The organism is Streptomyces sp. NPDC101118, from assembly GCF_044759445.1.
Classification (GTDB): Bacteria; Actinomycetota; Actinomycetes; order Streptomycetales; family Streptomycetaceae; genus Streptomyces.
Window position 1 is genome coordinate 1 of the sequence record NZ_JBIVZG010000019.1, and the last position, 57,671, is coordinate 57,671.

Consider the following 57,671-nt stretch of genomic DNA (forward strand, 5'->3'; position numbering starts at 1 on the left):
CGTCGTCCACGACACAGCGGGCCAGGCGAAGACGCCCGGTCTCGGTCAGCGGGGCATTACGGTGGGGCACGAGGGCCTCCTGATCTCGGTGCAGATGTCGCAATCCACACCGAACCCGGAGGCCCTCACCCATTCAAGAACCCAGCACGCGTGTCACCAACGTCCCAGGACGACACACCTAGGACGGACAGGGCGCGGGTCGGGGCGCCTGCCGATCCGATGCCTCTCCCGCGTCGGCCGCACGGGTGACCAGCCTCTCCCGTCCCCGGAGGACCGGCATCTCCGCGGACCCGGATCACCCGAACGGCCGTACCCACCCTGCGTGTCGCCATACCGCGTCCGAGCCTGGTGCCAGCCACCACACCCCAGGGAGGGCACATGGCATCGATGGACGTCCCGGCCGAACTGCCGAAACGCGCGGCCGTACGGACCGCAGCCCCGCCCACCCTCACCTGGGTGACGCTGGCACTGATGACGACGGCGTCGGTGGCGAGCCTGCGGGCCGCGCCCACCATGGCCGTGTACGGCCTGGCCTGCGTCTTCCTCTACCTGCTGCCGGCGGTCGTCTTCCTGCTGCCGACCGCGCTGGTCTCGGCCGAGCTGGCCTCCGGCTGGTCGGGCGGTGTCTACCGCTGGGTGGCCGAGGGGCTCTCGAAGCCGCTCGGGTTCCTCGCCGTGTGGTGCCAGTTCGCGATGACGATCTTCTACTACCCCAGCCTGCTGGCCTTCGTCGCCTCGACCATCGCGTACGTCATCGACCCCGCACTGGCCTCGAACGGCGTGTACACCGCGATCGTGATCATGGTCCTCTACTGGACCGGCGTCTGGGTCTCCTCCCGCGGCACCAAGGCCCTCGCGGGCCTGTCCAGCTGGGGCCTGATCATCGGCACGCTCATCCCGGGCACGATCCTGGTCGTCCTGGGCATGGTCTTCCTCGGCCAGGGCAACCCTTCGGCCGCGCCCATGACCAGCAGCCACCTGCTCCCGCAGTGGACCGGTCTGGCCAGCCTCGTCCTGATCGTCAACAACTTCCTGTCGTACTCCGGCATGGAGATGAACGCCGTGCACGTCTCCTCGCTGAAGGACCCGGCGAAGGAGTACCCGAAGTCGATGTTCCTGGCGATGGGGCTCGTGCTGCTCATCTTCATCCTGCCGGCGCTCGCCATCAGCTGGGTCGTCCCGGCGGACCAGCTCAGCCTCACGGCCGGTGTCATGCAGGCCTTCGAGGCCTTCTTCTCGTACTTCGGCGTGGGCTGGATGACGCCGATCGCCGCCGTCATGCTGATCTCCGCCTCGCTCGCCGGCATGCTGACCTGGCTGGCCGGCCCGTCCAAGGGCCTGCTGGAGATCTCCCGCAGCGAGGGCTACCTGCCGCCGTTCCTGCAGAAGCTCAACAAGTACGGCATCCAGCAGAACATCCTGGTCACCCAGGGCATCGTGACCTCGGTCATCGCCCTCGGGTACGCCCTGATCCCCGACGTCTCCAGCGTCTACTGGATCTTCTCGACCATCACCACGCAGGTGTACCTGATCGTCTACCTGCTGATGTTCGCCGCGGCCATGCGCCTGCGGAAGACCAAGCCCGACCACCCGCGCGGCTACCGCGTCCCGGCGCTCGGCCTGGTGTGCGTGGTGGGTCTGCTCTCCTCCCTCGCGGCCCTGGTGATCGGCTTCGTACCGCCCTCGCAGTTCGGCGGCAGCAGCGTCCTGCAGTACGTCGTCATCGTGGGCGGCGGCCTGGCCGTCCTGGGCTTCCTCATCCCCTATGCCTTCCTGAAGCTGCGCAAGCCGAGCTGGCGCACCGCGGAGGCGGAGTCCGTCGACACGGCGGGAGGCGCGTCATGAGCCCCACCCGGTTCGCCTCCGAACACAAGTGGCTCTACATCGGCGCCATCGTGGTGCTGGTCGGCCTGGTGATCACCGGCCTGATCCGGTTCAGCAGCGTCCGGCACACCAACGAGACGGCGAACAAGGCCAACCAGCTCAGCGACGCGCTGGTCGCGGCCGGCTACCCGGCGCCCGACGAGGAAACGATCGAGCAGACCCTCGGCACGGACGGCGGCGCGGTCTGCGAGGACCCCGGCAGCGCCCTGAAGAACGGGCTGTACCGCATCCAGCAGCTCTCCAACGGCGCGACCGGGCCCGGGATGCGGCCGGTCATCGCCGACTCCAAGGCGGTGGCCGTGGAGCGGATCGTCCTCCAGGTGTACTGCCCCGACCAGGTCGACGACTTCGACGAGGCGGTCGACGACCTGAAGACCGACGACACGGTGAAGAGGTGACGCAGCAGATGGACCCGCAGTCCGCCCTGTCCCCCCGGTCCGACCGGCCCGCCCGGCCCACGGGGAGCGACGGCCTCGCCGCGAGGATCTCCGCGCTGATGCCGCGCGCGCAGCAGGACCTCGCCGAACTCGTGGCCATCCCCTCGGTCGCCGATCCCCGCCAGTACCCGCCCGAGGAGTGCCGGCGGGCCGCCCAGTGGGTCGCGGACGCCTTCGCGGAGGCCGGACTGGAGGACGTACGGCTGGCCGAGACCCCCGACGGCAGCCACGCCGTCATCGGCCACCGCCCGCCCCCGCCCGGCGCGCCGACCGTACTGCTGTACTGCCACTACGACGTCCAGCCGCCCCTCGACGAGGCCGCCTGGACCACCCCGCCCTTCACCCTCACCGAACGCCCCGACGGCCGCTGGTACGGGCGCGGCACCGCTGACTGCAAGGGCAACGTCGTCATGCACCTCACCGCCCTGCGCGCGCTCGGCGACGACATACCCGTGGGCCTGAAGTTCGTCGCCGAGGGCTCGGAAGAACAGGGCACCGGCGGGCTCGAACAGTACGTCGTCCAGCACCCGGAGGAGTTCCGCGCGGACGCCCTCCTGGTGTGCGACACCGGCAACGCGGAGGTCGGCACCGGAACCGCCACCATCACCCTGCGCGGCCTGGCCAACCTGGTCGTCACCGTCGACACCCTGCGCGGCGAGATCCACTCCGGCATGTTCGGCGGGCCGGCCCCGGACGCCCTGGCGGCCCTGGTCCAGATGCTGTCCACGCTGCGCGACCCGGCGACCGGGGCCACCCGGATCGACGGGCTCGACTGCGAGGGCACGTGGGACGGCGTCGGCTACGAGGAGGCGACGTTCCGCGCCGACGCCGGCGTCCTGGACGGCGTACGGCTGACCGGTACGGGCACCGTCGCGGACCGGCTCTGGGCGCGCCCCGCGGTCACCGTCCTCGGCATCGACTGCCCGCCGGTCGTCGGTTCCGCGGCCGCCGTCCCGGCCACCGCACGGGCGCGGGTCAGCCTGCGCGTACCGCCGGGGACCGACCCGGAGGCCGCGCGCGAGGCCCTCACGAAGCACCTGACGGACGCGGCGCCGTGGGGCGCGCGGGTCACCGTCGAGACCGAGGGCACCGGCTCGCCGTTCCGCGCCGCCACCGACGGCCCGGCGTACGCCGCGCTGGGGTCGGCGATGCGGGAGGTGTACGGCAAGGAGCTGGCCTTCCTCGGCCAGGGCGGTTCGATCCCGCTGTGCAACGTCTTCGCCGCGACGTACCCGGAGGCGGAGATCGTCCTCATGGGCGTGGAGGAACCGCGCTGCCTGATCCACGCCCCGAACGAGAGCGTGGACCCCACCGAGATCCAGCACATGGCGCACGTGGAGGCCCTGTTCCTCCAGACCTTCGCGAAGCGCCGCTGACCCCACGGCACGGCTCCGCCCCGGCCCCCTAAGGGGGCCGGGGCGGAGCCGGGCGGCCGGTCAGTGCCTCAGGGCGTTCTCGACCTCGGCCGTCACCTGCCCGTCCAGCTTGCGGTGGCTCTGCGCGGTCCCCTCCCCCGTCTTCCCCGCGGCGACGTCGTCGACCGTCACCACGACGGTGTCCAGCAGCTTGCCGCCGTCCCCCTTGAACACGACCTGCACGCCGAAGGACTTGGCCGAGTCGGCCGTGTTCCGCACGGTCACCTTCACGGTGGTCCGCCCGTCCGAGTCGGTGGAGACCGAGCCGAGCGTCACATCCCCTTTCGCGTCCACGCCGTCCTTGATCTCTTCCAGCTTCTGCCCGGCCTCGGCCGTGGCCGACGCGAGCACGTCGCCCGCCTCGCTCGCCAGGGAGGAGCCGACGGAGGACAAGGCGGACGCCGCCTTGCTCGCCGCGTCGGAAGGCTCACCGGAGTCGTCCGAGCACCCGGCCACACCCCCCAGCAGCACCACTGCCACCCCCGCCCCCGCCACTCCCCGCTTCCACCGCACCACCATGCCGCCTCCGTTCGCGCGTACCCGTGCCCCGCCTGACCAGGGCCCCGCCCTCCAGGCAACCCCGCGCCCCCACCCCCGGCGACCGGACTGACCCACCCGAGTGACACGTGACCCACATCACCCCCACCGGTGTCACACCACGACCCCCCACGCCGTCTCGTGACCGAGCCCCCCGCCACGCCCCCACCCGCACCGGCCCGCCCGAACCCCACCCACCACCCCGAAAGCCGAGGCCCACCGCATGACCACCACGCACCCGACCCACCCGAGCCCGAGCGCGACGACCACGAAGACGCCCACCCCCCGCGTCGCCACGCTCCTCAAGACCACGGCGGCACTGCAGACCCTCACCCTCTTCTTCCAGGCCGCCACGGCCGGAGCCCTCCTCACCTCCTCCACCGCCCACGACCTCCACCACATCGGCTCCCGCGTGATGTACGGCGCGTCGATGCTGTACCTCCTGGCGACGGTCCTGGCCTGGCGCCCCGGCGGTGCCTCCCCCCGCCCCGCCCTCCACGCGACGCTCTTCCTGGCCCTTGCCACCGCGCAAGTGATCCTGGGCATAGCCCACGTCCCCTCCCTCCACGTCCCCCTGGGCACCCTCCTCTTCGCCCTCAGCGCGCTCACCCTCTCCAACCGCCTCCGCCCCGCAAGGCGGGCCTGACCGCTCCGCGCCGAGGCCGCCGACGGCCTCAGGCCGGCAGGCCGGCCCGCATCCGGCGGTCCCGGGGGGCCTGCGTACGTTCCAGGCGGGCGTCCAGGAGACGGGCCGCCGCGTCACAGCGGCCGTCCGCCGTCAGCGCGTACAGCAGGGTCTCCTCGACGACCTCGCGCTGCGCCGCGCTGCCGCCGACCCGGCGCAGCACCGGCAGGAGCGCGTCGAGGCCACGGGCGGCCTCCCGGAAGCGCTCCTCGACGAGCGCGGCGAACGCGTCGCACAGGGGGGCGATGACCTCGCGCTGTACCTCGTCGGCGGCCGCCGCGTGGTCACGCAGGCGGCGCAGGGCGGCCAGGTCGCCGGCGGCGGTGAGGGTGATGGCGCAGTGCAGGGCGGTGAAGGCGGTCGCGGGCCGTTCCAGCACCTCCGCCTGCACCGCGTCCAGGACGTCCGCGGCGGGCAGGTCGCCGCGCCAGCTGTCGCTGAGCCGGGCCCGCCACAGCAGCGACCCCGAGTCGACCAGGGCCCGTACGCCGGTCACGCGGCCGGGGGCGAGCTGCGTGAACCAGCGCCTGCGCACGGCGGCCGGGTCGTCCAGCGCCAGTTCGTGCAGGGCGATGTGCCAGGAGAAGTGGGCCCGGTGCACGGCGCCCCGGCCCCGCCCGGCGACCCAGCGCTCCAGCCAGTCGCGGCCCGCGCGGTGCGCCCCGCTCTCGTAGTGGACGTGGGCGAGCGCGTGCACCGCATGCCCGGAGGCGGGTTCGACGGCCAGGGCGCGGTGGGCGAGTTCGCCGGCCTCGTGCAGGCGGCCCTGCTCCTGCCGCAGGAACGCCAGCAGCGAGGTGTGGAACCAGTGGCCGTCGTACGCGGCGGAGGTCCGCTCGACCAGGCGCAGCGCGTAGTCGTCGTCGAGGTCGTCGACGCCGGAGAAGGCGATGGTGGGCACGGCCACGGCGAGGGCGAGGGCGTCGGCCGGGTGGTGCTCCAGGTGCCGTACGAGGGCCGCGTCGCCGTCGTCCCCGTGGACGCGGCGGGTGACGACCTCCACGAAGGAGCGCTCGCGTTCACACGCGCGCTCCTTCGCACAGCGCTGCGCCTCCGCCAGGGCTCTCGGTACGTCGACGGCGGCTCCGCACTCGTGCCCCAGCAGGGCCAGGGCCGCGTGCCCGAGGGCGAAGCCGGGGTCGAGGCGGACCGCGCGGGTCAGGGAGTCCTCGGCGCCGGCCCGTACCTTCAGGATCCGGTCGAGCCCGGTGCGGTACGCGGCGGCCGCCTCGGCGTGGGTGGACAGGGCGAGGCCGTGACCGTCGAGCGGGCGGCGCGTGGTGCGGCGCCGGGGGGCGAGCGGTGCGAGCAGTTCCTGGGCCAGGGCCGCGGCCTGAACGCGGATCTCGGGGATGGCGGTGGTCTCCCACAGCTCACCGCGGCGCGGGGCGCCCAGGGTGAACAGGGGCAGACGCGCGGTCCCCTGCCCGTCGAGCAGGCGCCCGTCGAGGGTGGCGACGCCCATGCCCAGCGGACCCGGCACGGCGACGCCGGCTTCGAACAGGGAGCCCCACAGGGGGTCCGCCTGCACCGGGCCGGGCCCCGTGCAGTCGACGACCCAGCCCACGCGAAGCTCACGCCCGCCGGAGAGCCCGACGTCCAGCGACCCGTCGGCGCGGACACCGGCGCTGGTGACCGTACCGGCGTGGAGGACCAGCCGGCGCGCGGTGCGGGCCCGCAGGATGGACTCGCCGGTGGCGGGTGCCATCCGGTGGCGGTGAGTGTTCCACAACGCCCCGTCCCGGCGCAGGAATTCGGCGCGCTCCTCGGTGGTGAGGCGGCTCCACAGGCGCCCGGTGTGCGGGCGCAGGCTGTCGAGCGCGGGGCGCCAGTCGCCGTACAGGCGCACGGCGCGGGCGACGTGGCGGTAGACGATGCGGCGCAGCCGTTCGTACGGGGCGTCGTGGATGCCCTCGGGGGCGGGCACCGGGCCGGCCGGGGTCAGGGTGTGCGGCTGGGGCAGCAGCCCGTTCCGGGACACGGTGTGCACGGTCCGGCCGGGCCGTTCGAGAGTGAGCGCGAGATCAACAGAAGTAAGACCGGAACCGACGAGCAGCACATCGCTGTCGTCGCCGAGGGGCCCGTCCAGCGCGCCTCCGGCCCACGGCATGGCGATGAACCTCTCGGCAGTACGCAGCTCCGCGGGCGCCCAGCCCGCGGTCGGCGCGGCCGGACCGGTGGCCAGCACCGCGGCATCGGCCTCGATCCGCGTCCCGTCGGCGAGCCGGAGCACCACCCCGCCCTCCGCAGCCTCACCGACGTGCTCGGCACGAGTGGCGACCCGACGCACGGACACGGTGCCGTGCGCACGCACGATGGCCTGGGCAAGCGTGTCGGCAAGGTACGCCCCGTACCGGTAGCGCGTGGCGAACTCACCGGCAGTGACACCGGGTTCGCCATGCCGGCACAGCCACCTCATGAAGTGCCCGGGGTCGTCGGGATAGCAGCTCATGCCACCCGCGGGCACGTTGAGCCGGTGCCCGGGGTCCCGCGTCGAGTAGGCGGTACCGCGCCCCGCCTCGGGCGCCGGGTCGATCAGCACCAGATCCACCGGCGTCCGGCGGCGCGTGGCGGTCTCGCAGATATGAACGGCAGTCAGCGCCCCGGCCGCCCCCGCCCCGACGACAGCCACCGTGTACCGCTCACGAACTGGACTCATGTGATCCTCCGGAAGTGATCGGCGGAGCCGACGGGCCGCAACTCCGCCTTCGGTTCGCGCGACTTTCCCCACCGGCTAGGTAGGAAAAGCCCTCCCTCAGAGGAACTCATCAACCACTAGAAGACCACTCAGGCACCACTCGGAACGCCCCACAGTGGACCTGACGAAGGACTCCCCCCAAGTCTCTCCGGACGAGCACGGCGTGACCTCGGGACTGATCAAGGTCAACCTCCACTGGACCTCGCCGCAGGCCGCGGCGCAGCGGGCGGGCGGCGAGGCACGTGGCCTCTCCGGCCGGATCCGGGCGACGTCCAGCCGCCCTCCGACCAGGTGTTGCACTGGTCAGGAGGGCGGCTGTCCCCTGCAGACGGCAGCCGGCGCGGATGTCAGCCGTCCGTCCGCTCCGGTGGCGGTGTCAGGACGGGTCGCCGTATTGGAGACCGCGTCCGTTGGTGCCGACGTAGACGCGGCCGTAGGTGTCGGGATCGCCGGTGATGACGCCGACGCCTCCGATGGCGCCCCACTGGTGGGCGTCGTCGTTGACGCGGAGCCAGGTGGCGCCCCTGTCGGTGGAGCGGAAGACGCCGGTGACGTCCTTGACGGTGCCGATCAGGTACAGGGCCTGGTAGGAGGCGCCGGGTGCGGCCTTGCCGAAGCCGAGGGCGGAGGCGGACTGCACCGTGGTGAGTGTGGTGAAGGTCCGGCCGCCGTCGGTGGAGTGCAGGAGTCCCTGGGTGCCGCCGGCGATCCACAGGTCTCCGGCGGTGCCGGGGACGGCCGTGAGGCGGCCGGCGGGCAGGTTCGTGGCGCGGGCGGTGAAGGTCGCCCCGCCGTCGGTGCTGGCGTGGAGCGTGCCGCCGGACAGGGAGTAGAAGGTCCTGGCCGAGGAGCGGTCGGCGACGACGACGGCGTCGGCGCCGAGGCCGACGGCCCTCGTCCAGCTCGCCCCCTTGTCGGTCGAGCGGTACGGGGCCTGACCCGCCTGGGTCCACACGATCGTGGAGCCGTCCGCCGCGAGCGCGACACGGCCGTCCTGGGCACCGGCCACCGGCTCGGCCTTGAAGCCGTTCCAGCTGGTGCCGCCGTCGGTGGAGTACGCGCCGCCGCGGCCGACGCGGACCATCATCGAGGGGTTGGCCTGGGCGAAGTCGATGTCGGTGCTGTTGGTCATCACCGGGTTGCCCAGCCTCCCGGCGGGCACCTTGGTCAGGTCGTCGTGGCGGAAACCGCCCTGGTCGCCCATGGCGGTGACGACGGCGGCACCGCCGGGCGGGGCGATCGCGTCCATCAGCGCGGTCTCCTCGAGGCCCCGCGCCCCGGCGGTCCAGTGGCTGGTGCCGCCGCTGTCGATGGCGTTGGCGTCCTTGCTGCGCCAGATGCCGTTGCCCGTGCCGTACAGCACGTGCCCGGAGTCGAAGGGGTCGACGGCCAGGGCCGTCATCCAGTGCCCCGTGTGGGTGCCGACGTACGGGGCGGCGGAGGCGTTCCGCACCGACTTCTCCGCCAGCGCCTTCCAGGTCGTGCCGCCGTCGGTGGTGCGGTAGATCTCGTCCTCGGGCCACCAGCGGTCGAGGGTGGTGACCATCACCGTGGACGGCTTGCGCGGGTCGACGGCCAGGCCGGAGAAGCCGTAGCCGCCCTGGGAGGGCGAGACGTTCTTCCAGGCCCCGCCGCTCGGCGTGTGCTTCCACACCGAGCCGGCCGTCACGCCGTTGGGTCCGAGGGCGTTGGTGTACGTCAGGTAGAGCGAGCCGTCGCCGGAGAGAACGCCGTGCTGCGGCAACTGCCCCGTGGGCTGGCCGGGGACGGCCTGCCAGGTACTGCCGCCGTCCGTGGAGCGGTACAGGGAGGTGGACCTGTCGGCGACGCCGACGTAGATCGTCCTGCTGCCGGCCGGCCCGTACGTCACGAAGGAGATGCCCGCGCCGCTGCCCGCCCCGTCCTTGACGGGGAACGACGAGACCTGCCGCCAGGTCACACCGCTGTCCGTGCTGCGCCACAGGCCGTTCTTGCGCGTGCCCAGCAGCAGGGTGCGGTTGTCCGAGGGGTCGATCACGAGCCGTTCGCCCGCCCCGCGGCCGTCCTCGTTGCCGCCCAGCTTGAACGGCAGCTCGGTGCGACGGAAGGTGCGGCCCCGGTCGGTGGAGCGCAGGAGCGCGCCGTTGCCGGCCCACTCGTTGGTGTACGTGCCCGCCGCGAGGTAGAGCCGGTCGGGGTCGACGGGGTCGGTGGCCAGTGCGTCGATGCCCAGCAGGTTCCAGTCCTTCTCGCCGAGCCAGTCGGTCAGCGGGATCCACTGCTCGGCCGCGGCGTCCCAGCGGTAGGCGCCGCCCATGTCGGTGCGCGCGTACAGCAGGCCCTTCTCCCGCGGGTTGAACACCAGCCCGGTGACGTAACCGCCGCCCACCACCTGGGCGTTGTTCCACACGTACGGTCCGGTCCCGGGGGCCGGGGTCGCGGCCGCCTTCACCAGCTTCCACTGCTGGTTGGTGCTGCCATGGCCGCGGTACTGGATCACTGCCGCGCCGTCGGCCGTGGAGCCTCCGGAGACGTCCAGGACCTGGCCGCTCCTGCGGGAGGTGAAGGTGACGGCGTCGGAGCCGCTCACCTCGTCGATCCGCCACTCCTGGGAGGCGGAGGAGCTGTCGGTCTGCTGCTCGGCGGCAGCCGCCTGCGCGGTCGAATCGCCCGCTATGCCGAGCACTTTCCCGCTGTTGCGGTTCACCAGCTCGTAGTAGCCGTCGCCGGCTGACCGCAGCCGCCACTGCTGGTTGGCGGTGTTCTGGTCGGTCCACTGCTGGATGCGGGTCCCGTCGGCGGTGGAGAAGGCGTTGACGTCGAGCGCCTTGCCGCTGCGTACGGAGACCAGCCGGTAGTACGCGTTGCCGTCGACCGTCGCGGCCTGCGAGTCGTCCTGCACGAACACGAGGTACGCCACGACGGTGGCGGGCACTCCGAGCAGCAGGACGGTGGCGGTCCCTCGACGGCGGTGGCGTCCGCGGCGGCCGCCGTTGGTGGGGTTGTTCATGGGGGGGTGTTTCTCCTTGTGCAACCGTGGATCGGGGCGGGCAGGTCAGCGCTGCAGGGTGAGGACACCCGGCCGGTACGGCAGTCGGTCGTACGGGCCGTCCGCGGTGGGGGACTTGCCCTGGTAGAGGAGCTGCAGGTTGCAGGGGTCGATGGTCATGGTCTGGTCGGGGCCGGTGCGGATCAGTTCGCCGTGGCTGATGTCGTCGGTCCAGGTGGCACCGCTGTTGGCCTTGCCCGCGAAGGGGTTGCTCTCGGTCGCGGCCTGGGGCGTCCACGAGCCGTTCAGGCTGGAGGCGGTGAACGAACGGAAGTAGCGGCGCTCCTGCGCACCCCGGGCCTCGACGATCATGAGGTACTGGTTCTGGTCCTTGACCTTGTAGACCTGCGGCGCCTCGAAGAGGTTCTTGGCCGTGTCGCTCATGACCGTCGTGTACGACGAGCCGAAGCTGCCCGGGAAGTTCCCGATCGGCATGCTCGCCCGGTAGATCCTGCCGTTGTCACCGGCGAAGAACAGGTACATGTTCGACCCGTCGCCGATCAGCGTCTGGTCGATCGGGCCGGTGCCGGATTCGGTGCGGGGAATGCTGCCGGTGAAGAGCGGCTGCGGCGCGGACCAGCCGTTGGGGTCGGTGGGGTCGCTGGACGTGCGGTAGCTGAAGGGGAAGGCGCCCCACTGGTACGCAAGGACCCAGATCCTCTTGGGCGCGAAGTAGAACAGTGTGGGCGCGACCGCGTTCTGGCTCATCCTCGTCTGGCCGGCCGATGCCATGTCGGACCAGTTCGTGAAGGGGCTGAACGCCATCGAGCCGTACGCGGTACCCGACGCGCTCGACGCGTAGACCAGGTGCTTGCCGTCGTGCGTCACGTGGGTGAAGTCCTTCACCGCGACCCACCCGTTCGAGGGCCGTGCGAGGGGACCCGTCGAACTCCACCTGTACGTCGACGGGAGGGCACACGAGCCGGCTCCCGACCCGGTCGGGCCGGTCCACTTCTGGTTGCCGACGGACGCGCAGGTGTACAGCTGGATCCTGGTGCCGTTCGCGGTGGCGGCACCGACGGCGTCGAGGCACAGCCCGGACTGGACGCCGGTGATCGTGCCGTTGGTGTTGACGGTCCACTGCTGGTTGGCGCCGCCGTTGCAGTCCCAGACGACCACCGGGGTGCCGTTGGTGGTGCCCTTGCCCTTGGCGTCCAAGCACTTGTCGCCGTATGCCTTCAGCTGCTTCGCGGCGGTGTGGGTCCAGCGCTGGCCGGTCTGTCCGTTGCAGTCCCACAGTCGCGCCTGGGCGCCGTTGGCGGTGGCGGAACCGGGGGCGTCGACACAGCGGCCCGAGGCCACGCCCTTGATCTCCCCGGTACGGTCGGCCGGCTCGACCGGTGTGGAGCCGGAGCCTGAATGGAGGGCGTTCATGACGGCGGTGTAGGCCGGCTTGGGCTTGCCGTCGCCGTCGAACAGCAGGGGGCTTTCGCCGCGGCGCCAGGAGTCGCTGTCACGCACGCCCCAGACGGTGATGCCGGTGCACCGGGCCACGGACAGGCAGATGCCGACCGTGTTCGCGTAGTGGGTGGGTGATGCCTGGGCGATGTCCAGCTCGGTGATCTGGACGTCGACCCCCAGGGCGGCGAAGCCGGCCAGCGTGGTCCTGAAGCTCGTCGGCGGACCCCCCGCACCGAAGTGGCTCTGGAACCCGACGCAGTCGATGGGCACGCCGCGTGCCCTGAAGTCCTTGATCATGCGGTAGACGCCCTGGGTCTTGGCGTCCGACCAGTTCTCGATGTTGTAGTCGTTGTAGCAGAGCTTCGCCGCGGAGTCGGCGGCGCGGGCGGTGCGGAAGGCTTCCTCGATGAAGCCGTCGCCCAGCACCTTCTGGAAGACCGAGTCTCGGAGCCGGCCGCTGCCGCCGTCGGCGAACGCCTCGTTGACCACGTCCCAGGCATGGATCTTGCCCTTGTAGTGGGTCATCTCGGTGGTGATGTGGTGGTTCATCACGCTGCGCAGCGTTTTCGCGTCGCGGATGGAGCTGACCCAGGAGGGGAGCTGCGAGTGCCAGACCGTGGTGTGACCGCGCAGGCGCTGGCCGCGGGCCACGGCACGGTCGACAATCCGGTCCGCGGGGGCGAAGTTGAAGTTGCCGCGGGACGGTTCGACGGCGTCCCACTTCATCTCGTTCTCCGGGGTGATCATGGTGAACTCCCGGTCGGCGATCGCGGTGTACGCGGAGTCGCCGAGCCTGCCCGCGGCCACCGCAGTGCCGAAGTACCGGCCCGAGGGGGCTGCCTGGGTGCCCAGGCCGGCGGCGTCGGCGGAGCTGGGGAGCAGCGTCACGACACCCGCCACCAGAGCCGAGGCCAACAGTCCTGTCGCCACTGTCAGGCGACGCCGGCGGAGCCGGTGCAGGCCCTTCATGATTCTCCTCGGGGGGTGCGGTTCACCCCGGGTGCCGTCACCGTGCGCGCGGCGGCCGGCGCGACCTGATCTGCCGCGGGGTGGGTGCGGTGCGGGACGGGCGGCCGTTCCTGCGCACCGGTGACCCGGGGTTCGTGGGTGTGTCGCGTCATCGGAGGGCTTTCTTCAGGGGACAGTTCAGCGGGGGAAAAGGTCTCCCCTGAAGTGGAGGCCGCCGGGCACCCGGTCGCGTAACAGAAAATTCGCGCCGCCCGGAAATTTGCCGGGCGGCTGGGAACGGCGCGGTGTGGGACGGCTTTCAGCCGCGGGCGCTCCGCACGATGAAGGAGGCCTGGCCGGCGAAGGTCCGCGTGCCGTCGGAGCCGTCGAGCCAGATGCCACCGTCACGGTGACGGAGGACCGAGCCGGGATAGTTGTGCGCGTGCAGGGTCACCGACCCCGCAACCGACCCGGGGCGCGGGCAGAAGGTCGCGTCCTCACGGAACAGATCGCTGCCGTCGTCGGTGCTGAGCCGCAGCCGCAGGTAGTGGTGGCGAAGGTACCGGCCGTCCGCGGCGCGGAAGGTGACGCACCGCGTGTCCGCCAGCCCCGCGATCACCGTGAAGGCGCCCCGATTCCGGTTCTGAGCGCCGCTGGACGCAAAGACCCGGCCGAGCGCCGCGTAGTCGCCTGCGTAGGTGACGAACAGGCCGGGTCGGTCCACCGCCTCCAGCGACTGCACGCCCAGGGGAACGGTGCCCGCGGCGGCGGACGGAACGGCCGGGGACGGGGTGGCCGACGCGGTGGTGCGCGACGGGGCCGGCGTCGCGGTGCCGACGGTGGGAGCGGCGATGACGGCAGGCGCCCGAGGCGCGAGGTCGGGCCAGGTCGCGTAGGTGGCGGTCCCGGCGACGAGCACCGCGCCGACGGCGAGGCCGACCAGCGGATGAGCGGTCGCCCCCGCGTGGAGTTTCCCGATCAGCGCGCCGTTCAGACCGCCTCCCCCGGTCGCCGTCGCCGTGCCGACGGCGACGGCGACGGGTGCCGTGGCCAGCCCGGCGGCGCTCGCGGCGGTGCCCGACAGCAGGCCCTTGGCGACCAGCCCGGAGACCAGTCCGGCCGGGACGGCCAGCGTGGTGAGGCTGAGGGGCAGCAGTTCGGCCGGCACCCGTTCCGCCGTCGACCCGGTGCAGACGGAGCAGCCGCGGGTATGCCGCGCCATCCGCTTGCGCCACACCGATGCGCGGTCGCCGTCCCAGCCGACGACGGCCTCGTCGAGCTGCGGACAGCGCGGGTCGGCCTCCAGCGCGGCGACGATCGTCCGGCACAGTTCCAGCTGCTCGCGCATGCGCTGCAGGCGTACTCCCACGTGGGCGACCGTGAGCCCCGTCGCGGCGGCGATGTCCTCACGGCTCAGCAGACCGGCGCATTCCTGCCACCAGAGGGACAGCAGCAGCCGATGGTCCGGGTCGAGCCACCGGCCGGCCTCGACCACCCGGCGGCGCTCGTCCGAAACGTGCAGCCGCAGGATCGCCACGTCCACGGTTTCGGCCCCGGCGTGGGGTATCTCGCCCGCCTCGTCGATCACCGTGGTCCGGTCGGCGAAGGCGTGCCTCCGGTTCAGGTGGGTGTTGATCTGGCGGAGCGTGATCGACACGAGCCAGGACCGGAAGCTCTCCGGGGTACGCACGGCGGGCAGGTCGCGCACCACCCGCAGCAGGGTCTCCTGGACGACGTCGTCCACGTCGGCGTGGCCGCTCAGCGCTCGCCCGACGATGTTGTAGACCAGCGGCAGGTAGGCGGCGACCAGCTCCTCGCGCGCCCGCTCGTCACCGGTCTGCGCCCGGACGACCAGCCCCGCGTCGTCCACGTCGATGAGCCCCATTCCCACCTTCTCCAGGGGAGCGGTCCGCCGGGACGGCGGCCTGCCTCCGCGCCCGCAAAGATATACGGCCCCGTCCCGTGCCTCTCTCCGCACTCGTCAGCGCTGCAGCGTCAGCAGGCCCGGGCGGTAGGGCCACTGGCCGTAGTCGCCGCCGGAGTTGGGATCGCGCCCCTGGTAGAGGAACTGCAGGTTGCAGGGGTCGACCGTGAAGGTCTGGTCGGCGCCGGTGCGGATCAGTTCGCCGTGGCTGATGTCGTCGGTCCAGGTGGCACCGCTGTTGGCCCTGCCCGCGAAGGGGTTGCTCTCGGTCGCGGCCTGGGGCGTCCACGAGCCGTTCAGGCTGGTGGACGTGAAGGAGCGGAAGTAGCGGCGCTCCTGCGCACCCCGGGCCTCGACGATCATGAGGTACTGGTTCTGGTCCTTGACCTTGTAGACCTGCGGCGCCTCGAAGAGGTTCTTGGCCGTGTCGCTCATGACCGTCGTGTACGACGAGCCGAAGCTGCCCGGGAAGTTCCCGATCGGCATGCTCGCCCGGTAGATCCTGCCGTTGTCACCGGCGAAGAACAGGTACATGTTCGACCCGTCGCCGATCAGCGTCTGGTCGATCGGGCCGGTGCCGGAGTCGGGGATGGTTCCGGAGAAGAGCTCCTGCTCCGCCGACCAGCCGTTCGGGTTGGCGGGGTCGCTCGACGTCCGGTAGGAGAACGCGGTCCTGCCCCACTGGTAGGCGAGCACCCAGATGTTCTTCGGCGCGAAGTGGAAGAGGGTGGGCGCGACGACGGTGTTCGACATCGTGTTCTGGCCGGTCGAGGCCATCTGCGACCAGTCGGTGAACGGGGTGAAGTTCATCGAGCGCCAGCCCGCTCCCGTCCCCGCGGCGCCGTGGGTGGTCGCGTAGACGAGGTGCTTGCCGTTGTGGGGGGCGACGGTGAAGTCCTTGAGCGAGGCCCATCCGGCCTTGGGCTGCGCCAGCGGACCCGTCGACGACCAGCGGTACGTCGGGGGCAGGGCGCAGGTGCCTGGAGTGCTGCCGCCGGCGACCTTGACCAGCTGCCACTGCTGGTTGGCGCCGCCCCAGTCGTCGTACTGGACGATGTTCGCGCCGTCGGCGGTGGAGGCGCCCTGGACTTCGAGGGCCTTGCCGCTGTGGCGGGCGATGAGCCTGACGCGGCCGTCCTCGCCGTCGGCGAGCCGCCACTGCTGGTTGGTGCCGTTCAGGTCGGTCCACTGGACGACCGGGCCGCCGTTGGCGGAGGACAGGTTGTGGACGTCCAGGACCTTGCCGGAGTGGCGGGACTTGACGCGGTAGTGGCCGTCGCCGGAGGCGATGAACTGCCACTGCTGCTGGTTCTGGTCGTTCCTGGTCCACTGGGTGATGCGGGCGCCGTCGCCGGTCGCCAGGTTGTGGACGTCCAGGGCCTTGCCGCTGTTGCGGTTGACCAGCACGTACCAGGCGTTGGTGTCGACGGTCGCGGCGGCGGCCGGCGGGGCGGTGAGGAGAGCGGCCCCGAGCAGCAGGGACGACAGGACCGCGAGGACGAGACTCAGGACCAGGGGCGGGCGGCGCCATCTCATCGGAAGGCCTCCTTCGGGGATGGGTAACGGAGTGCGGTCGGGGGCGGGAACGGCTCCCTCGGTGCGGTCAGACGGAGGACGGGTTGCCGTAGTAGGCATCCGGGCCGTGTTTGCGGGTGAAGTGGCGGTCCAGGAGGTGCTGCGGTGGTTCGACCGTGCCGAGGGCGATGGTGTGGAGGGCCATCTCGGCCACCGCCTCGCAGATGACGGCGTGCTCCAGGGACTTCGTGGCGTCGGCGCCCCATGTGAAGGGGCCGTGGTGGGCGACCAGGGCGCCGGGGACTTCCTCGGCCCGGGTGTCGTCACGGCCCAGCAGGTCCACGATGACCTGACCGGTGTTGTACTCGTAGTCCGTGGCGCACTGCTGGGGGGTGAGGGCCGCGGTGACGGGGACGGGGCCGTTGAAGGTGTCCGCGTGGGTCGTGCCGAGCACCGGTATAGGACGCCGGGCCTGGGCGAAGGCGACGGCGTGGGTGGAGTGCGTGTGGGTCACGCCGCCGATGGAGGGGAAGGCCAGGTAGAGACTGCGGTGCGTCTCCGTGTCGGTGGACGGGCGCAGGTGGCCGTCCACGACGCTCCCGTCGGACAGGGAGACGACGACCAGGTCCTCCTCGCTCAGCACGTCGTAGGCCACGCCCGAGGGCTTGATGACGAAGACGCCGGCTTGCCGGTCCACACCGCTCACGTTGCCCCAGGTGAGGGTGGCGAGGCCGGCTCGGGGGATGCGGAGGTTGGCCTCCAGTACCTCTCGGCGCAGTTCCCCGGAAACGGTCGTGCGCACGGAGGTCTCCCTCCTGCCAGGGGTGGAGGCGGAGGTGTTCACAGGCTCTGTGCCAGACGGTGGTAGGCCTGGTTCCAGCGCAGCTCGCGCGTGAAGCGCCGGACGGTGGTGTCCTCGTCGATGACGGCGAGCTCGGTCCGCAGCATCTCGGCGAGGTCGTCGAGCTCCTCGCCACCGAGAGCGGTGGTCAGGACGGTGTGGTGCGGTGCTCCGGCCGTCAGCCAGGCTTCGGCCGAGGTACGGAGGTCGGGGCGGGGCCGCCAGACGGCCCGGGCGACGGGGAGCCGGGGCAGCGGCTCGGGCGGGGCGACGACGTCGATGTGGTTGGCGACGAGACGGAACCGGTCGCCCATGTCGGCGAGGCCGACGACGACGGCCGGGCCGGGGTCCGCGTCGAAGACGAGGCGGACCGGGTCTTCGCGTCCGCCTATGCCGAGGGGGTGGAGCTCGCAGCTGGGCGTGGCCGTGGTGAGGGAGGGACAGACCTCCAGCATGTGTGCGCCGAGGACCAGTTCCCGGCCGGGCGCGAGGTCGTAGGTGTAGTCCTCCATGAAGGAGGTGCCGCCGGGCAGGCCGTGGGCCATGGCCTTCATGGTGCGCAGCAGGGTGGCGGTCTTCCAGTCTCCTTCGCCGCCGAAGCCGTAGCCGTCCGCCATCAGGCGCTGGACGGCGAGGCCGGGCAGCTGGCGCAGGCCGCCGAGGTCCTCGAAGTTGGTGGTGAAGGCGCGGAACCCGCCTTCGGTGAGGAAGGTGCGCAGACCGGCTTCGATGCGGGCGGCGTAGCGCAGGGAGTCGTGGCGCTCACCGCCGGTCCGCAGTTCGGGCGCGAGGGCGTAGAGGTCCTCGTACTCCTTGACGAGGGCGGAGACGGTGTCCGCGGAGGCGGCGTCGACCGCAGCGACCAGGTCGTTGACGCCATAGGTGTTGACCGAGACCCCGAACCGCAGCTGCGCCTCGACCTTGTCCCCCTCGGTGACTGCGACGTCGCGCATGTTGTCGCCGAACCGGGCGAGTTTGAGGGTGGTGAGTTCGGAGCGGCCGACGGCGGCGCGGGCCCAGCCGACGATGCGGTCGACGACCTCGGGTGTGGAGACGTGGCCGGCCACGGTTTTGCGCACGACGCCGAGGCGGGTCTGGACGAAGCCGAACTCGCGGTCGCCGTGGGCGGCCTGGTTCAGGTTCATGAAGTCCATGTCGATGGTGGACCACGGCAGTTGGCGGTTGGCCTGGGTATGCAGGTGCAGCAGGGGCTTGCCCAGGGTGTCGAGGCCGGCGATCCACATCTTGGCCGGGGAGAAGGTGTGCATCCAGGCGATCAGGCCGATGCAGCGGTCGTCGGCGTTGGCCTCCAGACAGACCGCGCGGATGGCGGCCGCGTCGGTGAGCACCGGCTTCCAGACGAGCCGGACGGTCAGCTGGGGCTGACCGGCGAGGACTGCGCAGATGATGCGGGACTGGTCGGCGACCTGTGCCAGGGTGTCGTCACCGTAGAGGGCCTGGCTGCCGGTGAGGAACCAGATCTCGCGTTCGGTCGTGGCGGGTGTCATGTCGGGTGTGCTCCTCGGAGGTGCGGGGGTGGCGCGCTCGGGCCGGTGGATTCGGCCGGTCAGTCGGCGGGCGCGGCGACGCGAGCGCTGTTGCGGATCCGGCGCAGGCGGTGCAGGAGAAGGTCTGCGCCGGTGCCGAAGTGCTCGTGCAGGGCGCGGTACTCGCCGAACAGCGCGTCGTAGGCGTCCGCGCGAGCGGGGTCGGGCAGGTACGCGTGGCGCCGGACGCTGCCCATGACGGCGGCGGCGGCCCGGACGTCGGGGTAGGCGCCTGCGGCGACGGCGGCGTGAATGGCCGAGCCGAGCGCGGGCCCCTGTTCGGAGGTGCCGACGGAGACGGGGCGGCGGAGCACGTCTGCGTAGATCTGCATGAGCAGCGCGTTCTTCTTCAGGCCTCCGGTGACGATGAACTCCTCGACCGGGATTCCGCCTTCTTCGAAGGACTCGACGATCACCCGGGTGCCGTAGGCGGTGGACTCGAGCAGGGCCCGGTAGACGTCCTCGGGCCGGGTGTCGAGGGTGAGGCCGGCGACGACTCCGGAGAGGTGGTGGTCGACCAGGGGGGAACGGTTGCCGTTGAGCCAGTCCAGGGCGACCAGGCCGTGCGCGCCGACCGGCTGACCTGCGGCCTTGCGCGTCAGGAGCTGGTGGAGGTCCTCGCCCGAGGCCTCGGCCTCGGCGCGGTAGTGGTCCGGGACACCCTGCCGGAGCCACCAGGCGAAGATGTCGCCGACCGCGCTCTGGCCGGCCTCGTAGCCGTAGGCGCCCGCGACGATGCCGCCGTCGACGACCCCGCAGACGCCCGGGATCTCGGCGAGGACGGCGCCGTTGAGGACGTGGCAGGTGGAGGTGCCCATGATGGCGAGCAGACGGCCGTTCTCGACGGCGCCGGCCGCGGGCGCGGCGACGTGGGCGTCGACGTTGCCGACGGCGACGGCGACCGTCTCGGGCAGGCCGGTCCAGTGCGCGGCCCGGCGGCTCAGGGTGCCGGCCCGGGAGCCCAGTGGGGACAGCGGGTGCTCCAGGCGGGTGGCGGGGAAGTCGGCGAAGTCCGGATGCAGGCGGGCGAGGAAGTCGGGCGAGGGGTAGGCCCCGTCCTGGTGGATGCCCTTGTAGCCGGCCGTGCAGGTGTTGCGGGACTCGGCGCCCGTCAGCTGCCAGACGATCCAGTCGGCCGCCTCGATCCAGCGGGCGCAGGCGGCGTAGACGGCGGGGTCCTCTTCTAGGACCTGCAGGGCCTTCGCGTACTGCCACTCGGCGGAGATCCTGCCGCCGTACCGTGCGATCCACTTCTCGCCGTGGGCGTGGGCGAGGGCGTTGATGCGGTCCGCCTGGGCCTGGGCCGCGTGGTGCTTCCACAGCTTGGGCCAGGCGTGCGGGCGGTCGGCCCACTCGGGCGTCAGGGCGAGGGGGACACCGTCCGGGGTGGTCGGCAGGACGGTGCAGGCCGTGAAGTCGGTGGCGAGGCCGATGACGCGGGCCGGATCGACTCCGGCGTCGGCGAGCGCCGCCGGAACGGCGGTACGCAGGACGTCACGCCAGTCCTCCGGGTGCTGCAGGGCCCAGTCGGGGGGCAGGGGGGCTCCGGTGGAGGGAAGGCGCTCCTCGATGACGGCGTGGCGGTACTCGTGGACCGACGAACCGAGTTCGGCGCCGTCCCGGACTCTGACCACGACGGCGCGCCCGGAAAGAGTGCCGAAGTCGACTCCGACCGTGCACGCCTCGGGATGGTGACGGGCTGCGGGGTCGGCAGGGGTGTGTGCGGTCACGATGTGGTCTCTCTCGTCATGAGCGGGGCCAGAGGAGCGCTCTGATTGTTAACGCTCACATTTGGATTGGACAAGGGTTAGGTGCACTCCGATCGAATATCGAGCAAGGAATGAAGTCTCTGAGGTGAGCGCTCACTTGCGCACCAGGACAGCCCCGGGAGCCGCAGCCGGCCCGGTGGGAGGCGGCACGGGCGAGCGGCCGAGGGAGCGGGGCAGCGGGCGGGGCCCCGACGCGGGCGGGTCGGCGCCGAGCGTCGGCCAGGCGCCGAAGGGCCGGCAGGAGGCCCGCCGCCGGCGGCGGCCGGGAGACGGCGGGCCAGGGGGTGTCCCCCGGATCGGGGGCCGGACAGGACCCGGCGTCCGGTGCGTGGGGGCTCCGTACGGGTCGGCGATGGTTGACCGCGCCCGGTGAGATCCTGGAGCCGGCCGACCAGCTCCAGGGGGCGGTGGACATCTCCGGCACACTGCCCGCGCCGTTGCCGGCTGAGCTCACGACTCACGACGACTCACGAGGCACGACCGGCAGGCGTCCATGCGCCCGGCCGCACCGCCAACCGGATGTCCGGGGCCTGGGCCGTCGCTTTCGGATCGCGCTCCCCCGACTACCGCCGGGAGGTGCCCCCGGACCCGCGCCACCCGGCACCGCACCTCTCGCCGCATTGTCGAGGCGACCGAGTACGTCCAGTACGCGCACCTCGCCGCCTTGCGGTGCACGGCACCGGACGACGCGGGCTTGACCGGCAGGTCCGAAGGAGACGGCCACCAGGGCGGGGCCACGACCGACGCCGGGGGCGCCTGCGTCATCGCCGAGCCGCGGGCCACCGACGGGACTTGGCCACGGCTGACGTGCCTGCCGAGCCGGCCGCCGATCCGGCCCGGCCGACCGCTCACCGATCCGGATCCGGTCGCCGGCCGAGTGCGGATGGTCAACCGGCTGCGGGACGTGCCGACCGGCGTCTTCCCGATCCGGAGCGGGCCTTCGACCACTCGGCGCACGAGGGTGCGCCGGTGCTGCCGACCGCTGCCGGACCCCCGGCCCCGATCCGCTGCCGCGGCCGGACGGGGCCGGCAGCGCGGCCTCCCAGACGGGGCCCCCGCGGCTCCGACGCGGTCGCCGCGACCGCCCTGGAGGCAGCCCGGGCCCAGCAGACCGCACTGCCCGTCGAGGATGTCGCCGGGCAGATCACCGGCGACCCGGCTTGGCGGATCCTTGCCACGGACGACAGGCACAAGCGGATCGGCGAGCAGATCCGCGAGACGGGCCGCGGCCCCCGACAGGCCGGGATCGTCGAGTCCCGGTCCGGGATGAGCCCGATACTCGGGGCCGGGTTCGTCGTCGCCGCAGGCGACCTGTCGGCCCATGCCGACGACGACGCCCCCGGCCTCGGCGGCCGGACCGGTGCCGGACCGGTGCCTGCACCGTACCCAGCGGCACAGTCGGCGCCTGCGCAGAACGTTCTGCACATCCGCGCAGACCGGCATCATCCGCGAAGGACCGATCCGGGGCTGCCACGTCACGAAGCGAGGCGAGGGCTGCGGGCACGTCCGGGCCGCCATCTCCTCGCCCTCGCCGGGCCGGAATGCTGCGGGCCCTCCGACGTGACCGCCGGGTCTTGACGTCTTGACTCCGCCCCACCCGCCACGCAGGCGGCTTGACTTCGCCACCGAGGCTCCCCAGCCCGCCAGGGGCCGACGGGCCGAGGGCGGGGCCCGGGGGCCGCCCGGAGGCCGGGGGCCGGGGGCCGCCCGGGGGCCGGGGGCCGCCCGGGGCGCGGGGCCCCGGAGGATGCGGCGACGCGCAATGGCCCCTGCCGTAATCCGTCGTCCACCCCCAGGGCGCCCCCGGCGTCAGGCCTCGTTCAGCGGGCGCGTGCTCGCGCGCATGATGAGCTGCGGTTCCACCAGGAGGTGCTCGGCCTTCCGGGCGCGGCCCTCGATGTGGTCCACCAGGAGTCCTATGCTCCGGCGTCCGATGGCGGCGAAGTCCTGGCGGACCGTCGTCAGCGGCGGAGGGAAGAACTCGGCCTCCGGGATGTCGTCGAAGCCGGCGACGGCCACCTGCGCGGGGGTACGGATCCCGCCCTCGCGCAGCGCCCGCAGGACACCGAGCGCCATCTGGTCGTTGGCGACGAAGACGGCCGTGACCGGTGTCGCCCCGCGTCGGGCCAGCGCGAGTCCTGCCAGTTCCTGCCCGGCCCGGTACCCGGACAGCGGGCTCCAGTCCCCCGTCAGTACACGCGGAGGCCGGATGCCGCTCTCCTCCAGGACGGCGCGCCATCCCGCGGTACGGGCCTCGCTCTCCAGCCAGTCTTCGGGACCTGCCACGTGCCAGACGTTCCGGTGCCCGGCCGCGAGCAGGTGCTCCGTGACCATGCGGGCGCCGAGCTCCTGGTCGAGGGAGACCCCTGGCAGGTCGAGCTGGTGACCGCCCTCCACCGTGACCACGGGGAAGGGCGCGTCCAACTCGGCGAGCGCCTGCACGTGCGAGCGCTGCGGGGTGATGGCGACGACACCCTCCACACCCCAGGCCGCGAGATGGTCGATGGCGCCCTTGAGCCCCTGCCCCCGCCCCTCGCCGGCGCGGAGACTGACGGTCGAGACGAGGTAGCCCGCCTCCCGGGCCGCCTCCTCCAGGCCGGTCAGGGTGCTGGCAGGGCCGTACAGGGCGGTGTTGACGGCGATGACGCCCAGCGTCCTCGTACGGCGCGTCACCAGGGCGCGCGCGGCCGAGTTGCGGCGGTAGCCCAGCCGCTCGATGGCCAGGGTGACCTGCTCCCGAGTGGCCGCGCGCACGTTGGGGTGATCGCTCAGCACCCGGGAGACGGTCTGGTGGGAGACCCCCGCCTCGCGTGCGACGTCGGCCATCGTTGGCGGGCGGCGGACGTCTTCCGCGGGATGCACCACGTTCGCCTCCCTTCTCCCTGCGAGCGGCTGTGTATCGGTACGAGAAAAACCTTAGCGCCTCTTGTATCACGCCGTTGTGAGCGCTAACAATCAAGCTCGACCGGGGCGCGACGCCCCGGCGACCCAGCCGGAACGGTGCCGTCCCGGTGGTGCGAGGACGCGCGCTGCCGTCGGGCCCGTCCCCGGTCGGAGCCGCCCTCGACGACGGGATGGGTAACGCCCATGAAGAAGTTCCGATCCGTATCCGCCCTCCTGGCCGTGACCACCGGCAGTGCCCTGCTCCTGACCGGCTGCGGGCAGAACAGCGAGGGCGGCAGCCGGGAGTCCAAGGACAAGAAGGACCTCACCATCGGCATCGCCATGCCCACCAAGTCCTCCGAGAGGTGGATCGCCGACGGCCGGAACATGACCGCGAGCCTGGAGAAGGCCGGCTTCTCCACGACCCTGCAGTACGGCGAGGACGACCCCGACCAGCAGGTCGCCCAGATCGAGAACATGATCACCCAGGGCGTCGACGCCCTGGTCGTGGCCGCGATCAACGGCGAGGCGTTGTCCAACGTTCTCCAGCAGGCGGCGGACGCCCACATCCCGGTGATCTCCTACGACCGGCTGATCCTGGGCTCCCCGCACGTCGACTACTACGCCTCCTTCGACAACGAGAAGGTCGGCGAGCTCCAGGCCGCGTACATCGTCGACAAGCTGGGACTGAAGGGCGGCTCGAAGAAGGGGCCCTTCAACATCGAGCTGTTCGCCGGGTCCAACGACGACAACAACACCAGGTACTTCTTCAACGGCGCCATGAAGGTGCTCAAGCCCTATCTCGACAAGAAGCAGCTGGTCGTGCGCTCCCAGCAGACCCAGCTCAACCAGGTCACCACGTTGCGCTGGGACGGCGGGACGGCGCAGAAGCGCATGGACGACCTGCTGACCTCCTCGTACTCCACGGCCCGGGTCGACGCCGTGCTGTCCCCCTATGACGGCATCTCCATCGGCATCCTGTCCGCCCTGAAGTCCGACGACTACGGGAGCGCCGCCAAGCCCCTGCCGGTCGTCACCGGCCAGGACGCGGAGGTCGCCTCCGTGAAGTCGATCATCGCGGGCCAGCAGACGCAGACCGTCTACAAGGACACGCGCGCGCTCGCGCAGGTCGCCTCTGAGATGGTGGCCGCCGTCCTGGCCGGCAAGAAGCCCGCGATCAACGACGACACCACCTACGACAACGGAAAGAAGGTGGTCCCGGCCTTCCTGCTCGACCCGGTCAGCGTCGACAAGTCGAACTACCGGAAGGTCCTGGTCGACTCCGGCTACATCGACGCCGGCGCCCTGCGGTGACCCCCGCCGCGCCCCATACCCCCGGCCTCCCCGCTTCGTCCCCGGCCGGCCCCGTCCTCGAGGCCGGCCCCGTCCTGGAGATGCGGTCCATCGGCAAGACCTTCCCCGGAGTCAGGGCACTCTCCGAGGTGACCCTGTCCGTGGAGCGCGGCGAGGTGCACGCCCTGTGCGGAGAGAACGGTGCCGGGAAGTCGACCCTCATGAAGGTCCTGTCCGGCGTCCACCCGCACGGGACCTACGAGGGCGAGATCCTCTTCGACGGCGAGCCGTGCCGCTTCAAGGACATCAGGGCCAGCGAGCAGCACGGCATCGTCATCATCCACCAGGAGCTCGCGCTCGTCCCCCACTTGTCGATCGCCGAGAACCTGTTCCTCGGCAACGAACCGTCCCGGCACGGGATCATCGACTGGCACGAGGCACTGCGCCGTGCGTCCGAACTGCTCGGGCGGGTCGGGCTCGACGAACACCCCGAGACCCGGGTCGCCGACATCGGTGTCGGCAAGCAGCAGCTCGTGGAAATCGCGAAGGCGCTGGCGAAGGACGTCCGCCTGCTGATCCTCGACGAGCCGACCGCGGCGCTCAACGACGAGGACAGTGCCAAGCTGCTGCGGCTGATGCGGGAGCTGAAGAGCCAGGGCATCACCTCGATCCTCATCTCGCACAAGCTGAACGAGATCGCCCGGATCGCCGACTCCGTCACCGTCCTGCGTGACGGGCGCACCATCGAGACCCTCGACGTCACGGACCCGGCCACCACCGAAGAGCGCATCATCCGCGGCATGGTGGGACGGGACCTCGACAGCCGCTTCCCCGACCGCACGCCGTACGAAGGCCCGGCCGGCACCGAGTCCGTCCTGGAGATCCGGGACTGGACCGTGCGTCACCCGCTCGACCGCGGCCGCAGGGTGGTCGACGGGGTCTCGCTCCAGCTCCACCGCGGGGAGATCGTCGGGATCGCGGGACTCATGGGGGCCGGCCGGACCGAACTCGCCATGAGCGTCTTCGGCCGCTCGTACGGCCACTACGAGCGCGGCACGGTACTCAAGGACGGCCGCGAGGTGCGGACACGTACCGTCCCCGAGGCGGTCTCCCACGGCATCGCGTACGTCACCGAGGACCGCAAGCACTACGGGCTCGACCTCGGCGACTCCGTGAGCCGGAACATCTCCCTCGCCTCCCTCGGCGCGCTCGCCCGCCGCGGAATCGTGGACGGTCACGAGGAACGCAAGGTGGCCGAACGGTTCCGGCGGATCATGAACATCAAGGCTCCGAACGTCCTCGAACCGGTCGGCCGCCTTTCCGGCGGCAACCAGCAGAAGGTCGTCCTCAGCAAGTGGATCCTCGCCGGACCGGACGTCCTCATCCTCGACGAACCCACCCGCGGAGTCGACGTCGGGGCCAAATACGAGATCTACACCGTGATCGACCGGCTCGCCGCCGAGGGCAGGGCCATCCTCCTCATCTCCTCCGAACTGCCCGAACTGCTCGGCATGTGCGACCGCATCTACACCATGGCCGCCGGACGGCTGACCGGCGAGGTCACCCGTGAAGGCGCCACCCAGGAGGTGCTGATGCGGCACATGACCCAGGACACCCCCGCGCCTCCCGCGGTCACCGCAGACTCCGCCTCCAGCGAAGGACACCAGGCATGAGCACCGAAGTCGGTACGACGACGACCGCCCCGGCGCCACCGGGCAGCGCATCCCCCTCCAGCGGGACACCGGTGGTCCGGGTACTCCTGGACGGCGTCCGGCGGAACATGCGCCAGTACGGGATGCTCTTCGCCCTCGGCCTGATCGTGCTCCTGTTCCAGATCTGGACGGGCGGCGACCTCCTGCTGCCGCGCAACGTCTCCAACCTGGTGCTGCAGAACAGCTACATCCTCATCCTGGCCATCGGCATGATGATCGTCATCGTCTCCGGGCACATCGACCTGTCGGTCGGCTCCCTGATGGCCTTGGTCGGCGGCATCGGAGCGGTGCTCATGGTCGAGCACCAGGTCTCCTGGCCCGTCGCGGTGCTCCTCACCCTGCTGCTCGGCGCGGTCGCCGGCGCGCTCCAGGGATTCTTCATCGCGTACGTCGGCATACCGTCGTTCATCGTGACCCTGGCCGGCATGCTGCTGTTCCGCGGGCTCACGGAGATCTTCCTCAAGGGCCAGACGCTCGGCCCCTTCCCGGACGGACTGCAGAAGATCGCCAACGGCTTCCTGCCGGAGGCGGGGCCGCAGACCGACTACCACAACCCGACCCTGCTCCTCGGCGTGGGACTGATCGCCTACGTGGTCTTCCAGGAGGTGCGGGACCGTCGCCGTCAGCGGGAGTTCGCCCTGGAGACGCTCCCGGCCGGCCTGTTCGCCCTCAAGGTGACGGCTCTGGTCGCCGCGGTCCTGGTCACCACGCTGCTGCTCGCCAGTTACAAGGGCGCCCCCGTGGTCCTCCTGATCCTCGCGGTGCTGCTGGTGGCCTTCGGATACGTGATGCGCAACGCGGTGATCGGCCGCCACGTGTACGCCATCGGGGGGAACCTGCCCGCGGCGAAGCTGTCCGGGGTCAAGGACAGGAAGGTGACCTTCACGGTGTTCCTCAACATGGGAATGCTCGCGGCGCTCGCCGGGCTCGTCTTCGCGGCGCGCTTCAACGCGGCCTCACCCAAGGCGGGCGTGAACTTCGAACTGGAGGCCATCGCCGCCGCGTTCATCGGCGGGGCGTCGATGAGCGGTGGCGTCGGAACCGTTCTGGGGGCGATCATCGGCGGCCTGGTCCTCGGCGTGCTCAACAACGGCATGAACCTCGTCGGGGTGGGCACCGACTGGCAGCAGGTCATCAAGGGCCTGGTGCTCCTCGCGGCGGTCGGCTTCGACGTGTGGAACAAGCGAAGGGCGGGCGCCTGACACCGCTCCGGACACGGCTGTGCCCGCCGGCCTCCGTCGGCGGGCACAGCCGTGTCGGCGTGTTCGTACGCAGGCGGGCTCGGCCGGAGGTCATGCCGCCCGGCGGGATCCGCCGAAGAGCCGTTGGAGGAGGATGAAGACGAACAGCAGGCCGCCGATGACGATGCGCGTCCACCATGAGCTGAGCGTGCCCTGGAAGTTGATGACGGTCTGGATCAGACCGAGGGCCGTCACGCCCAGTGCGGTCCCCAGGACGAAACCGGAGCCCCCGGTCAGCACTGTCCCTCCGATGACTGCGGCCGCGATGGCGTCGAGTTCCATGCCGCCGGCGTGCAGGGCGTAGCCGGACAGCATGTAGAGCGTCAGCAGCAGACCGCCGAGGGCGGAGCACAGGCCGCTCACGGCGTACACCGCGACCTTGGTGCGGCCCACGGGGAGGCCCATGAAGCGGGCCGAGGACTCGTTGCCGCCCAGGGCGTAGACGGTGCGGCCGAAGCGGGTGTGGTGGAGGACGACGAAGGCGAGCGCCAGCACGGCCAGGGCGATGACCACGGCGGGTGAGACGAACAGGCCGCCGGGCAGGAGCACTCGCGTCTGGGCGATCCGCGTGGTCGTCGGGTCGGTGAGGGAGATGGACTCGGTGCTGATCGTGTAGCAGAGGCCGCGGGCGAGGAACATGCCCGCCAGGGTGACGATGAAGGGCTGGATCTCGAAGGTGTGGATCACCCAGCCCATGAGGGCGCCTCCGGCTGCTCCGACCAGCAGGACCAGTGGCACCGCCAGGGCGAGCGGGAGGCCGTTCCGTTCGACGAGCCAGGCCGTCAGCATGGTCGACAGGGCCACCACGGAGCCGACCGACAGGTCGATTCCGCCGGTGAGGATGACGAACGTCATGCCGATCGCGACGACGAGCAGGAAGCTGTTGTCGATGAGGACGTTGAGCAGGACCTGCGCGGAGAAGAAGCCCTCGTACCGCAGGGAGCCGACCGAGAACATGGCGATGAGCAGGGTGGCCGTCACCATGAGCGGCACGTGGGCGGCATGCCGTACCGGGAACCGCCGGAGCGGACTGGTGAGGGAGCTGACGATGGTGCTCACGGGTGGACCTCCTGCTGGCGGGATCCCACGTCACCGGCCGCGGGACCCGGGGGCGGGGCGGCCGCTCGGTGACGGTGCGAGAGTCGCGCGCGGAACGCGGGCGACTGGACGAGACATACGACGATGACGACCAGGGCCTTGAAGACGAGAGTGGTCTCCGGCGGTACCCCGAGGGTGTAGATCGTGGTCGAGAGGGTCTGGATGATCAGCGCGCCGAGCACCGTACCGCCGAGGGAGAAGCGGCCGCCCGTCAACGCGGTGCCGCCGATGACGACGGCGAGGATCGCGTCCAGCTCGATCCAGAGGCCCGCGTTGTTCCCGTCGGCGCTGGACACGTTCGAACTGATCATCAGGCCGGCCACCGCGGCGCACACGGCGCTGACGACGTAGACCACGACCAGGAGCCCGGTCGCCCGGATGCCGACGAGCCGGCTCGCGACCGGGTTGCCTCCCACCGATTCGAGGAGCATGCCGAGCGCGGTCCGCCGGGTGACGAGGGAGGTGACGGCGACGGCGGCCGCGGACAGCAGGACGGCGAAGGGGAGGGTGAGCCAGTACCCGCCGCCGATCATCTTGTAGGCGCTGCTGGACACGCTGATGATCTGGCCGTCGGTGATCAGCTGGGCCACGCCCCGCCCCGCCACCATGAGGACCAGTGTGGCGACGAAGGGCTGGACGCCCAGCCGGGCCACGAGGAAACCGTTCAGCAGCCCGATCACGGCGGCGACGCCGAGCGCCACGGTGATCGCCGACGTCACGGTGGCCGGGCTGCCGGGGTCTTGCGCGGTGGCGATGTGCTCGCACGCGAGCGCGCCGGCGATGGCCACCGTCGAGCCGACCGAGAGGTCGATGCCCCGCGTCGCGATGACCAGTGTCATGCCGAGCGACACCAGGACCAGCGGGGCGCCGAACTGGAGTATGTCGATCAGGCTGCCGTACAGGTGTCCGTTCTGGACGCGGACGGCGAAGAAGTCGTGGGTGAGTGCGACGTTGCCCAGCAGCAGGGCCGCCAGGACGGTGGCGGGCCAGAAGAGGCGGTGTTCGGTGAGCTGCCGGGCGCCGGACGCCGGGGCCGGACGTCCCCCGGCGCCGGTGTCGTCGAGTGGTGTCATGAGGTGGCTCCGGTGGCGATGGTGCCCAGGATCCGGTCGGGCGTCAGGGTCGGGTCGTTGGGGAGGGTGGCGACGATCCGGTGATCGCGCAGGACTGCCACGCGGTGGCTCAGCCGCAGCACTTCCTCGAGCTCGGCGGAGATGAAGAGAACCGCGGTGCCTGCCGTGGCCAGCCGGGCGACCAGTTTCTGGATCTCCGTCTTGGCGCCGATGTCGATGCCCCGGGTGGGTTCGTCCAGGATCAGCAGCTCGGGGTCGGTGAGCAGCCACCGCGCGAGCAGCACCTTCTGCTGGTTGCCTCCGCTGAGGTTGCGGACCTGCGCCTCGGGGTCGGCCGGGCGGATGTCGAGGACCTCGGTCCACCGGGCGGCGATCTCGTCCTGCCGGGTGCGGGAGAGTGGTCTGGCCCAGCCGCGTGCCGCCTGGAGGGCGAGCACGATGTTCTCGCGGACCGTGAGTTCGCCGATCAGGCCCTCCGCCTTGCGGTTCTCCGAGCAGAAGGCGATCTTGTGGGCGATCGCGGCGCGCGGCGAGCGCAGGGCGGCACGCTCGCCGTCGATCCGGAGCTCTCCTCCGTCGGCGTGGTCGGCTCCGAAGAGCAGCCGGGCGGCCTCGGTGCGTCCGGAGCCGAGGAGCCCCGCCAGGCCGATGACCTCGCCGCGGCGGATGTCCAGGTCGTACGGCTGGATGGAGCCGGCCCGGGCGAGTCCGCGGGCGCTCAGGAAGGGGGCGTCCGCGGACTCGGGGACGGCGGCGGCGCCGGTGTGGGAGGTCTCGGCCAGTTCGTCCAGGGTGCTCAGTTCGCCGCCGACCATGCGATGGACGAGGGTGACGGGCGTCAGCTCGTCGATCCGGTACTCGCCTTCGAGGCGGCCGTTGCGCAGGACGGTCACCCGGTCGCACAGGTCGAAGACCTGGTCGAGGAAGTGGGTGACGAAGAGGATCGCGACGCCCCGGTCCCGGAGGCGGCGCACCAGGGTGAACAGTTGGGCCACTTCGTCCCGGTCGAGGCTGGAGGTGGGCTCGTCGAGGACGAGGACCTTCGCCTTGACGTCCACGGCACGTACGATCGCGACCAGTTGCTGGACCGCGAGGGAGTACGCGCTCAGCGGCATGCGGACGTCGAGGTCGAGTTCCAGCTCGGTGATGAGCCGTGCCGCCCGCTGGTGGAGGGCCGACCAGTGGACCAGCCCGAGGCGTCTGGGCTCACGGCCGATGAGGACGTTCTCGGCGACCGAGAGGTTGGGGCACAGGTTCACCTCCTGGTAGACCGTGCTGATTCCGGCGTGTTGTGCGTCCAGTGGTTCGGCGAACCGCCGGGGGCCGCCGTCGAGGGAGATCGTTCCCGCGTCGGGCGGGTGGACTCCGGTGAGCACCTTGATGAGAGTGGACTTGCCGGCGCCGTTCTCGCCCATGAGCGCATGGACTTCGCCCGGGAAGAGGCGCAGGTCCACGCCGTCGAGGGCGACGACGCCGGGGAACGCCTTGCGGATGCCGCGGGCCTCCAGGACCGGCCGGTCGGTGCGGTGGGGTGTGCGAGGGGTGGGTGGGGCTGCCATCCGCCCTCCTCTCCTGAGGGACCGGGGCGGCGTGCGGGCCGCTCCCGGTCTGGTGGGCGGAAGGTCAGTACTGCCGGCCCGGCAGGGCGGCCGCGGCCTGGTCCTGGGTGAAGACGCCCTCCTTGACCTCGACCCGCTGCGGAACGCTCTCCCCCGCCGCGACCTTCCTGGCGAGTTCCATCAGCTGGTCGCCGAGGAGCGGGTTGCACTCGACCACCACGTTGATCTTCTTCTCCTGCATGGCGACGAAGGCGTCCTTGATGCCGTCGACGGAGATCACCTTGATGTCGAAGCCCGGCTTCCTGCCCGCCTCCTCGATGGCCTGGATGGCGCCGAGGGCCATGTCGTCGTTGTGGGCGTACAGGACGTCGATGTCCTTGTGGGACTTGAGGAAGGCCTGCATGACCTCCTTGCCCTTGGCTCGGGTGAAGTCCCCGGTCTGGGAGGCGACGACCTTGAACTTGGGGTCGCCCTTGATGGCGTCGGCGAAGCCCGCCTTGCGGTCGTTCGCGGGTGCGGAGCCGGTGGTGCCCTGGAGCTCGACGAGGTTCACCGGCGCGGAGGTGCCCTCGTACTCCTTCACGAGCCACTTGCCGGCCTCCTGGCCCTCCTTGACGAAGTCGGAGCCGAGGAAGGTGCGGTAGAGGGAGGTGTCCTGCGAGTCGACGGCGCGGTCGGTGAGGATGACCGGGATGCCGGCGTTCTTGGCCTCCTTCAGGACGGTGTCCCAGCCGGACTCCACCACCGGCGAGAAGGCGATGACGTCCACCTTCTGCTGGATGAAGGTGCGGATCGCCTTGATCTGGTTCTCCTGCTTCTGCTGCGCGTCGGAGAACTTCAGCGTGATGCCGGCCTTTTCGGCCGCCTCGCGAACGGACTTGGTGTTGGCGGTGCGCCAGCCGCTCTCGGCCCCCACCTGGGCGAACCCGAGCACCAGCTTGCCGTCGGAGGAGCCCTTGCCGGTGCCGCCGGTGGTGCCGGTGTCCGCGGGCTCGGTGGTGCAGGCGGTCAGCACACCGCCGACCAGGGCGGCGACGGCGATGATGCGGAGGGCTCTGTGGGCCATGTCGTGGTTCCTCTCGGGACGTACGTCGTACCAGGCGGTGCTCTGAAGGAGGCGGGCCCGGTGAAGGCGTGGCTGCGCAGGGGTGGTCGTACCGGCGGGGAACGGAGTGAAGCGTGGGCCCCGATGACCGGTAAGCCGGCGAACGCGAGACATTGTGAGCGCTAACAGACTTGTAACTCAAGGGCTCTTACCGCTGTTACTCGTTCTTGATGCAGAGGAGCGAGTCCGCGGCGACGTACCGGAAGGCCGCCAAGTCGAGGGAAGTCGACGACCATCACGGGACCTCGGCCCTGCCACGGGCCACGCGACTCCGGCGACCCCAGGGGCCCCACCGCCGCACACGGATCCGACGCGATACCCCCACAGGGAGCATCGACTACCAGCAGTTGTGAGCGTTAACATGAAGGAGGGCCCCGAGACGCAAGGCCGGCCGCGGGACGGGCTGCCGTCAGGCGCTGGCGCGGGTGACCAGACGCGTGGGGAGGATCAGCGGGGTGGGTGCCTGCCCGTTGACGAGAGCGACGAGCATGCGCGCCATCTCACGGCCGAGACCCTCCACGGGCTGGTGCACCGTGGTCAGCGGCGGGTCGGCCATCCGGGCCACGGCCAGGTCGTCGAAGCCGATCACGGCGACGTCGTCGGGGACGCGTCGACCTGCGTCACGCAGCGCACGCAGCGCTCCCACCCCCATGTTGTCGCTGGCGGCGAACACCCCGTCCAGGTCCGGGTGCCGCGCCAACAGCGCGGCCATGGCGGCCGCTCCGCTCGCCTCGGTGAAGTCACCGGCCTCCGGTGGGTACGGTTCGAGCCCCGCCGCCAGCATGGCGTCCCGGTAGCCGCGGTGACGAGCGCGCCCCACCGCGGTATCCGGCCGCCCGCAGATCGTCGCCACCCTGGTCCGGCCGAGCGAGATCAGGTACTCGGTCGCCGCGCGCGCGCCTCCGAGGTTGTCGACGTCGACGTACCATCGCGGGTCCAGACCGACCGGGCGCCCGCCGAGCACCACGGGAATCTCAGCGTCTTCCGCCATCCGGGCCAGCGGATCGTCCTCGCGCAGCGCCATCAGCATCACCCCGTCGGCCCCCTTGGACCGGAGAAGCCGTGCCACGCGCCCCCGCCCCCGGTCGGAAGCGGCCAGACACAGCATCAGGTGCAGGTCGGCGTCTTCCAGTGCGGCCGAGGCACCCACGATCACCTGGGCGAAGAACGGGTCCGCGAAGATCGCCGGGTCCTCTCCCGAGATCACCAGGGCGGCCGCCCCGGTCTGACGGGTCGCCAGCGCGCGAGCGGTCGGATGGGGAACGTAACCGAGGCGGTCGACTGCCCGTTCGACCGCCTCCCGTTTGGCGCGGCTGACGTGCGGGGCGTTGTTGAGCACGCGGGAGGCCACCGACCTTGAGACTCCGGCGAGTTCGGCCACCTCGTCAAGCGTCGACTGCCGTCGCGGCACACCTTCGGCCATGATCCGCCTTCCCTTCGCGGCCTGCCCGCCCGGAAGACTGGAAGCGCTTCCAGTTCCAGCACTGTAAAGCCTTCTTGCCGTCGCGTGAAGTGCCGTTTGAAACGCGCCCACTTGACAGGCTCAACAGGGCGTCACACGATACCGGCCGCACCTCAGGCCAGGAAGCAACCTACTGGTACCGCTTCCAGTGGGAGCGCTTCCACCATGCAGGGTTCCGTACCACCGCACTTCCTCAGTGCGCCGCCCGCGCTCGGGACGAGAGCGTGCGGCGCGTCCGCCCGTCAGGAATCGAGGTACCGCCATGCGCCACCGAATCCGCGCCCTCACGGCAGCCTTCCTCGCCCTCCCGCTGGCCCTGGCCGTCGCGCCGTCCGCCCAGGCGGCCGATCCGACCACCATGACCAGCGGGTTCTACGTGGACCCGAACTCCAGCGCGAAGCAGTGGGTCGCCGCCAACCCGGGTGACGGCCGGACGCCCGCCATCAGCGCGTCCCTCGCCGACACCCCCATGGCCCGCTGGTTCGGCTCCTGGAGCGGCACGATCGGCACCGCGACGGGCGCGTACGTCGGCGCCGCGGACCAGCACGACAAGCTGCCCGTCCTGGTCGCGTACAACATCTACCTCCGCGACTCGTGCGGCGGGCACTCCGGCGGCGGAGCCTCATCGGCTTCCGCCTACGCGACCTGGATCGCGCAGTTCGCCGGCGGGATCGCCCACCGCCCGGCCGTCGTCGTCCTCGAACCCGACTCCCTCGCGGACTACGGCTGCCTGAACCAGGCGCAGATCCGCGAGCGCCAGGGCATGATCAGCGGAGCTCTGGCGGAGTTCAACCGCCAGGCGCCCAACACCTGGGTCTACCTCGACGCCGGCAACCCCGGCTGGGTGAGCGCGGCGACGATGGCCCAGCGCCTGCACGGGGCCGGGCTCCGACAGGCACACGGCTTCTCCCTCAACATCTCGAACCACTTCACCACCGCCCAGAACACGTCCTACGGCAACGCCGTCAACAGCGAACTGGCCGCCCGCTACGGCTACACCAAGCCGTTCGTCGTCGACACCAGCCGCAACGGCAACGGCGCCAACGGCGAGTGGTGCAACGCGGCCGGCCGCCGCATCGGCACGCCCACCCGGCTGGGCGGCGGCGCCGAGATGCTGCTGTGGATCAAGGCCCCCGGCGAGTCCGACGGCAACTGCGGCGTGGGGACCGGCTCCACGGCCGGCCAGTTCCTCCCCGAGGTCGCCTACAAGATGATCTACGGCTACTGACCTCCGGCTCCTTCCTGCGGCCCGGACCCCGCCGCCCCCGGACCGGGCCGCAGGCCCCACCGCCCCTCCTCCCCCCTTCCCCTTCTCCCCCTCCGACCAGGAGCCCTCATGAAGCCACGCAGCCTCCGGCGCCGTGCGGCCGCCGCCCTCGCGGCGCTCGCGGCCTGTGCCGCCCTCACCGCGACGCAGGGACAGGCGCAGGCCGCGCCCGCCGCGGACCCGCTCACCCCGGCCACGAAGTTCTACGTGGAACCGCGCAGCAAGGCCGCCGCGCAGGCGCTCACCGACCTCGGGAACGGCGACTTCACGAACGCCGTGAACATGGCCAGGCTCGCGAGCTGGCCGCAGGCCGAGTGGTTCACCGAGGGCACGCCCGACGAGGTCCGGGCCAAGGCGAGAAGCCTCGTCCGCGCAGCCGGGGTGGTGAACCGGACCCCCGTCCTGGTCGCCTACAACGTGCCGGGCCGGGACTGCACCCAGTACTCCGGCGGCGGCGCCGCGACCTCCGCCGCCTACCGGCAGTGGATCGACGCCTTCGCCACCGGCATCGGCGACGGCAAGGCCGTCGTCGTGGTCGAGCCCGACGGCCTGGCCCTCCTCCCCAGTGACTGCGGTCCGGGCGCGGACCCGACCGGCGAACTCACCGCGGCCCGCGTCGCCGACGTCGCGTACGCGGTCAGGACCATCAAGGCCAGGGCCCGCACCGCGGTCTACCTCGACGCGGGCAACGTCCTGTGGCGGCCCGTCGGCGAGATGGCGCGGCGCCTGCTCGACTCCGGCATCCAGAGCAGCGACGGCTTCGCCCTCAACGTGTCCAACACCCACCCCACCGACCACAACGCGCGCTACGGCACCTGGGTGGCGAAGTGCATGTGGTTCGCCACCGAGGGACCCGAGCACGCCCGCGGACGCACCGACTGGTGCGCCACCCAGTACTACTCGCCCGCCGCGCCCAACGACGGCGTCCCGGGCAACGCGGTCGACTCCGCCGACCCCGCCACCTGGCGCTGGACCGACGCCTGGTTCGACCGGACCGTGGGCACCCCGCCGGACGACGCGCTGCACCACTTCGCCATCGACACCAGCCGCAACGGCCTGGGCGCCTGGACCCCGGAGCCCGGCAAGTACACGGGCGACCCGGAGATCTGGTGCAACGCGCCCGGCCGCGGCCTCGGCCCGCGCCCGACCGCCGACACCGGCGTACCGCTCGTCGACGCCTACCTGTGGATCAAGATCCCGGGCGAGTCCGACGGCAGCTGCACCCGCAACACCGGCGGCACGATCGACCCCGAGTACGGCATCGTCGACCCGCCGGCCGGCACCTGGTGGCCGGCCCAGGCCCACACCCTGGCCCGCAACGCGGCCCCCCGACTGACCTTCAACCGCTGACTGCGCTCGCGAGCTCGCGGAGCTCGGCCGCGGTCCGTTCCTTTCCGCCGAGGAACAGGAACAGACGCAGGCCCATGGACGACGGCGTCTATCGCCTGAAGCAGGCGAAAGGGGAAATCCGTGCTCCTGGTTGACTGATTCTCCGCTGGCCGCATGCAGATCCGCGCTGTTGGATGGGGTCGCACCCTGGCAACGCGAGCGGAGAGAGCCTTGACGATGACCGGGCACGGGAAGCCGGGCTGGTCGCCACCGGCCATGCATCCTCCGCGAGCATTCCCTCTGGGACTCAAGACAGTTGCACAGTAAGTCGATTCACTCACCACCGGCGGAATCACGAAGCTGCCGCAGAACGCACTGCTGCGGCTCCTCCCCGCCCACTTCCTGCACTGCGTCTTCCTCTCTTCGGTATCGCATCGGACGGCGGGCAATAGGCGCACACGACGGGAACTCGTACCCCTGGCCTCCGCCATCGGAATCACCACACCGGCCTTCCCGTGCCGGGACGGTCTCGTACGGAACAGCCCCCGTCTCGCACAGCTGGAGGCCCCGATGGAACCCTCCGCCCCACTCCCACCAGGAAGAAGGATCATGATGCACACCGTGATTTCGGCGGGGCGGATGGTAGCCACCCCCGGCGGGAAGGTGGTCCTCGACGGGGCCGTGCACGTCGGGCGTGGCGTGATCGTGGCCGCCGGTCCGCGCAAGGAAGTCGAGGCGCGGGTCGAACCCGCAGTTCCCCGCTTCCACTTCCCTGACGGCACATTGCTGCCCGGACTGATCGACGCCCACGTCCACCTCGCGCTCGACGCCGGTTCCGATCCCGTGGAGACCCTGCGCACCGCTTCCGACGCCGAGCTCCACGCGGGAATGGCGACGCGCGCGGAGCAGCTCCTCGCCACAGGGGTGACGACCGTACGCGATCTCGGCGACCGAGGAGGGCTGGCCGTCCGCCTGCGGAACGAGATCGCGGCAGGCCGGCTGCCCGGCCCGCGCATCCTCGCCGCCGGAACGCCGCTGACCGCACCCGGCGGCCACTGCTGGTTCCTCGGCGGGGAGGTCGAAGGCGAAGCCGCGATCCGCGCCGCGGTACGCCGCAATGCGGCAAGCGGTGTCGACCTCATCAAGGTGATGGCCACCGGAGGCGGCATCACCAAGGGCGGACCGCCCGTCTGGCAGGCCCAGTTCACTCCGCACGAGATGAGCGTCGTCGTGGAGGAGGCCCGCAGGGCCGGGCTTCCGGTGGCCGCGCACGCGCACGGTACGGAGGGCATCGCGGCCGCCGTGGCAGCCGGAGTCGACAGCATCGAGCACTGCACATGGATGGCACCGGACGGCTTCGACGTACGCAAGGATCTGGTGGCCGCCATGGCCGGCCAGGGCATCGCGGTCTGCCCCGCGGCCAGTCCCGACTGGCGGGGCTTCGCCGAGCGCTTCGGTCCGGAACGGGCCGAGGAGATGTTCGAGCGGATCCGGTGGATGGCGGAGAACGGCGTACCGCTCCTGCCCGGAACCGACGCCGGCGTTCCCCGCGCGGTCTTCGACGGCTTCGTCTCCAGCCTGGAGTTCTTCGAACACATCGGAATGACACCGGCCGAGATCATCGATCTGGCCACGGCAGGAGCGGCCACGGCCCTGGGCATCGCCCACCAAACCGGCCGCCTCACCCCCGGCCACCACGCCGACCTCCTCGTCGTCGAGGGCGACCCACTGACCGACCTGAGCGCCCTGCGCAGGGTCCGCCTGGTCCTGGCCCAGGGCCGGCCGTTCGGCACCGGCGCTGCGCCTTCTCCCTCGTCCGCTGTCCGGGGCCGGTAGGAGTACGCCTCCGACCATGCCTCAGGGCGTCGGCGCGGGTCACGGCGGCAGCCGACCGACCGGGCCCCCGCGGTCAGCTACTCGTGCCCCTCCCGCTCTCGTTGGAGCGCCTTCGCCGGACCCGCACCGTCCCCGGACAACCTCGTCCGGGCCCTGAGCGTCATACGAGCGTCACGAGTCACCGCCGCTTCTCCGTGGCCGGCCGTGGCTCTCACCAGCAGCTGAGCCTGCTGTCAGACGAAGAGCCAACAGTGGCCGTTCGCCAGGCCGCAGAGGCGGCATCCGCACTGCGCACGCTGGCGGAGACCGCCAGGGCGGCGGAAGCCGTCGGGGCTGGCAGGGTCCGCGATCAAGCGCTCGCCCGGGCGTACGGGAAGATCGACGGCTCGGACGGGGTCACCGGCGATGTGGCGGCCGGGCTGGCCACAGCCCATCTCGAAGCATGCCTGGTAGCCCACCCCGCCCCGGCGCAGACCGCCGACTGGCTGGTGGATCACTTCCCGAGCGACCTGAGCCACGCTACGGACATTTCCCTGTCCGAATGCACGGACGTCCTGAAGGCAACGGGAAACGCAGGCGCGCGAGCGCGCCTCGGCAGCCCTGCGCGAGAACCCCCAAAGACTGCCGCAGCGTGATCATGCGCTGTCATAAGATGACAGGGACAATCTCAGCGGCCCGCCGGGCTTCCGCTCCACGTCACGTGGACCCGAAGGACATGCCCCCACCCGCACGAGCTACTCCGTGCTGCCTGGGGGCGATTTCTTGCTGTTCCGTGAGTCCGCGGCGTCCTTGGCCAACCGCACTCGCCTTGAGGGACGGCTGGCGGAGCTGCTGAGCGAGAACTTCCTCCACAGGCACGGCCACAAGCCGCACGCTGCGGAGGTTCGCTCCTGGGAGCGGAGCATCCCCGCGCTCACCCACGCCCTGGTCGAAGCGGGTCTCGGTGAGGTCGAGATGCTGCTGGAGTACGGGCTGCCGCTGACGAGCAAGCGCGCGGACGTGATACTGGCCGGGGTGCATCCGGTTTCCGGCGAGCCGTCGTACGTCGTCGTGGAACTCAAGCAGTGGACCGAGGCCCAACCAGTGGACGACGAACCGCTGCGGTGCAGCGTGCCCTCCTACCGCGAGCCGGTACTGAACCCCATCGAGCAGGTACGGGGCTACTGCGACTACCTCGTCTCGTTCAACGGGGCTCTCGAGCAGAACCCCGGCTCCGTCACGGGAGTGGCCTTCCTGCACAATGCAGCCGAGGCCAGGGTCGCCGGGCTGCGCGAGGTCGAAGAAGACCACCGCGGTCGCATGTACACCGCTGATCAGCGCGGTGCGTTCCTCGACTACCTGCGCTCGAGGCTGGCCGCCAAGCCGGGCGCTGCCGCCGCCGACGACCTCCTGCAGGGCAGGGTTCGACCGTCCAGGCAGCTGATGGCCGTGGCTGCCGACGAGGTCCGCGACCGGGAACAGTTCGTGCTGCTGGACGAGCAGCGACTCGCCTACGAGACGGTGATGGCCGCAGTCCGCAAGGCCCACCGGTCGAACCGCAAGCAGGTGGTCGTTGTGACCGGCGGGCCCGGGTCCGGCAAGAGCGTGATCGCCCTGTCCGTGCTCGGTGACCTGTACCGGCGCGGTGTGTCTGCCCTCCACGCCACCGGCTCGCAGTCGTTCACGAAGACGATGCGCAAGGTCGCGGGCGCCCGCAAGCCCGAGGTCCAGCGTCTGTTCCGCTATTTCAACAGCTTCATGGAGGCCGAGCCGAACGACATCGACGTGCTCGTGTGCGATGAGGCACACCGGCTCCGCAGGACCTCCGCCAACCGCTACACCAAGGCCGCCTTGCGCACCGGGCGCCCACAGGTGGCGGAGCTGATCGACGCGGCCCGGGTCCCGGTGTTCCTCCTCGACCAGCACCAGGTGGTGCGTCCCGGCGAGATGGGCACCGTTGAGCAGATCAGGCGGGCTGCGGCCGAGCAGGAAGTGGACTTCACACTGGTGGAGCTGGACAGCCAGTTCCGGTGCGGAGGCAGCGACGCGTACGTGCTCTGGGTGACCGGTCTCCTGGGCCTGGAGGGCGGGGTACCGGTCGTGTGGGAGCCGGACGGCAAGGTGCAGCTGCTGACGGTGGACAGCCCGCAGGAATTGGACGACTTCCTCAGCGACAAGCGCGCCCAGGGGTACGGCGCCCGGCTTTCCGCCGGCTACTGCTGGAAGTGGACCACCAAGATCACTCCAGCGATGACGGCGCTGCCCGCGGACGTGGTCATCGGCGACTGGTCGAAGCCGTGGAACCTGTACGGGGACCGATCCCTGCTGGGCGCACCGCCGGCTCCGCTCTGGGCCACTGATCCCGCGGGCTTCGGCCAGGTCGGCTGTGTCTACACCGCCCAGGGCTTCGAGTACGACTGGTCGGGCGTGATCATGGGTCCGGACCTGGTCTGGCGGACAGACCGCTGGGTGGTCGACCGCACCGCCTCGAAGGACCCCTCCTTCACGAAGGCGACGCCTGACGAGGACATCGACCGCCTGATCCGCAACACGTACAAGGTACTCCTGACCCGCGGCATGATCGGAACGGTCGTCTACTCGACAGACCCTGAAACACGCGAGAAGCTCCGTTCGCTTATTCCCTGAGCCACGGCCACGGTCAGCGGATAGCATGATCCCGCTGCGCACCTTCCCGGAGGGTACGAGGCTGCGGTTCATGCAAGAGGCCGAACAGGCTGTCGGTAACGAATGGTTGTGCCCGTCGTGTGGCGACACACGACGCGAGCGTGGCTGCCCGGTAGGGCGCCCCCTGCCATTCCGAACTCACAACCTGGAGTGGCCGTATGACCCCCGTCGAGTGCAAGCCTGCGCGTCGTGAGCGGATTCGCGGAATCCTGATCGACATCGCTGCCGGAGCCGTCTCCAGTCTTCTGGTGACGGCACTGACCGCGGTGGCAGACCTGTTCTTCTGAGCAGGTACGTGGCGGGCCCGGAGAGCCCGCCACCCCACAGCCCGATCCGCTGTCAGAACAGCCGGAGATCAGGGCCCGACGACTTCCTCCGCTTGTGCTTGCCTCTCCCGTTGGCGCGCGGCAGATGCGGTGTGCGAGCTTCCTTCGGAAGGTTGAACCAGGTGGGCCGAAGCCCGTGGATCTCCACCTGACCCACAAGCTTCTTCAGATACCTGCGGGTTTCCTCGTCCGTGGAGTACAGCACCGTCGCACGGCTCGCCCGGGTGAACAGCACGTGGTACGCCTGTCGGACCAACCGCGCGAAGTCGTCGTCGGCCACACTCGACGCGCTGACCTTCGGGTCCAGCGAACCCGGCACATCAACACGCTTGATGTCCGAATCGGGGCCTACCTTTCGCTCCTTTCCACGCTGGAACACCCACTGATCGCCACGGCGCACCATGTCATCGCCCATGATCACCCCGCACCAGTCCCATTCCAGGCCCTGCGCCGTGTAGACGCAGCCGATCTGGCCAAGGCCCTTGGGGTGGACGGACCAGATGTCCGACGGCGGCACCCCGCCCGCGCAGTAGCTCTCGCTCTTCGCGTTCCACGGCCGGTGCCAGTCCCCGATGCGGACATCGGCCTCCAGGCGCTTCTCCTCGCCCGCGGGCTCCGTCCAGGGCCAGCAGTACCCCGCGACCATGCGCGCGGACGCGCCGGCCCCGGCTTCCGTCAGGATGATCCGTTCGAGCTCCTCCGGGGTCTCCGCCACCTCGACGTGCATCAGTCCGTCCGGCCTCCAGGGCTCCGGCTTCTTGTCCGTCACGCCCAGGACTTCGCGCACCCAGCTGATGTACGAGCCACTGCCACCACAGCGGTACTGCTCGCGCAGTCCGTATTCGAGCAGGTCAGCACCGCGGCGCAGGGCCGCATCCCTGATCAGCGCGACGGTTCCGACTTCCTTTGGACGTACGGACTGGCCTTCGTCCAGAAAGAAGACCGTCAGGCGTGACGCGTCGAGGAGCTCGTCCACCTGCGGTCCCTTCCCCCAGATCTCCCGCTGCTCCGGCGTCCAGAACCGGTTCGTCGAGCGATCCCGCAGTCGATGCGCCTCGTCGCAGATCAGCACGTCCACCGGGGGCACCGTGGTGTGGACGAAGTTGCTGAAGTAGGTGAAGGTCTCCCTGAACTGCTTGTCCCCGTATCCGACGTGCTCCTGGATTGCCGCATTGAAGGCCCTGCTCCCGCTGGCGTACTTCACGGTGCGCCCCTGCGCCTCGAGCTGTGCCTTGACGTGCAGGCCGATGGCGCTCTTACCGGTACCGGCGCCACCCGTGACCAGGAAGACCACACGCCTCTCGTCGGGGACCAGCGCGGGATGCTCCGGGTCGGGCAGCACCTTGGCCGCCGCTTCGAGGATCTGGTCCGCGACCACCTTCTGGCGCCCGCGGAGGACGAAGACGGTGTCATCGCCTCGGGACCAGTTCATCGCATCGAGCAGCGGTGTGTTGCGCAGCCCCATGGTCTCCAACATGGTCACGGCCTCGGCCGCGCCGCCCTCGGCGTCGAAGCTCGCCCTGATGTCATCGAGGAGCTGGGCCCGCCGATCAGCCGTGTACACGCGTGCGTACGCGCCCGTGGGCGCGTCCACGCCGATCAGCGGACGCACCGAGTCGTCCGTGGCGTTGTGCAGGTAGGCGAATCCCCCGCACTCGAATTCGGTGTTCCTGAAGGGGCCCCTGTCGCTCGTGAACGCCTCGTAGTACTCGCGCAACTGCAGCGCGGGATGCTTCTTCGCCCCCATGCCCGCCACGTGGACCCAGTCCGCGGTTGCCTGTTCGATCCTGGTCACCGTCGACCAGCGCTTCAATTCGACGAGCTGCACGGAGGGCCGGTGCTCTTGCGGATGGCGGCCGACCAGCACGACGTCGATGAGCCGGGGTTCCGGCTGGTCGGACTCGTCCATGGTGGCGGCGCACTCGACGACCATCTCCACGTTCCCGCGGTCGGCGGCGACCAGATCGTTCGCAAGACTGATCAGACTCTCCGCCCAGGCCGAGCGCTCCGTGAGCGAGGCGTCCGAGCCGCGGAAGTAGCGCCAGCGCGCAGCGAGGTGCGGCACCATGTGGCGGCGCGCATGCAGGGTGAGCAGATCCTGCGCCGAAAGCTTCAGCAGGAGCATGGACACGAGGTGGTTCCCCCAGGGCACGAGTAGCTCGTGCGGGTGGGGGCATGTCCTCGCGGGGAAGCCCGTCGGGCCGCAATCTGTTCGGTGATCTTAGGGAAAGCATCGGCTGCGGCGTAGCACCGCCCCGGCCCGCGGCCGAAACCACGGCCCAGGGTGGCCGGATCGCACCCGGCCACCGCCCGGCAGCTCGCTGCCCGCTTCGTCGCAGCTGCCCCGGATGTCGCTGCCCACCGTTAGGATCTGCCGAGAGCTTCCCCCTCCGCCGGATGGCCGAGCCGGTCAGCTCTCAGCAGGAAGCGACGAAGCGGGGGCCGCACATGCGGGAAGGCCGGTGGACCACGGTCACCGAGTCCGAGTACGAGCACGAACACCGCGGCTTGGAGTCCATCCGCGAGAAGCTGCCCGACGCGGATCCCTGGCGGGCCTGGTCGAACTTCACCTTCACCGCGAACACCGGACACGTCCGCGAGATCGATCTCCTCGTCGTCGCCCCCGGCGGCGTCTGCATGATCGAGCTGAAGAACTGGCACGGCTCCCTGACCAGCGAGAACGGCACCTGGGTCCAGACCACGCCCACCGGTCGCCGCGTCACGCACGGCAACCCGCTGCATCTGGTCAACAAGAAGGCGAAGGAGCTCGCCGGGCTGCTCGGCCAGAACGGCAAGCGCGTCTGGGTCGCCGAGGCCGTCTGCTTCACGGCCAGAGACCTGCGCGTGCGGCTCCCCGCCCACGACGAGAACGGCGTCTACACGATCAGCGAGCTGGTCGCGATGCTGAACCAGCCCCCGCGCGACGAGCGCCGGCGTATCACCGCCATCGACTCCCGTGAGATCAAGGCCGCCCTGGAGCGGGTCGGCGTCCGCCCCAGCGACGCCAGGTACAAGGTCGGACCGTACGAGCTGAAGCGGAAGGCCTTCGACTCCGGCGAGACCTGGGCCGACTACCTCGCCGAGCACACCGAACTGCCCGAGGTCGCCCGCGTCCGCATCTACCTGCGCGAGCGCGGCTCGGACGCCTCGATCCGGCAGTCCGTGGAGAGCGCCGCCCGACGCGAGGCGGCCGTCCTGCGCCGCTTCCGCCACCCCGGTGTCGTCCAGCTCAAGCAGTACGACCCGTCCGGGCACGCCTGGGGCCCCGCCCTGATCTTCGACTACCACCCGCAGACCCTGCGCCTGGACGAGTACCTCCTCCAGTACGGGGAGAAGCTCGACATCCTCGGCCGCATGGCCCTCGTCCGGCAGCTCGCCGAGACGATGCGCTCCGCCCACTCCAGCCGCATCCACCACCGGGCACTCGCCGCCCGCTCCGTGCACGTCATGCCGCGCAACCGCGGCCGCGAGGGACAGGCCGTCGGCGAGGACGCGGCCTGGCTCTCCCCGCACCTGCAGATCTCCGACTGGCAGATCGCCACGCAGCGCAGCGGCGCGGGCAGCTCCGGCCAGGGCGGGACCCGCTTCGCCCCGACCGCGCTGTCGGCGATGCACCTGCCGGAGGGCTCCGACCCGTACCTCGCGCCCGAGCTGACCGCCCTCAATGCCGACCCGGTCTACCTGGACGTGTACGGCCTCGGCGTCCTCACCTACCTCCTGGTGACGGGCAAGGCCCCGGCCGCCAGCCAGGCAGAACTCCTGACGCGCCTCGAAGCGGGCGAGGGCCTGCGCCCCAGCTCGCTGGTGGACGGCCTCTCCGAGGACATCGACGACCTGGTGCAGGCGGCCACCGCCTACCGGCCCGGCCAGCGCCTCTCCACCGTCGACGAGTTCCTCGAGATGCTGGAACTCGTCGAGGACTCCCTCACCGCGCCCTCAGCGCCCCCGGCCCCGGAGGCCCCCGAGAAGGACCCGCTCGAAGCGGTCGCCGGCGACGTACTCGGCGGGCGCTGGCAGGTCCGGCGCCGCCTGGGCACCGGCTCCACCAGCCGTGCCTTCCTCGTACGCGACCTGGAGGCCGAGGAGCGCAAGACGCGGCCGTTGGCCGTCCTCAAGGTGGCGCTCTCCGACAGCCGGGGCGAGATCCTCGCCCATGAGGCCGAGGTGATGGGGCGGCTGCGTGCCGACTCCCGCGTCATCCGGCTCGTCGAGCCCGAACCGCTGAAGATCGCCGACCGTACGGTCCTCGTCCTGGAGTACGTGGGCGACGAACGGGAGGAGACCGGCGAGGGCGAGGAGTCCGGAACCCCCCGTGCCCGCCGCCGCGAGGAGACCGTGGCCCGCCAGCTGCGCGAGAGTGGCCGGCTCCAGATCGACCAGCTGGAGGCGTACGGCGACTACCTCTTCGGAGCCGTCGACTTCCTGGAGGGCGAGAGCGTCTGGCACCGCGACATCAAGCCGGACAACATCGCCATCCGCATCCGCCCGAACCGCACCCGCGAGCTCGTCCTCATCGATTTCTCCCTGGCCGGATATCCGGCGAAGGACTACGAGGCCGGCACGGAGGGCTACCTCGACCCGTTCATCGGGACGCTGACCCGCACCGCCTACGACTCCCACGCCGAGCGGTACGCGGTCGCGGTCACCCTGCACCAGATGGCCTCGGGCGAACTCCCCAAGTGGGGCGACGGCTCGGTGCTGCCCCGGATGACGGACCCGAAGCAGCACCCGTACCCGACCATCGCGAAGGACGCCTTCGAGCCCGCCGTGCGCGACGGCCTGGTCTCCTTCTTCGAGAGGGCCCTGCACCGGGATGCTGCCCGACGCTTCCCCGAGCTGAAGCCGATGCGGGACGCCTGGAAGAAGATCTTCCTGGACGCGTCGCAGACCGTCCCGTCCAGCCACCGCTCCCGCCACCCGGAGCCGGCGGAACATCCTGCCGCCGTCACCGGCCAGGCCACTATCGCGGACGCCGAACCGCTCACCGCGGAGCAGCAGCGCGAGCAGCTGGCGGCCGAGGTCACCCGCGACACCCACCTGTCGGCCGCCGGCCTCACCCCGGCCGCCGAGGCCTTCCTCTACGGCCTGGACGTCACCACGGTCGGCGAACTCCTCGACTACAGTCGCCGCAAGCTGCTCAACGCCCCAGGGCTGGGTGCGAAGACCCGCAGCGAGGTCCAGCGCCGCCAGCGCGAGTGGGGCGACCGCCTCCGGGAGTCGCCGGTCTCGCCGCTCACTCCGCGGGGCCGGGCCGAGGCCAAGGAGGAGCTGGCCCAGCTGTCCGGCACCGAGTCCGTGCTGCTCGGCGCCCTGGCCTCCGGTGAGAACGCCGGCGGCCTGTCCGGCTCCGCGCTGCGGGCCGTCAGCCTGGACACCCTGGCCACGATCTTCGTCCCGGAGCTCAACAACAACCGCTCGAACCACAACAAGGTCGAGACCGTACGCCTGCTCCTGCGCCTGCCCAACGCACAGGGCGACCTGCCGGACATCGGCGTCTGGCCCAAGCAGAAGGACGTCGCGGACGCCCTCGGCCTGTCTGCCGGCCGTATCCCGCAGCTCCTCAAGGAGGAGCGCAAGCGCTGGAAGAAGCACCCGGCGGTGCAGGCGCTGCGCGCCGAGATCATGGACCTCCTCTCCGACCTGGGCCGGGTCGCCTCCGCCGCGGAGATCGCCGACGCCCTCGCCGTACGCCGTGGCACGCAGCTCGCTGAGCGCGAGCAGCGGCGTGCGCTGGCGCTGGCCGCCGTGCGGGCGGTGGTGGAGGTGGAGCAGCTGGAGCCGGAGGAAGCCGAGTTCCAGCACCAGCCGAACCGGAAGGCGACGGAGGAGGCACTGGGCGCGGGCCTGCTGGCCCTGGACGTCCGCGAGGACGACGCCCCGGACACCCCCACGGCGCCGGGCCTGCTCGACTACGCCACCCGCCTGGGCAAGACGGCCGACCGGCTTGCCCGCCTCGAAACCCTCCCGACGGCGACGACGGTACTGAGCGAGCTCGGTTCCCTCACCCCTCCCCCGGGCTCGGTGGAGTGGGACGAACGCCGCCTGGTGGAGCTGGCCGCGGCCGCCTCCCTCAACGCGGCGGCGACGCCCCGCCTGGAGATCTACCCGCGCGACCTGTCCCTCGTACGGGCCCTTCGCCTCACCCAGGCCGGCCTGGTCCGCCTCATCCCGAACGTCCCGGAGGCCCGCCAGCCGGGTGTGACGAGCGAGGACGTCCACGAGCGCGTCCGGGCCCGCTTCCCCGAGCTGGTCCTGCCGGACTCCCGGGGCGGCCTCACCCACGAGCTCCCGACGGGCGGCCCGTTGACGAAGGCCCTCCGGGACGCCGGCTTCGACCTGACCTTGTCCACGCGCGAGGACACCAAGACCCTGCGCTACCTGCCGACCCGCATGGACAGCGCGTCCAGCTACCTGACGACCGGTGCCTGGCGCCAGGCCACGGATGTGGGCGCGGTGACCCGCTACGCGGACGACCCGGCGCTGGCGGCTGCCGTCCGCGCGAAGGAACGCCTGGCCGCGTCGGCCCGTCGCGACGGCTACCGCGTCCTGACCGTCCACCACCACCGCCCGGAGGAAGCGACGCGCGCCCTGTCCGCGGCGCCCATCGGCGCCCAGGCGGTCTCGGTGACGGCCCTCTTCCTGGAGGCGATGCACGCGCTCGCCCCGGAGGGCTTGAAGCCGACGTGGGAGACGCTGCTGAAAGCTGACGTGGCGGAGCCGGGCTCGCGCGGCGCGATGAAGTTCGCGGAGTACGCCCGGACGGCCTGGGGCACGGTGGAACCGCAGATCCGCACCCTGCTGGCCCCCACCGCCGGCACCGGCCCGGTCCTCCTGACAGAGGCGGCGGCCTTCGCCCGCTACGACGCGATGGGCGTCCTGGACCGCCTGGCGGAGGCAGCCCGCCAGGGCGGCCGCGGCCTGTGGCTCCTGGTCCCGCAGAGCGACCCGGCGAGGGAGCCGAAGCTGAGCCAGGTCGCGGTGGCGTACCAGGCGGGTTTGGGCGAGTGGATCGAACTTCCGGACTCGTGGGTCAAGGACGCGAGTACGAGCAGGACAGCAGTGACGGACGGAACCGAGGGAGACACCAAGTGATCGACCGCAAGGCCCTGTTGGAAGACCTCAAGAAGCAGGTCAAAGCGGTCGAGACGGACCTCGGAAAGCAGGTCAAAGCCGTCACGGAGGTAGGCACCCGCCTGCGCGCCGAATACGACCAGGCCCGCAAGCTGGGCCGCACGGCGGCGACGTGGAACTCCTGGCTGGACGAGCGCGTCACGCAGGTCGCTGTCGCCTGGGTCCTGGGCACGGTCTTCGTCCGCTTCTGCGAGGACAACGAACTCATCCCGGAGCCGTACCTGACGGCTCCGGACCCGGACCGCCGCGACCTGGCCCTGGCCCGGTACGAGGAATACGTGGCGAAGGACGCGGACCCGACCTTCCGCGGGTGGCTGGAGCGCGCGTTCGAGGAGCTGGGCGCCGGCCAGGCCGGCCGTCTGCTGTTCGACCGCAAGCACAACCCGCTCTTCCAGATCCCCCTGTCGCACGACGGGGCGCGGGATCTCATCGCGTTCTGGCGCGAGCGCGACGAGGCGGGCGTGCTGGTCCACGACTTCACGGACAAGCTGAACGAGGACGGCACGGAGGGCTGGGATACCCGCTTTCTAGGCGACCTGTACCAGGACCTGAGCGAGGCCGCCCGCAAGACCTACGCGCTCCTCCAGACCCCGGAGTTCGTGGAGGAGTTCATCCTCGACCGCACCATGGACCCGGCCGTCCGCGAGTTCGGCTACGAGGACCTGAAGATGATCGACCCGACGTGCGGGTCGGGCCACTTCGTGCTGGGCGCCTTCCGGCGCCTGGTGCGGCTGTGGGCCGAGGGCCAGCCGGGCAAGGACGCGCACGAGCGGGTGCGGGCAGCACTGGACTCGGTGCACGGCGTGGACCTGAATCCGTTCGCGGTGGCCATTGCCCGGTTCCGGCTGCTGGTGGCGGCGATGGCTGCGAGCGGGGCCCGAACGATGGCCGAAGCCGCGAAGTACGAGTGGCCGATTCACCTCGCAGTGGGCGACTCGCTGATCAAGGCTCGACAGTTGGAGCTGACACTGGGTGAGGACGAGGACGATGATCCGCTGACGTCGTTCACATACTCCACGGAGGATTTGAACGAACACCCTGAAATCCTGCAGCAGGGACGATATCACGTAGTTGCAGGGAACCCACCCTACATCACGGTGCGGGATAAGAATCTCAACGGACTGTATCGAGATCTTTATGACGCTTGCGGCGGAAAGTACGCCCTCTCCGTACCTTTCGCTCAGCGGTTCTTTGAGCTGGCTAGGCGCGGAGACGCACAGGGTCATGGATATGGCATGGTCGGACAGATCACCGCAAACTCCTTCACGAAAAGAGAGTTCGGCACGAAGCTTATCGAGTCATACTTCCGGCACAAGGTGGAATTGACCGAAGTCATCGACACTTCGGGAGCCTACATTCCAGGGCACGGGACACCCACAGTCATCCTTATCGGCAGGCGACGGGAGGGCAACGCGCGCTCCGAAACCATCCGGACCGTGCGAAGCATTCAAGGCGAACCGACGGCACCGGAACTGCCACACAAGGGCAAGGTTTGGCAAGCAATCACAGGCCAGATTGACGAACCCGGTTCAGTGAGCCAATGGGTCTCCGTCGATGATCTTGAACGCGAGCGCTACTTTGGCAAACAACCATGGATTCTCGCCGATGGAAGTTTGGAAACCATCGAACAGCTCCATTTGACATCACGGCAGACCTTGGCTTCGATTGCGGATTCCATTGGCTCCGCAGCCATCACCGGAGACGACGATCTGTACATCTATCCACACCCCTTGGCTAACGGAGTAAAATCCAAACTTTCTCGAATTCGCCCGTTTATTGAGGGCGATAAGGTTCGCGACTGGGGCGGCGAGCCGGCATCCTCTTGCATCTACCCGGTCAACCCCACCTCCGAAGAGCGCGAAGCTTTGGAAACAGGACCTCTTTGGTATGGACGCAAAGTACTGAGAGGTACCCTCTATTTTGGCAAGACGAAAGAGCAGCGGGGTATGGCATGGTCAGACTACGCATTCTCTAAGCAGGACCGGCTCGATTCTCGCTGTCTGTTGTCATTTGCTTTCGTGTCAACACACAATCACTTCACATTGGACCGCGGAGGGAAGGTATTCAACAAATCAGCCCCTGTGATCGCACTTCGCGCTGAAGCGAGTGACGAAGAGCGCCTGCAAATTCTCGGGCTACTCAACAGCTCAACCGCAGGCTTCTGGATGAAGCAGGTCAATTACGGCGGCGGAGGCGATCCTGTCGGGGGGGACGGCGCGCGTGTCAGTTCCCAACCATGGTCGGAACGCTACCAGTTCAACTCGGGTGTTCTCCTGGAATTCCCCCTACCGTCCAGTTACTCCACCATCACACTTGGGGCCTCTCTGGATTCCCTCTCCCAGCAGCTGGCGTCCACCAGCCCCGCAGCAGTGGCGACTGACGTCACGTCCATCGCATCCACTCTGCGCACAGCCAGAACCAATTGGCTGGCAATCCGCGCACGAATGATCTCCCTTCAGGAAGAGTTGGACTGGCAAGTCTATTCTCTGTATAACCTACTGCCCGAGGACCTGCGGGTGTCCGATGACCCCGCCGATCCCGCCATTCCTGAGCTCGCTCTCGGTGAGCGCGCCTTCGAGATCGTGCTGGCACGACGAGCTGCCGCAGGCGAGGCCAGCGACGAATGGTTCAAGCGGCACGGGTCCACGCCCATCACCGAGATTCCTACACATTGGCCTGCCACGTACCGCGAGGTTGTTCAGAAGCGGATCGACGCCATCGAGTCAAGCCGAGCCATCGCCATGGTCGAGCGGCCGGAGTACAAGCGGCGCTGGGCCACCGAGGGGTGGGACGCACTTCAGGAGAAGGCGCTTCGGTCCTGGCTGCTTGATCGGATCGAGAACCGTGACCACTGGTTCGACGAGAATGGGATGCCCACCCTCGTGAGCCTCTCCCGACTCACGGACGCCCTTTCACGTGACGAAGACTTCGTCTCCGTTGCCAAGGTCTACGCGCCGCGCAAGGAATTGCCGGCCGTCGTCGCCGAGTTGATGACCGACGAGCACGTGCCGTTCCTCCCCGCCCTGCGGTACAAGCCCTCCGGGTTGAAGAAGCGCGCGGACTGGGAGCATGTCTGGGATCTGCAGCGGCAGGAGGACGCTGCCCCAGATGAGCCGGCCAAGCGGAAGATCCGGGACAGGATCCCCGTGCCGCCGAAGTACACCTCGGCGGACTTCCTGCGCCCCTCCTACTGGAAGGCGCGCGGCAAGCTCGACGTGCCCAAGGAACGGTTCATCTCATACGGGCAGACCAACACCCCCACGCCCGACCTCTACGGCTGGGCCGGCTGGGACCACCGGGAGCAGGCGTACGCCCTCGATGCGTACATCGCCTCTCATGAGGCGCTGACCTCCGAGGAGCTGACGCCGTTCCTTGCCGGGCTGCTCGAGCTCCAGCCCTGGCTTGACCAGTGGCACAACGAGTTCGACGTGAACTTCGGAGCCTCACCGGCCGCATTCTTCCGGGGCGACCGGCAGATGGTGCAGGGGGAGCACGGCCTGACCGACGACGACCTGCGCGCCTGGCGCCCAGCTGCCGCCAGCCGAGGACGACGCACCAAGAAGTAGGGACCGCTGGCAACGCCGGATGGCCTCCGAGAACCAACTGGTTCTGGGAGGCCATCCGGCATTCGTCTTTCTTCATCGGGGCAGTCCGCAGTCCTTGACGGCAGAGACGAAGGCCGCCCAGCCGTCGGCCGGGAACAGAAGCACTGGCCCGTGCGGGTCCTTGCTGTCCCGCACTGGGACAATGCCACCGAATTCATCGCAAACCTCGAGGCACTCGCCACCGGTCGAGTTGCTGCGCGAGCTCTTACGCCAGGTTGCGTCGCTCAGGTCGATGGGTCGCACGGTACTTCCTCCAACATGCGCAGGATGAACTTCCGTGACTCGGCTGGGGAAAGCGCCAAGTCACGGACCGCATCGTAGGCGCGCTGCAGCCGCTCAACCGCGCTGATTTCCTCGATGAGTTCACCGCGGTGGGCGTTCTCCGTGTACGCCACGGTACGCCCGTCGGCAAGCCGTAGAAACATCACAGCCGTGCTGTCCAAGCCGCATGGTCCGGCGCTGAAGGGCAGTACGTGCATGGTCACGTTCGGCCGCTCAGCCATCTCGGCCACGTACTCCAACTGCTGCCGCCACGCCACCGCATCCCGCAGCGCCGTCCTCAACACCGCCTCCGACACGATCGTCCGAAACGGCGGAGCCCCCTCCCCCTCCAGCAGCTCCTGCCGCCCCAACCGCGCCTCCACCTGCTGCGTCAGTGCGTCCCCCGTAAGCCCGCCCGCGGCCAGCAGTTCCCTTGCGTACCCCCGCGTCTGGAGCAACCCCGGCAGCACACTCACCGCGAAGTGCCACAGGCTCACCGCCTCGGACTCCAGCGTCATGTACCGCCGGTACCGCTCCTTGAACTGGGTCTTGTCCCCGCGCGCAAGCTCCCACAGCACGAGCAGCATCCCCGAGGTCCGGTAGTGCTGGTCCAGCGCCTGGACGACCTCCGGTCCGCCCAGAGTTTCGCCCTTCTCCATCTTCCCGAAGAGCGACCAGTCCCACCCCAGCCGCTCCCCCAGCTGCCGCAGGCTCGCCCCGCTCCCCGCCCTCAGCTGCCGCAGCTCCTCCGCGAACCGTTGCCGCGGCTCCTGGCTGCGGCCCGTGACCACCCTGCGTGGCGGCATCACGGCTCCCCTTCCTGGTCTCCGTGGAAGGTGTGGAACTACCGCCGCGGGCTGGGGAACCAGACCCCGTCCACGGTGTCGCCAGCCTCCTGCGGGGTCCATGCTCGTAGTGCCCGGGCTACGCACCGTAATCCACCTCGCACGCCCCGGTCCGGGAAAACAGGTCACCGCCAGCCGAAGGAGTCCGTCATGCCCGATTCCCGACCCGCCACCCCCGCCCAGCTCAAGGTCAAGGAAGCCATGGACGCCCGTGACGCCCTCGCCACCGCCCTCACCCGGGCCGGCATCCAGTTGCCCGCCATGGACATCCGTACTCCCTGGGCCGAGGGCGCCCGCTACGCCTTCGTCCACCTCGGGCAGTGCTCCACCCCCGTGGCACACGCCCTCGCGGAAGTGATCACTCGGGGCGCCTCCCGATGACGGCCGACGACCTGCCCGGTCCCGGCCCCGCCCCGGCCATCGGCGCGATCGTCCGGGACACCCGCCGCAACCGCCTCGGCATCGTCACCGACCGCATCGGCCCCCACCTCCGGATCCGCCCCCTCATCGGCGGCCGGGCTTGGGAAGCGGAATCGGAAGACACCGAGCCGGTCAGCACCGCGGAAGTGCTCCGGGCCCGCCTCGCGGAGGTCAACGCCCGGAGCCGTGGGCCCCGTCCGAGCGGCTGAGCCGGCCGGCCGCTCCCGCGCCCCTCCGCTGTTCATGGCCGCTGCCGTCGCGATCCTCGGATATTTCCGCCCATCAGGCCCGTAACCAGCGAGGATGCCGGACAATGTCGGAGGAACTTGTCCCGGTACCGGCACGGACTGCGACGGCGCACGCCGTCAGAAGGTGAGCGAGACGCGCAATGGCCCAGCAGCCGCCCCTCCTCCGCGATGTGATCGACATCAAGGAGTCGATCTCCACCTCCGACTTCGTCCTGCAGCTCTCCGAGGCCACCACCCCCGAGGGTGCCGAGCTCGCGCTCAAGGACTACGTCGTCACGGAACGGCTGCTGGAGAACTTCGACGAGGCCCTCGGCCTCATCAAGGCCTCCCTCGACGGGCACACCTCCAAGGCCGCGTACCTCCACGGTTCCTTCGGTTCCGGTAAGTCGCACTTCATGGCCGTGCTGCACGCCCTCCTCAGCGGCAGCCCGGCCGCCCACCGCCGCTCCGACTTCGACCCCGTACTCGCCAAGCACGAGTGGCTCACCACGGACGGCAAGAAGTTCCTCCTCGTCCCGTACCACATGCTCGGCGCGAAGGCCCTGGAGCAGCGGGTCCTCGGCACCTACGTCAGCCACGTCAAGAAGCTCCACCCCGAGGCGCCGACCCCCCGGGTCTACCGCACCGACTCCCTCTTCGCCGACATCCACGCCATGCGCGAGCGCATGGGCGACGAGGCCGTCATCAAGGGCCTCGGCACGGTCGGCGGGGAGGCGGACGAGGACGACGAGTGGGGCGAGTCCTTCGCCTGGACGCCCGCCCTCCTCGACACCGCGCTCGCCGCCGAGGAGATCCACGAGGCCGGGTACGCGCTCAACCTCGTCACCCCCTCCACCCCCGTGGAGCTGCGCGCCCGCCTGGTCCAGGACGCCAGCACCAACCTGCTGCCCGGCTTCACGCAGAACGCCCACGAGAACGAGCACGGCTTCATCTCGCTCGACGCCGGCCTGTCCGTGATCGCCGAACACGCGAAGTCCCTCGGCTACGACGGCCTGATCCTCTTCCTCGACGAGCTGATCCTCTGGCTGGCCACCCTCATCCACGACCAGAAGTTCGTGGGCCGCGAGGCCGGCAAGATCACCAACTTCGTGGAGGGCGCCGACGCCCGCCGGGCCATCCCGATCGTGTCGTTCATCGCCCGCCAGCGCGACCTGCGCGAACTGGTCGGCGAGGAGCTGTCCGGGGCCGCCGAGTCCTCCATCCAAGACACCCTCAACCAGGCCTCCGGCCGGTTCGACAAGATCACCCTGGAGGACCGCAACCTCCCCCAGGTGGCGCACGCCCGCCTGCTCCGGCCCAAGGACGCCGAGGCGGCCGCCCTCATCACCGCCGAGTTCGAGAAGACCCGCAAGGTCCGCCAGGAGGTGTGGGACACCCTCCTCGGCTCCGACCGCGGCGCCGACGGCGTCGGGGCCGACGAGGAGAGCTTCCGGCTCACCTACCCGTTCTCCCCGGCGTTCATGGACACGCTCGTCCACGTCTCCTCCGCGCTCCAGCGCAACCGCACCGGCATGAAGCTGATGGGCCAGCTCCTCGCCGACCACCGCCACGAGCTGCGCCTGGGCGACCTGGTCCCGGTCGGCGACCTGTACCCGCTGATCACCGCGGGCGGCGATAAGCCGTTCACCGACAGCCTCAAGGTCGTCTTCGAGGCCGCCGACAAGCTCTACCGCACCAAGCTGCGCCCGTTCCTCCTCGCCACGTACAACGTGTCGGAGGAGGACGTCGAGCAGTACACCCACCGCCCCGAGACGCTCACCGACCCGGAGCTGCGCGGCCGGGTGAAGACCTTCGTCGGTGACAACCGGATCATCGGCACGCTCCTCCTCTCCGCGCTCGCGCCGAGCGTTCCGGCCCTCGCCGACCTGACGATCCGCCGCCTGTCCGCGCTGAACTACGGCTCGGTCGTCGCCCCGATCCCAGGCCGCGAGTACGGCATCCTCAAGAACAAAGTCGCCGACTGGGCGGGCCGCTTCCCGGAGATCAAGGAGACCGGCACCGATGCCAACCCGGGCGTCCGCCTGGAGCTCTCCGGCGTCGACGTCGACTCGGTCATCGCCAACGCCAACGTCAACAACAACCCGGGCAACCGCCTCGCCCTCGCCAAGCGGCTGCTCGCGGCGGAGCTCGACCTCAGCCAGGGCCAGCTGGTCGACGAGCTGAACCTCGTCTGGCGCGGCACCAGCCGCGCCGTCGAGGTGATCTTCGGGAACATGGCGGACGAGGACGAGCTGCCCGACCACGACCTCATGCCCCGCGAGGAAGGCCGCTGGCGCATCGCCATCGACCTCCCCTTCGACGACGGCGAGTACGGCCCCGTCGAGGACGCCAACCGCATCCGCCGCCTGCGGGAGAAGCAGCAGGACGAGCGGTCCCGCACCGTCGCCTGGCTGCCCACCCACCTCTCCAGCCAGCGGTACGCCGACTTCTGCCGGCTCGTCGTCATCGACAAGGCGCTCGCCGACGACCAGCGCTTCGACAGCCAGTACGCCGGCCACCTGAACGCCGACAACCGGGCCCGCGCCAAGGGCCTCCTCGAGACCCAGCGCGAATCCCTGCTGAAGAACGTCAAGGCCGCCTTCAAGCAGGCGTACGGACTCGCCGAGAAGAAGCCGGCGGACGTGGAGCTGGGCTTCAGCGACCACCTGGAGTCGCTGCGCGAGGTCGACGGGCTCACCCTCTCCTTCGGGCAGTCGCTGCGCGACGGCATCCGGCACATCGCCGGCAAGCTGCTCGCCACCCAGTTCCCCGACCACCCCGACCTCGACCCCGAGAACACCGGGACGGTCGTCAAGGCCGCCGACGCCAGGAAGGTCTTCACCCACGTCCGGGCCGCGGCCGAAGCCCGCGACCACCGGGCCGAGGTTCCGGCGGGCGACCGGGCGCTGATGCGGCGGATCGCCCGTCCGCTGCGCCTCGGGCATCAGAAGGAGGCGTACTTCGAGCTGTCCACGTTCTGGGCCGACCACTTCCGCCAGCTCGCCCGCGAGAAGGGCGTCACCAGCGACCTCACTCTGATCACGCTCACCGACTGGAGCGACAAGCCCACCCCCCGCGGACTGCCCGACTTCCTCGTCCGGCTCGTCGTGGCCTCCTTCGCCGAGATGGACGACCGGGTCTGGGTGCGGGAAGGCATGCCGCTCGACCCCGCCCCGGAACTGACGCAGATCAAGGACCGCGACGCCCTGCGCAGCCAGCCCCTGCCCTCCGCCGAGGACTGGGAGACGGCCCGGCAGCGCTTCGCCGCGGTCTTCGGTCAGACGGCGCCCACCCTCCTGCGCGGCCGCATCGTCAACCAGTTCGCCCGCCAGATCACCGAGCAGGCCCGTGCCTTCCAGGAGCCCGCCGCCGAGCTCGTCCAGCGGCTGGAGGACCACGCCGGGTTCCTGCACCTCGACCAGACCGGTGAGACCGGCCGCCTCGCACTCGCCCGGCAGGCCGTGGAACTGCTGAAGGTCCTGACCGGGACGGCGGGCCAAGGCGCCGCGGGGGCGAAGAAGACAGTCGAGGCACTGGCCCGCTTCGACCTCGGCCAGGCGAGCGCGGAGCAGTACGGGACGTCCATCGCCCAGGCGCGAAAGGTCGCCGAAGCGCTGGCCGCCGCGTCCTGGAGCACGCTGGAGCTGGCGTCGGCCGAGGGCCCGGAAGGCGAGGCCCTCCTTGAGTCCCTGCGCAATGTGGCCC

At 70.5% G+C, this 57,671-nt stretch carries 36 protein-coding genes (1 of these 36 running past the window's edge); 18 read left to right on the plus strand and 18 right to left on the minus strand.

The annotated features are described in order from the left end of the window. Positions 1–378: 378 nt before the first annotated feature. From ACIQUQ_RS26595 to ACIQUQ_RS26605, 3 genes are read left to right on the plus strand one after another with little or no spacing between them, the layout of a single operon-like run. A complete protein-coding gene (locus ACIQUQ_RS26595; protein ID WP_403980512.1) occupies positions 379–1,845 on the plus strand; it encodes an APC family permease in 1,467 nt (488 codons plus the stop codon). Continuing rightward, positions 1,842–2,282 carry a hypothetical protein gene (locus ACIQUQ_RS26600; RefSeq protein ID WP_403980515.1) on the plus strand — a complete coding sequence of 147 codons (441 nt, stop codon included), beginning with the start codon at positions 1,842–1,844 and terminating at the stop codon, positions 2,280–2,282. The genes ACIQUQ_RS26595 and ACIQUQ_RS26600 overlap by 4 nt, the downstream gene beginning before the upstream one ends. An 8-nt stretch (positions 2,283–2,290) precedes the next feature. Continuing rightward, positions 2,291–3,697: a dipeptidase gene (locus ACIQUQ_RS26605; protein ID WP_403980777.1), complete on the plus strand. Its 1,407-nt coding sequence runs from the start codon at positions 2,291–2,293 to the stop codon at positions 3,695–3,697. A gap of 60 nt (positions 3,698–3,757) precedes the next feature. Here ACIQUQ_RS26605 and ACIQUQ_RS26610 read toward each other — a convergent pair whose 3' ends face one another. Beyond that, complete coding sequence (locus ACIQUQ_RS26610) at positions 3,758–4,255, minus strand: hypothetical protein (RefSeq protein ID WP_403980517.1); 498 nt, start codon at positions 4,253–4,255, stop codon at positions 3,758–3,760. A 241-nt stretch (positions 4,256–4,496) separates the two neighbouring features. Here ACIQUQ_RS26610 and ACIQUQ_RS26615 point away from each other — a divergent pair, with 241 nt between their 5' ends. After that, positions 4,497–4,919: a hypothetical protein gene (locus ACIQUQ_RS26615; protein WP_403980520.1), complete on the plus strand. Its 423-nt coding sequence runs from the start codon at positions 4,497–4,499 to the stop codon at positions 4,917–4,919. 28 nt (positions 4,920–4,947) lie between these two features. On the opposite strand, the gene ACIQUQ_RS26620 is transcribed toward ACIQUQ_RS26615, so the two are convergent. The 9 genes from ACIQUQ_RS26620 to ACIQUQ_RS26660 all read right to left on the minus strand — a co-directional run bounded on the left by ACIQUQ_RS26620 (position 4,948) and on the right by ACIQUQ_RS26660 (position 23,455). After that, positions 4,948–7,617: an FAD/NAD(P)-binding protein gene (locus ACIQUQ_RS26620; RefSeq protein WP_403980522.1), complete on the minus strand. Its 2,670-nt coding sequence runs from the start codon at positions 7,615–7,617 to the stop codon at positions 4,948–4,950. Positions 7,618–8,032: 415 nt separating this feature from the next. Further along, the gene (locus ACIQUQ_RS26625; RefSeq protein ID WP_403980525.1) at positions 8,033–10,645 is read right to left on the minus strand and encodes an RICIN domain-containing protein; all 2,613 of its coding nucleotides are present in this window, start codon (positions 10,643–10,645) and stop codon (positions 8,033–8,035) included. A gap of 45 nt (positions 10,646–10,690) precedes the next feature. After that, complete coding sequence (locus ACIQUQ_RS26630; RefSeq protein WP_403980528.1) at positions 10,691–13,054, minus strand: non-reducing end alpha-L-arabinofuranosidase family hydrolase; 2,364 nt, start codon at positions 13,052–13,054, stop codon at positions 10,691–10,693. Between the two features lie 298 nt (positions 13,055–13,352). Continuing rightward, the gene (locus ACIQUQ_RS26635) at positions 13,353–14,918 is read right to left on the minus strand and encodes a sigma-70 family RNA polymerase sigma factor (RefSeq protein ID WP_403980531.1); all 1,566 of its coding nucleotides are present in this window, start codon (positions 14,916–14,918) and stop codon (positions 13,353–13,355) included. A gap of 96 nt (positions 14,919–15,014) precedes the next feature. Next, positions 15,015–16,493, minus strand: coding sequence for a non-reducing end alpha-L-arabinofuranosidase family hydrolase (locus ACIQUQ_RS26640; RefSeq protein ID WP_403980534.1), 1,479 nt, complete (start codon positions 16,491–16,493; stop codon positions 15,015–15,017). 67 nt (positions 16,494–16,560) lie between these two features. Next, complete coding sequence (araD, locus tag ACIQUQ_RS26645; protein ID WP_403980537.1) at positions 16,561–17,274, minus strand: L-ribulose-5-phosphate 4-epimerase AraD; 714 nt, start codon at positions 17,272–17,274, stop codon at positions 16,561–16,563. 38 nt (positions 17,275–17,312) lie between these two features. Continuing rightward, positions 17,313–18,821 (minus strand): L-arabinose isomerase, encoded by a 1,509-nt coding sequence (gene araA / locus ACIQUQ_RS26650; protein ID WP_403980540.1) that lies wholly within the window; start codon positions 18,819–18,821, stop codon positions 17,313–17,315. A gap of 59 nt (positions 18,822–18,880) precedes the next feature. Continuing rightward, the gene (gene araB / locus ACIQUQ_RS26655; protein WP_403980543.1) at positions 18,881–20,590 is read right to left on the minus strand and encodes a ribulokinase; all 1,710 of its coding nucleotides are present in this window, start codon (positions 20,588–20,590) and stop codon (positions 18,881–18,883) included. Positions 20,591–22,438: 1,848 nt separating this feature from the next. After that, positions 22,439–23,455, minus strand: coding sequence for a LacI family DNA-binding transcriptional regulator (locus ACIQUQ_RS26660; RefSeq protein ID WP_403980781.1), 1,017 nt, complete (start codon positions 23,453–23,455; stop codon positions 22,439–22,441). A 261-nt stretch (positions 23,456–23,716) separates the two neighbouring features. Between ACIQUQ_RS26660 and chvE the strand changes: the two genes are divergently transcribed. Genes chvE through mmsB form a run of 3 tightly spaced genes read left to right on the plus strand, consistent with a single transcriptional unit; the run spans position 23,717 to position 27,719 of the window. Then, positions 23,717–24,826, plus strand: a complete 1,110-nt coding sequence (gene chvE / locus ACIQUQ_RS26665) for a multiple monosaccharide ABC transporter substrate-binding protein (protein ID WP_403980546.1) — start codon at positions 23,717–23,719, stop codon at positions 24,824–24,826. Beyond that, entirely contained in the window at positions 24,823–26,478 is a 1,656-nt protein-coding gene (mmsA, locus tag ACIQUQ_RS26670) for a multiple monosaccharide ABC transporter ATP-binding protein (protein WP_403980549.1), read from the plus strand. Before chvE ends, mmsA begins: the two co-directional genes overlap by 4 nt. Then, the gene (gene mmsB / locus ACIQUQ_RS26675; protein WP_403980552.1) at positions 26,475–27,719 is read left to right on the plus strand and encodes a multiple monosaccharide ABC transporter permease; all 1,245 of its coding nucleotides are present in this window, start codon (positions 26,475–26,477) and stop codon (positions 27,717–27,719) included. Before mmsA ends, mmsB begins: the two co-directional genes overlap by 4 nt. 90 nt (positions 27,720–27,809) lie before the next feature. On the opposite strand, the gene yjfF is transcribed toward mmsB, so the two are convergent. From yjfF to ACIQUQ_RS26700, 5 genes are all read right to left on the minus strand, one after another. Further along, on the minus strand, positions 27,810–28,808 hold the full coding sequence (yjfF, locus tag ACIQUQ_RS26680) for a galactofuranose ABC transporter, permease protein YjfF (RefSeq protein WP_403980784.1): 999 nt from the start codon (positions 28,806–28,808) through the stop codon (positions 27,810–27,812). A 5-nt stretch (positions 28,809–28,813) separates the two neighbouring features. After that, the gene (locus tag ACIQUQ_RS26685) at positions 28,814–29,929 is read right to left on the minus strand and encodes an ABC transporter permease (protein ID WP_403980555.1); all 1,116 of its coding nucleotides are present in this window, start codon (positions 29,927–29,929) and stop codon (positions 28,814–28,816) included. Continuing rightward, entirely contained in the window at positions 29,926–31,488 is a 1,563-nt protein-coding gene (locus tag ACIQUQ_RS26690; protein WP_403980558.1) for a sugar ABC transporter ATP-binding protein, read from the minus strand. The genes ACIQUQ_RS26685 and ACIQUQ_RS26690 overlap by 4 nt, the downstream gene beginning before the upstream one ends. A gap of 64 nt (positions 31,489–31,552) precedes the next feature. Beyond that, positions 31,553–32,554, minus strand: coding sequence for an ABC transporter substrate-binding protein (locus tag ACIQUQ_RS26695; protein WP_403980561.1), 1,002 nt, complete (start codon positions 32,552–32,554; stop codon positions 31,553–31,555). Positions 32,555–33,002: 448 nt separating this feature from the next. Further along, on the minus strand, positions 33,003–34,016 hold the full coding sequence (locus tag ACIQUQ_RS26700; protein WP_403980564.1) for a LacI family DNA-binding transcriptional regulator: 1,014 nt from the start codon (positions 34,014–34,016) through the stop codon (positions 33,003–33,005). 301 nt (positions 34,017–34,317) lie between these two features. Here ACIQUQ_RS26700 and ACIQUQ_RS26705 point away from each other — a divergent pair, with 301 nt between their 5' ends. The 6 genes from ACIQUQ_RS26705 (at position 34,318) to ACIQUQ_RS26730 (ending at position 41,438) form a co-directional block, all read left to right on the plus strand. Continuing rightward, positions 34,318–35,283, plus strand: coding sequence for a glycoside hydrolase family 6 protein (locus tag ACIQUQ_RS26705; RefSeq protein ID WP_403980567.1), 966 nt, complete (start codon positions 34,318–34,320; stop codon positions 35,281–35,283). 108 nt (positions 35,284–35,391) lie between these two features. Further along, positions 35,392–36,672: a glycoside hydrolase family 6 protein gene (locus ACIQUQ_RS26710; RefSeq protein WP_403980570.1), complete on the plus strand. Its 1,281-nt coding sequence runs from the start codon at positions 35,392–35,394 to the stop codon at positions 36,670–36,672. 588 nt (positions 36,673–37,260) lie between these two features. Further along, positions 37,261–38,487, plus strand: coding sequence for an amidohydrolase family protein (locus ACIQUQ_RS26715; RefSeq protein ID WP_403980573.1), 1,227 nt, complete (start codon positions 37,261–37,263; stop codon positions 38,485–38,487). Positions 38,488–38,738: 251 nt separating this feature from the next. Beyond that, positions 38,739–39,122: a hypothetical protein gene (locus tag ACIQUQ_RS26720; RefSeq protein ID WP_403980576.1), complete on the plus strand. Its 384-nt coding sequence runs from the start codon at positions 38,739–38,741 to the stop codon at positions 39,120–39,122. A gap of 127 nt (positions 39,123–39,249) precedes the next feature. Continuing rightward, a complete protein-coding gene (locus ACIQUQ_RS26725) occupies positions 39,250–41,112 on the plus strand; it encodes a DNA/RNA helicase domain-containing protein (RefSeq protein WP_403980579.1) in 1,863 nt (620 codons plus the stop codon). Positions 41,113–41,309: 197 nt separating this feature from the next. Then, on the plus strand, positions 41,310–41,438 hold the full coding sequence (locus tag ACIQUQ_RS26730; RefSeq protein WP_234327755.1) for a DUF6408 family protein: 129 nt from the start codon (positions 41,310–41,312) through the stop codon (positions 41,436–41,438). 52 nt (positions 41,439–41,490) lie between these two features. Here the strand turns inward: ACIQUQ_RS26730 and ACIQUQ_RS26735 are convergent, their stop codons facing one another. Beyond that, the gene (locus tag ACIQUQ_RS26735; RefSeq protein WP_403980786.1) at positions 41,491–43,602 is read right to left on the minus strand and encodes a DUF2075 domain-containing protein; all 2,112 of its coding nucleotides are present in this window, start codon (positions 43,600–43,602) and stop codon (positions 41,491–41,493) included. A gap of 323 nt (positions 43,603–43,925) precedes the next feature. On the opposite strand from ACIQUQ_RS26735, the gene pglW reads away from it, so the two are divergent. Both pglW and pglX read left to right on the plus strand, forming a co-directional pair. Continuing rightward, entirely contained in the window at positions 43,926–48,569 is a 4,644-nt protein-coding gene (gene pglW / locus ACIQUQ_RS26740; protein WP_403980583.1) for a BREX system serine/threonine kinase PglW, read from the plus strand. Next, the gene (gene pglX, locus ACIQUQ_RS26745) at positions 48,566–52,174 is read left to right on the plus strand and encodes a BREX-2 system adenine-specific DNA-methyltransferase PglX (protein WP_403980585.1); all 3,609 of its coding nucleotides are present in this window, start codon (positions 48,566–48,568) and stop codon (positions 52,172–52,174) included. The genes pglW and pglX overlap by 4 nt, the downstream gene beginning before the upstream one ends. Positions 52,175–52,246: 72 nt before the next feature. Here the strand turns inward: pglX and ACIQUQ_RS26750 are convergent, their stop codons facing one another. Both ACIQUQ_RS26750 and ACIQUQ_RS26755 read right to left on the minus strand, forming a co-directional pair. Continuing rightward, positions 52,247–52,456 carry a DUF397 domain-containing protein gene (locus tag ACIQUQ_RS26750; protein ID WP_403980588.1) on the minus strand — a complete coding sequence of 70 codons (210 nt, stop codon included), beginning with the start codon at positions 52,454–52,456 and terminating at the stop codon, positions 52,247–52,249. Continuing rightward, positions 52,438–53,280: a helix-turn-helix domain-containing protein gene (locus ACIQUQ_RS26755; protein ID WP_403980590.1), complete on the minus strand. Its 843-nt coding sequence runs from the start codon at positions 53,278–53,280 to the stop codon at positions 52,438–52,440. Before ACIQUQ_RS26755 ends, ACIQUQ_RS26750 begins: the two co-directional genes overlap by 19 nt. A 189-nt stretch (positions 53,281–53,469) precedes the next feature. On the opposite strand from ACIQUQ_RS26755, the gene ACIQUQ_RS26760 reads away from it, so the two are divergent. The 3 genes from ACIQUQ_RS26760 to ACIQUQ_RS26770 form a co-directional block, all read left to right on the plus strand. Beyond that, positions 53,470–53,700 carry a hypothetical protein gene (locus ACIQUQ_RS26760; RefSeq protein WP_403980593.1) on the plus strand — a complete coding sequence of 77 codons (231 nt, stop codon included), beginning with the start codon at positions 53,470–53,472 and terminating at the stop codon, positions 53,698–53,700. Continuing rightward, a complete protein-coding gene (locus ACIQUQ_RS26765; RefSeq protein ID WP_403980595.1) occupies positions 53,697–53,948 on the plus strand; it encodes a hypothetical protein in 252 nt (83 codons plus the stop codon). Before ACIQUQ_RS26760 ends, ACIQUQ_RS26765 begins: the two co-directional genes overlap by 4 nt. Before the next feature lie 179 nt (positions 53,949–54,127). Continuing rightward, positions 54,128–57,671 carry the 5' portion of a phage resistance protein gene (locus ACIQUQ_RS26770; RefSeq protein ID WP_403980598.1) on the plus strand. It continues 353 nt past the right edge of the window, so 3,544 of the gene's 3,897 nt are visible here — the first part of the coding sequence; its start codon is at positions 54,128–54,130; its stop codon lies off the right edge, out of view.

What these genes read in the sequence shown, in the direction of transcription:
- ACIQUQ_RS26700 (WP_403980564.1), bottom strand. Translation starts at nt 34,016, where the DNA reads ATGGCCGAAGGTGTGCCGCGACGGCAGTCGACGCTTGACGAGGTGGCC.
- ACIQUQ_RS26705 (WP_403980567.1), top strand. Translation starts at nt 34,318, where the DNA reads ATGCGCCACCGAATCCGCGCCCTCACGGCAGCCTTCCTCGCCCTCCCG.
- ACIQUQ_RS26630 (WP_403980528.1), bottom strand. Translation starts at nt 13,054, where the DNA reads ATGAAGGGCCTGCACCGGCTCCGCCGGCGTCGCCTGACAGTGGCGACA.
- ACIQUQ_RS26615 (WP_403980520.1), top strand. Translation starts at nt 4,497, where the DNA reads ATGACCACCACGCACCCGACCCACCCGAGCCCGAGCGCGACGACCACG.
- chvE (WP_403980546.1), top strand. Translation starts at nt 23,717, where the DNA reads ATGAAGAAGTTCCGATCCGTATCCGCCCTCCTGGCCGTGACCACCGGC.
- ACIQUQ_RS26605 (WP_403980777.1), top strand. Translation starts at nt 2,291, where the DNA reads ATGGACCCGCAGTCCGCCCTGTCCCCCCGGTCCGACCGGCCCGCCCGG.
- ACIQUQ_RS26695 (WP_403980561.1), bottom strand. Translation starts at nt 32,554, where the DNA reads ATGGCCCACAGAGCCCTCCGCATCATCGCCGTCGCCGCCCTGGTCGGC.
- ACIQUQ_RS26640 (WP_403980534.1), bottom strand. Translation starts at nt 16,493, where the DNA reads ATGAGATGGCGCCGCCCGCCCCTGGTCCTGAGTCTCGTCCTCGCGGTC.
- pglW (WP_403980583.1), top strand. Translation starts at nt 43,926, where the DNA reads ATGCGGGAAGGCCGGTGGACCACGGTCACCGAGTCCGAGTACGAGCAC.
- ACIQUQ_RS26730 (WP_234327755.1), top strand. Translation starts at nt 41,310, where the DNA reads ATGACCCCCGTCGAGTGCAAGCCTGCGCGTCGTGAGCGGATTCGCGGA.
- ACIQUQ_RS26755 (WP_403980590.1), bottom strand. Translation starts at nt 53,280, where the DNA reads ATGCCGCCACGCAGGGTGGTCACGGGCCGCAGCCAGGAGCCGCGGCAA.
- ACIQUQ_RS26685 (WP_403980555.1), bottom strand. Translation starts at nt 29,929, where the DNA reads ATGACACCACTCGACGACACCGGCGCCGGGGGACGTCCGGCCCCGGCG.
- ACIQUQ_RS26595 (WP_403980512.1), top strand. Translation starts at nt 379, where the DNA reads ATGGCATCGATGGACGTCCCGGCCGAACTGCCGAAACGCGCGGCCGTA.
- mmsB (WP_403980552.1), top strand. Translation starts at nt 26,475, where the DNA reads ATGAGCACCGAAGTCGGTACGACGACGACCGCCCCGGCGCCACCGGGC.
- ACIQUQ_RS26620 (WP_403980522.1), bottom strand. Translation starts at nt 7,617, where the DNA reads ATGAGTCCAGTTCGTGAGCGGTACACGGTGGCTGTCGTCGGGGCGGGG.
- ACIQUQ_RS26635 (WP_403980531.1), bottom strand. Translation starts at nt 14,918, where the DNA reads ATGGGGCTCATCGACGTGGACGACGCGGGGCTGGTCGTCCGGGCGCAG.
- ACIQUQ_RS26690 (WP_403980558.1), bottom strand. Translation starts at nt 31,488, where the DNA reads ATGGCAGCCCCACCCACCCCTCGCACACCCCACCGCACCGACCGGCCG.
- ACIQUQ_RS26710 (WP_403980570.1), top strand. Translation starts at nt 35,392, where the DNA reads ATGAAGCCACGCAGCCTCCGGCGCCGTGCGGCCGCCGCCCTCGCGGCG.
- ACIQUQ_RS26765 (WP_403980595.1), top strand. Translation starts at nt 53,697, where the DNA reads ATGACGGCCGACGACCTGCCCGGTCCCGGCCCCGCCCCGGCCATCGGC.
- araA (WP_403980540.1), bottom strand. Translation starts at nt 18,821, where the DNA reads ATGACACCCGCCACGACCGAACGCGAGATCTGGTTCCTCACCGGCAGC.
- ACIQUQ_RS26660 (WP_403980781.1), bottom strand. Translation starts at nt 23,455, where the DNA reads ATGGCCGACGTCGCACGCGAGGCGGGGGTCTCCCACCAGACCGTCTCC.
- ACIQUQ_RS26715 (WP_403980573.1), top strand. Translation starts at nt 37,261, where the DNA reads ATGATGCACACCGTGATTTCGGCGGGGCGGATGGTAGCCACCCCCGGC.
- ACIQUQ_RS26610 (WP_403980517.1), bottom strand. Translation starts at nt 4,255, where the DNA reads ATGGTGGTGCGGTGGAAGCGGGGAGTGGCGGGGGCGGGGGTGGCAGTG.
- ACIQUQ_RS26625 (WP_403980525.1), bottom strand. Translation starts at nt 10,645, where the DNA reads ATGAACAACCCCACCAACGGCGGCCGCCGCGGACGCCACCGCCGTCGA.
- ACIQUQ_RS26735 (WP_403980786.1), bottom strand. Translation starts at nt 43,602, where the DNA reads ATGCTCCTGCTGAAGCTTTCGGCGCAGGATCTGCTCACCCTGCATGCG.
- ACIQUQ_RS26600 (WP_403980515.1), top strand. Translation starts at nt 1,842, where the DNA reads ATGAGCCCCACCCGGTTCGCCTCCGAACACAAGTGGCTCTACATCGGC.
- ACIQUQ_RS26760 (WP_403980593.1), top strand. Translation starts at nt 53,470, where the DNA reads ATGCCCGATTCCCGACCCGCCACCCCCGCCCAGCTCAAGGTCAAGGAA.